The 57,671-nt window shown below is 53.9% G+C and carries 50 protein-coding genes and 1 tRNA gene (2 of these 51 cut by a window edge); 36 read left to right on the top strand and 15 right to left on the bottom strand.

What is annotated here, in order from left to right; genetic code table 11:
* The 4 genes in view from tsaB to IEW12_RS01800 are tightly spaced (at most 25 nt apart) and all read left to right on the top strand, a layout consistent with a single transcriptional unit that may run on beyond the window.
* Window positions 1-92: the 3' end of a tRNA (adenosine(37)-N6)-threonylcarbamoyltransferase complex dimerization subunit type 1 TsaB gene (gene tsaB / locus IEW12_RS01815; protein ID WP_188564283.1), read on the top strand. Its footprint begins 628 nt before the window's first position; only the last 92 of its 720 coding nucleotides appear in the window; its start codon lies off the left edge, out of view; its stop codon occupies window positions 90-92.
* On the top strand, window positions 89-553 hold the full coding sequence (gene rimI / locus IEW12_RS01810; RefSeq protein ID WP_188564282.1) for a ribosomal protein S18-alanine N-acetyltransferase: 465 nt from the start codon (window positions 89-91) through the stop codon (window positions 551-553). Before tsaB ends, rimI begins: the two co-directional genes overlap by 4 nt.
* Window positions 550-1,503, top strand: a complete 954-nt coding sequence (locus IEW12_RS01805) for a uracil-DNA glycosylase (protein ID WP_229750855.1) — start codon at window positions 550-552, stop codon at window positions 1,501-1,503. Before rimI ends, IEW12_RS01805 begins: the two co-directional genes overlap by 4 nt.
* A gap of 25 nt (window positions 1,504-1,528) precedes the next feature.
* Window positions 1,529-2,506 carry a DUF1853 family protein gene (locus IEW12_RS01800; RefSeq protein ID WP_188564281.1) on the top strand — a complete coding sequence of 326 codons (978 nt, stop codon included), beginning with the start codon at window positions 1,529-1,531 and terminating at the stop codon, window positions 2,504-2,506.
* 48 nt (window positions 2,507-2,554) lie between these two features.
* Here the strand turns inward: IEW12_RS01800 and lplT are convergent, their stop codons facing one another.
* Window positions 2,555-3,826, bottom strand: a complete 1,272-nt coding sequence (gene lplT / locus IEW12_RS01795) for a lysophospholipid transporter LplT (protein WP_188564280.1) — start codon at window positions 3,824-3,826, stop codon at window positions 2,555-2,557.
* Window positions 3,827-4,075: 249 nt separating this feature from the next.
* Between lplT and radA the strand changes: the two genes are divergently transcribed.
* Window positions 4,076-5,464 carry a DNA repair protein RadA gene (gene radA / locus IEW12_RS01790; RefSeq protein WP_188564279.1) on the top strand — a complete coding sequence of 463 codons (1,389 nt, stop codon included), beginning with the start codon at window positions 4,076-4,078 and terminating at the stop codon, window positions 5,462-5,464.
* A 15-nt stretch (window positions 5,465-5,479) separates the two neighbouring features.
* Here the strand turns inward: radA and hpnE are convergent, their stop codons facing one another.
* Together hpnE and hpnD are read right to left on the bottom strand one after the other, a co-directional pair.
* On the bottom strand, window positions 5,480-6,835 hold the full coding sequence (gene hpnE / locus IEW12_RS01785) for a hydroxysqualene dehydroxylase HpnE (RefSeq protein WP_188565591.1): 1,356 nt from the start codon (window positions 6,833-6,835) through the stop codon (window positions 5,480-5,482).
* On the bottom strand, window positions 6,822-7,655 hold the full coding sequence (hpnD, locus tag IEW12_RS01780; RefSeq protein ID WP_188564278.1) for a presqualene diphosphate synthase HpnD: 834 nt from the start codon (window positions 7,653-7,655) through the stop codon (window positions 6,822-6,824). Before hpnD ends, hpnE begins: the two co-directional genes overlap by 14 nt.
* 369 nt (window positions 7,656-8,024) lie before the next feature.
* On the opposite strand from hpnD, the gene IEW12_RS01775 reads away from it, so the two are divergent.
* Window positions 8,025-8,924, top strand: coding sequence for a hypothetical protein (locus tag IEW12_RS01775; protein ID WP_188564277.1), 900 nt, complete (start codon window positions 8,025-8,027; stop codon window positions 8,922-8,924).
* An 89-nt stretch (window positions 8,925-9,013) separates the two neighbouring features.
* On the opposite strand, the gene IEW12_RS01770 is transcribed toward IEW12_RS01775, so the two are convergent.
* Window positions 9,014-9,718: a M24 family metallopeptidase gene (locus IEW12_RS01770; protein WP_229750854.1), complete on the bottom strand. Its 705-nt coding sequence runs from the start codon at window positions 9,716-9,718 to the stop codon at window positions 9,014-9,016.
* Window positions 9,719-10,063: 345 nt separating this feature from the next.
* Complete coding sequence (gene hpnC / locus IEW12_RS01765; RefSeq protein ID WP_188564276.1) at window positions 10,064-10,873, bottom strand: squalene synthase HpnC; 810 nt, start codon at window positions 10,871-10,873, stop codon at window positions 10,064-10,066.
* A gap of 253 nt (window positions 10,874-11,126) precedes the next feature.
* Here hpnC and IEW12_RS01760 point away from each other — a divergent pair, with 253 nt between their 5' ends.
* From IEW12_RS01760 to lon, 7 genes are all read left to right on the top strand, one after another.
* Window positions 11,127-12,329 carry an efflux RND transporter periplasmic adaptor subunit gene (locus tag IEW12_RS01760; protein ID WP_229750853.1) on the top strand — a complete coding sequence of 401 codons (1,203 nt, stop codon included), beginning with the start codon at window positions 11,127-11,129 and terminating at the stop codon, window positions 12,327-12,329.
* Complete coding sequence (locus IEW12_RS01755) at window positions 12,326-15,421, top strand: efflux RND transporter permease subunit (protein ID WP_188564274.1); 3,096 nt, start codon at window positions 12,326-12,328, stop codon at window positions 15,419-15,421. The genes IEW12_RS01760 and IEW12_RS01755 overlap by 4 nt, the downstream gene beginning before the upstream one ends.
* A 356-nt stretch (window positions 15,422-15,777) precedes the next feature.
* Window positions 15,778-15,864, top strand: a tRNA-Leu gene (locus IEW12_RS01750).
* A 29-nt stretch (window positions 15,865-15,893) separates the two neighbouring features.
* Window positions 15,894-17,240 (top strand): trigger factor, encoded by a 1,347-nt coding sequence (tig, locus tag IEW12_RS01745; protein WP_188564273.1) that lies wholly within the window; start codon window positions 15,894-15,896, stop codon window positions 17,238-17,240.
* A gap of 18 nt (window positions 17,241-17,258) precedes the next feature.
* The gene (clpP, locus tag IEW12_RS01740; protein ID WP_308789107.1) at window positions 17,259-17,885 is read left to right on the top strand and encodes an ATP-dependent Clp endopeptidase proteolytic subunit ClpP; all 627 of its coding nucleotides are present in this window, start codon (window positions 17,259-17,261) and stop codon (window positions 17,883-17,885) included.
* Window positions 17,886-18,178: 293 nt separating this feature from the next.
* Window positions 18,179-19,450, top strand: coding sequence for an ATP-dependent Clp protease ATP-binding subunit ClpX (gene clpX / locus IEW12_RS01735; RefSeq protein WP_188564272.1), 1,272 nt, complete (start codon window positions 18,179-18,181; stop codon window positions 19,448-19,450).
* 210 nt (window positions 19,451-19,660) lie between these two features.
* Entirely contained in the window at window positions 19,661-22,072 is a 2,412-nt protein-coding gene (gene lon, locus IEW12_RS01730; protein ID WP_188564271.1) for an endopeptidase La, read from the top strand.
* Window positions 22,073-22,218: 146 nt separating this feature from the next.
* Here lon and lexA read toward each other — a convergent pair whose 3' ends face one another.
* Window positions 22,219-22,878 (bottom strand): transcriptional repressor LexA, encoded by a 660-nt coding sequence (gene lexA / locus IEW12_RS01725; RefSeq protein ID WP_188564270.1) that lies wholly within the window; start codon window positions 22,876-22,878, stop codon window positions 22,219-22,221.
* A gap of 315 nt (window positions 22,879-23,193) precedes the next feature.
* Here lexA and rpsF point away from each other — a divergent pair, with 315 nt between their 5' ends.
* From rpsF to IEW12_RS01690, 7 genes are all read left to right on the top strand, one after another.
* Entirely contained in the window at window positions 23,194-23,562 is a 369-nt protein-coding gene (gene rpsF, locus IEW12_RS01720) for a 30S ribosomal protein S6 (RefSeq protein WP_188564269.1), read from the top strand.
* 41 nt (window positions 23,563-23,603) lie between these two features.
* The gene (gene priB / locus IEW12_RS01715; RefSeq protein ID WP_188564268.1) at window positions 23,604-23,897 is read left to right on the top strand and encodes a primosomal replication protein N; all 294 of its coding nucleotides are present in this window, start codon (window positions 23,604-23,606) and stop codon (window positions 23,895-23,897) included.
* A 13-nt stretch (window positions 23,898-23,910) separates the two neighbouring features.
* Window positions 23,911-24,195: a 30S ribosomal protein S18 gene (gene rpsR, locus IEW12_RS01710; protein WP_188564267.1), complete on the top strand. Its 285-nt coding sequence runs from the start codon at window positions 23,911-23,913 to the stop codon at window positions 24,193-24,195.
* 28 nt (window positions 24,196-24,223) lie between these two features.
* Window positions 24,224-24,676 carry a 50S ribosomal protein L9 gene (gene rplI, locus IEW12_RS01705; protein ID WP_188564266.1) on the top strand — a complete coding sequence of 151 codons (453 nt, stop codon included), beginning with the start codon at window positions 24,224-24,226 and terminating at the stop codon, window positions 24,674-24,676.
* A 224-nt stretch (window positions 24,677-24,900) separates the two neighbouring features.
* Entirely contained in the window at window positions 24,901-26,289 is a 1,389-nt protein-coding gene (locus IEW12_RS01700; RefSeq protein ID WP_188564265.1) for a replicative DNA helicase, read from the top strand.
* Between the two features lie 94 nt (window positions 26,290-26,383).
* Window positions 26,384-27,010 (top strand): DUF47 domain-containing protein, encoded by a 627-nt coding sequence (locus IEW12_RS01695; RefSeq protein ID WP_188564264.1) that lies wholly within the window; start codon window positions 26,384-26,386, stop codon window positions 27,008-27,010.
* 121 nt (window positions 27,011-27,131) lie between these two features.
* Window positions 27,132-28,139 (top strand): inorganic phosphate transporter, encoded by a 1,008-nt coding sequence (locus IEW12_RS01690; protein WP_188564263.1) that lies wholly within the window; start codon window positions 27,132-27,134, stop codon window positions 28,137-28,139.
* A 292-nt stretch (window positions 28,140-28,431) separates the two neighbouring features.
* On the opposite strand, the gene IEW12_RS01685 is transcribed toward IEW12_RS01690, so the two are convergent.
* Window positions 28,432-28,860, bottom strand: coding sequence for a hypothetical protein (locus IEW12_RS01685; protein WP_188564262.1), 429 nt, complete (start codon window positions 28,858-28,860; stop codon window positions 28,432-28,434).
* Between the two features lie 452 nt (window positions 28,861-29,312).
* On the opposite strand from IEW12_RS01685, the gene IEW12_RS01680 reads away from it, so the two are divergent.
* Entirely contained in the window at window positions 29,313-32,369 is a 3,057-nt protein-coding gene (locus tag IEW12_RS01680) for an AfsR/SARP family transcriptional regulator (RefSeq protein WP_188564261.1), read from the top strand.
* 72 nt (window positions 32,370-32,441) lie between these two features.
* Here the strand turns inward: IEW12_RS01680 and IEW12_RS01675 are convergent, their stop codons facing one another.
* From IEW12_RS01675 to IEW12_RS01660, 4 genes are all read right to left on the bottom strand, one after another.
* Window positions 32,442-34,520, bottom strand: a complete 2,079-nt coding sequence (locus IEW12_RS01675; protein WP_188564260.1) for a M13 family metallopeptidase — start codon at window positions 34,518-34,520, stop codon at window positions 32,442-32,444.
* A gap of 319 nt (window positions 34,521-34,839) precedes the next feature.
* Entirely contained in the window at window positions 34,840-35,598 is a 759-nt protein-coding gene (locus IEW12_RS01670; protein ID WP_188564259.1) for a LytR/AlgR family response regulator transcription factor, read from the bottom strand.
* An 18-nt stretch (window positions 35,599-35,616) separates the two neighbouring features.
* Entirely contained in the window at window positions 35,617-36,963 is a 1,347-nt protein-coding gene (locus tag IEW12_RS01665) for a sensor histidine kinase (protein ID WP_188564258.1), read from the bottom strand.
* A 95-nt stretch (window positions 36,964-37,058) separates the two neighbouring features.
* A complete protein-coding gene (locus tag IEW12_RS01660; protein WP_188564257.1) occupies window positions 37,059-37,343 on the bottom strand; it encodes a hypothetical protein in 285 nt (94 codons plus the stop codon).
* A 354-nt stretch (window positions 37,344-37,697) separates the two neighbouring features.
* Between IEW12_RS01660 and dusA the strand changes: the two genes are divergently transcribed.
* From dusA to IEW12_RS01645, 3 genes are all read left to right on the top strand, one after another.
* Complete coding sequence (dusA, locus tag IEW12_RS01655) at window positions 37,698-38,726, top strand: tRNA dihydrouridine(20/20a) synthase DusA (RefSeq protein ID WP_268237231.1); 1,029 nt, start codon at window positions 37,698-37,700, stop codon at window positions 38,724-38,726.
* Window positions 38,727-38,758: 32 nt separating this feature from the next.
* A complete protein-coding gene (locus IEW12_RS01650; RefSeq protein ID WP_188564255.1) occupies window positions 38,759-39,211 on the top strand; it encodes a copper chaperone PCu(A)C in 453 nt (150 codons plus the stop codon).
* Window positions 39,212-39,555: 344 nt separating this feature from the next.
* Window positions 39,556-40,110, top strand: a complete 555-nt coding sequence (locus IEW12_RS01645) for a hypothetical protein (RefSeq protein ID WP_188564254.1) — start codon at window positions 39,556-39,558, stop codon at window positions 40,108-40,110.
* 98 nt (window positions 40,111-40,208) lie between these two features.
* Here the strand turns inward: IEW12_RS01645 and IEW12_RS01640 are convergent, their stop codons facing one another.
* The 3 genes from IEW12_RS01640 to IEW12_RS01630 all read right to left on the bottom strand — a co-directional run bounded on the left by IEW12_RS01640 (window position 40,209) and on the right by IEW12_RS01630 (window position 43,125).
* Complete coding sequence (locus IEW12_RS01640; protein WP_188564253.1) at window positions 40,209-40,622, bottom strand: VOC family protein; 414 nt, start codon at window positions 40,620-40,622, stop codon at window positions 40,209-40,211.
* A 72-nt stretch (window positions 40,623-40,694) separates the two neighbouring features.
* Window positions 40,695-41,870 (bottom strand): ABC transporter substrate-binding protein, encoded by a 1,176-nt coding sequence (locus IEW12_RS01635; RefSeq protein WP_188564252.1) that lies wholly within the window; start codon window positions 41,868-41,870, stop codon window positions 40,695-40,697.
* Window positions 41,871-41,913: 43 nt separating this feature from the next.
* Window positions 41,914-43,125: a cytochrome P450 gene (locus IEW12_RS01630; protein ID WP_188564251.1), complete on the bottom strand. Its 1,212-nt coding sequence runs from the start codon at window positions 43,123-43,125 to the stop codon at window positions 41,914-41,916.
* A 186-nt stretch (window positions 43,126-43,311) separates the two neighbouring features.
* Here IEW12_RS01630 and IEW12_RS01625 point away from each other — a divergent pair, with 186 nt between their 5' ends.
* The 10 genes from IEW12_RS01625 to IEW12_RS01580 all read left to right on the top strand — a co-directional run bounded on the left by IEW12_RS01625 (window position 43,312) and on the right by IEW12_RS01580 (window position 55,307).
* The gene (locus IEW12_RS01625) at window positions 43,312-44,820 is read left to right on the top strand and encodes a tetratricopeptide repeat protein (RefSeq protein WP_188564250.1); all 1,509 of its coding nucleotides are present in this window, start codon (window positions 43,312-43,314) and stop codon (window positions 44,818-44,820) included.
* A gap of 165 nt (window positions 44,821-44,985) precedes the next feature.
* A complete protein-coding gene (locus tag IEW12_RS01620) occupies window positions 44,986-46,587 on the top strand; it encodes a DUF1800 domain-containing protein (RefSeq protein ID WP_188564249.1) in 1,602 nt (533 codons plus the stop codon).
* Between the two features lie 18 nt (window positions 46,588-46,605).
* Window positions 46,606-47,844: a DUF1501 domain-containing protein gene (locus IEW12_RS01615; RefSeq protein WP_188564248.1), complete on the top strand. Its 1,239-nt coding sequence runs from the start codon at window positions 46,606-46,608 to the stop codon at window positions 47,842-47,844.
* Window positions 47,845-48,177: 333 nt separating this feature from the next.
* On the top strand, window positions 48,178-48,681 hold the full coding sequence (locus IEW12_RS01610) for a hypothetical protein (RefSeq protein WP_188564247.1): 504 nt from the start codon (window positions 48,178-48,180) through the stop codon (window positions 48,679-48,681).
* Window positions 48,682-48,794: 113 nt separating this feature from the next.
* On the top strand, window positions 48,795-49,979 hold the full coding sequence (locus IEW12_RS01605; RefSeq protein WP_188564246.1) for a cytochrome c oxidase subunit II: 1,185 nt from the start codon (window positions 48,795-48,797) through the stop codon (window positions 49,977-49,979).
* Between the two features lie 83 nt (window positions 49,980-50,062).
* Window positions 50,063-51,829 (top strand): cytochrome c oxidase subunit I, encoded by a 1,767-nt coding sequence (locus IEW12_RS01600; protein ID WP_229750852.1) that lies wholly within the window; start codon window positions 50,063-50,065, stop codon window positions 51,827-51,829.
* Window positions 51,826-52,476, top strand: coding sequence for a cytochrome c oxidase subunit 3 family protein (locus IEW12_RS01595; protein WP_188564245.1), 651 nt, complete (start codon window positions 51,826-51,828; stop codon window positions 52,474-52,476). Before IEW12_RS01600 ends, IEW12_RS01595 begins: the two co-directional genes overlap by 4 nt.
* A gap of 21 nt (window positions 52,477-52,497) precedes the next feature.
* Entirely contained in the window at window positions 52,498-53,184 is a 687-nt protein-coding gene (locus tag IEW12_RS01590; protein WP_188564244.1) for a heme-copper oxidase subunit III family protein, read from the top strand.
* An 8-nt stretch (window positions 53,185-53,192) separates the two neighbouring features.
* On the top strand, window positions 53,193-53,516 hold the full coding sequence (locus IEW12_RS01585; RefSeq protein ID WP_188564243.1) for a cytochrome C oxidase subunit IV family protein: 324 nt from the start codon (window positions 53,193-53,195) through the stop codon (window positions 53,514-53,516).
* Window positions 53,517-53,675: 159 nt separating this feature from the next.
* On the top strand, window positions 53,676-55,307 hold the full coding sequence (locus tag IEW12_RS01580) for a methyl-accepting chemotaxis protein (RefSeq protein WP_188564242.1): 1,632 nt from the start codon (window positions 53,676-53,678) through the stop codon (window positions 55,305-55,307).
* Between the two features lie 109 nt (window positions 55,308-55,416).
* Here the strand turns inward: IEW12_RS01580 and IEW12_RS01575 are convergent, their stop codons facing one another.
* The gene (locus IEW12_RS01575) at window positions 55,417-56,082 is read right to left on the bottom strand and encodes a GntR family transcriptional regulator (RefSeq protein ID WP_371874483.1); all 666 of its coding nucleotides are present in this window, start codon (window positions 56,080-56,082) and stop codon (window positions 55,417-55,419) included.
* Between the two features lie 275 nt (window positions 56,083-56,357).
* Here IEW12_RS01575 and IEW12_RS01570 point away from each other — a divergent pair, with 275 nt between their 5' ends.
* Entirely contained in the window at window positions 56,358-57,377 is a 1,020-nt protein-coding gene (locus tag IEW12_RS01570; protein ID WP_188564240.1) for a TRAP transporter substrate-binding protein, read from the top strand.
* On the top strand, window positions 57,374-57,671 hold the 5' portion of the coding sequence (locus tag IEW12_RS01565; RefSeq protein WP_188564239.1) for a TRAP transporter small permease. 275 nt of this gene lie beyond the right edge of the window; 298 of the gene's 573 nt are visible here — the first part of the coding sequence; the start codon lies at window positions 57,374-57,376; the stop codon falls past the right edge of the window. Before IEW12_RS01570 ends, IEW12_RS01565 begins: the two co-directional genes overlap by 4 nt.

Here is a 57,671-nt window from a genome sequence, read left to right as displayed (position 1 = left end):
AGCCGCTCTATTTGCGTAACAAGATTGCACTCACGACCGAGGAGCGGCTGCTTGCCAAGCAGGCCGCGAATGTCGGTAAAGGTGCAGCATGAGTGTGGCAATGCCGGAATATCATTTTTGCGAATTGAGGCAGGACGATATTGATCGGGTGTTAAAGATAGAGCAGCAGGTGTATGCTCATCCCTGGACTCGTGGAAATTTTGCGGACTCCCTGAATGCCGGGCATGAAATCTGTGGTTTGTGCGATGCTCAGCAAGATCTGCTCGGTTATTTCCTGGCGATGACTATCCTGGATGAAGTCCATCTGCTGAATCTCGCCGTGGCGGCAGAGCGGCAGGGACAAGGCTTGGCCAGAATGTTGATGGATCAATTATGTGCCTATGCCAGGGAGCAAAAGGCGACGTCCATTTTATTGGAGGTGCGGGTCCGCAACACCCGCGCTATCCAGGTCTATCAGCACTATGGATTTGCAGAAATTGGCAGAAGAAAAGCGTATTATCCGGCGGAGGAGAATACCCGTGAAGATGCAATCGTAATGCGGATGACACTGTGATCAATCATCAAGGTAATGTAAAAAATAATTTCGACGACAGGCGTTCCCGGATGCTGGCGGAGATGCGACTGGGGCCGGTCTGGCAATTGCGGGACGCAGGTGCGCCGTTAGCCTTAGCCGCGTCAGACGCTGCGGAGGCCCAGATAGAAAGTGCTGAGGCACAGGCATCGGATGCTTTTGCGCCAGTCGTGCCATTGGTGTCGGCCGTGCCAGTAGCGCAGCCGCCGCAGGTTTCCGCGCCTGTAGCGACGATAGAAGACGCGTTTGCAGCGGCTGATGTTGTAGTGCCAAACACTATCGAATCAAGTGCAGGGACCGATGACCGGGCCTTGCAGCGTGCCGATGCGATTGCAGAAATGGGATGGGACGAACTCGAAGCCAGTGTCGCCGGATGCCGTGCCTGCGGCTTGTGCAAGGGCCGGGCCAATACCGTTTTCGGGGTCGGCGATCGCAAAGCCAAATGGCTATTTGTCGGCGAAGGGCCGGGCTATAACGAGAATTTGCAAGGCGAGCCATTCGTGGGCGCCGCCGGCCACCTGCTGGATAATATGATGCGCGGCCTCGACATGCAGCGCGGCGAAAACACCTTTATCGCGAACGTCGTCAAATGCCGGCCTACGGATGCGCAAGGCAAGGACCGGCCGCCTACCCCTGAAGAAGCCGCTGCCTGCCTGCCTTACCTGAAGCGGCAGATAGAGTTGATCAAGCCAGGCGTCATTGTTGCGCTGGGCAAGACCGCAGCGATATCGCTGCTGGGGCTGGATCCAGAAACGCCGGTAGGCCAGTTGCGCGGCAAACCGCATCGCTACGCGAAGCTGCCTTTGGTCGTTACTTACCATCCCGCTTATTTGCTGCGCAAACCTATAGAAAAAAGCAAAGCGTGGGCAGATCTGTGCCTGGCCGCAAACGCTGCAGATAGCGCCGGAAGCGTGGCGGCAGAGCATGCCTGAGTCTGCTAACCGAGTCTGCTGAATCATGGAATTTCAAACACTGTTTCACCGCTATTGGCAGCATTTGCATGATCCGCATGTGCGCGCGCTGGCATGGATGTTGACGTCGCCCGACATGCTGGCGGCAAAATCGCCGGTATGGGCTGGCCAGATCGCTACCGTACCCATCAGCGACCCGCAGGCATTGATAGACTGGCTGAGCGCCCTCGACAGGCAGCCGGCACCCCTGCATCAGGCGCTGGAATTGCACAAGCATAGCCGCCTTGGGCATTATGCAGAGAATCTGCTGGCCTTTTACCTGAAGCACCAGGGCATACTGTTTGCACATGGCTTGCAGGTCAGGCAGGGCAATAACCAGACGATAGGCGAATTCGATTTTCTGGTGCGTCAGCGCAGCGGCCTCGCTCACTGGGAGCTGGCGACCAAATTTTATCTGTTTGATCCCGGCTCCGATGATGGGGAGCTGCAACCGGGCTATGTGCCGGATTTGTATAGTTATGTCGGTCCCAATCTGGCAGATACGCTGGGCGCCAAGATGAAAAAAACGATAGAGCAGCAACTGCCGCTGGCGCAACATCCGCTGGCGCAGTTCACCGTGCAGGAGCCTATCGCCAGGTCGCAGGCACTGATCAAGGGCTGGCTGTTCTATCGCGACCTGACACATGCCGAGCACGGTGCGGACGGGATTTCATCCAATCATTGCCGCGGTTTCTGGTGGTTTATGGACGATCTGGAAAAGCTGGCAATCCCCTATGCAATGGTCTTGCCCCGCCTGCAATGGCTGGCGCCGGCGCAGGCCAGGGCGGAAGAGGTGATGGATAAGCCTTTGCTGCTTGATTCGCTGCTACGGCATTTTGCGCGGGACAGTGCGCCGGCGATGGTGGCCATCATGCGCAAAAGTGGTGACCTGATGCAGGAAATTTGCCGAGGTGTCGTCGTGCCTGACAAATGGATGCTGCAGGCGGCGGAGAGGCGGGGATTGTTGCGCAGTCCGCTGATATAGAGACTCGCCAGGTGCTTGGATGCCACCTAGCTGTTGCCTGTCTGGCGGTTAGTGGTGGTCGTCCTTATGCTCGCCGATCAAGGCCAGTGAATCATGCTCGCGCTGATTCGCCTTATGTTTCAGCATGACCATATACATGGTGCCAGAGACGAACAGGCCGAACAGGATGATGACGACATTGATATTCAGATTCAGCGATACCATCAATGCGTACAAGGCCAACATCGATAATACGGACAGATTTTCATTGAAGTTCTGTACGGCGATGGAATGGCCGGCACTCATCAGTACGTGGCCGCGATGCTGCAGCAGCGCGTTCATCGGCACGACGAAGAAGCCTCCCAGTACACCTATCAGTATCAGTAGCGGATAAGCGACCCAGACGCTGCTGACTACGGTCATGATCATCACCACCAGGCCCATGGCTATGCCCAGCGGCATCACGGACAGTGATTTCTTGAGCGGGATGAATTGGGCAGCGCCTACGGCTCCCAGTGCGATGCCGACCGCCACCACCCCCTGCAGGATCGCTGCACGGTCCAGCGGCATATTCAGCGACTTTTCAGCCCATTTCAATACGATGAACTGCAAAGTGGCGCCAGTACCCCAGAATAGCGTAGTCACGCCGAGCGAGATCTGGCCCAGTTTGTCTTTCCATAACACTGAGCAGCAGCCTGCAAAGTCCGCGACCAGCTTGACTGGATTATGCTCCTGGTGGGCGTAGCGCGCGCCGGTATCCGGTATCCTCAGATTGAATAATGCTGCAAACGCATATAAAGAGGTGATGACGCACAAGGCTGCTTCGGTCGGTGTTTCTATGCCCAGTTCTATCATCGGAAGATCAAACTTCAGCAAGAGCGCAGCCACAGTAGGATTGATCAGCATTCCTCCCAAAACCGTGCCGAGGATGATGGATGACACAGTCAGTCCTTCTATCCAGCCATTGGCTGCCACCAGCTTTTCGGGGGGGAGTAATTCTGTCAGGATGCCGTACTTGGCAGGTGAATATGCTGCAGCGCCAAAACCAACCACGGCATACGCTATCAACGGATGAACATTGAAGAACATCAGCGCGCAACCGAAGACTTTGATCAGGTTGGTGATGAACATGACTTTCCCTTTGGGTAGGGAATCCGCGAAAGCACCCACGAAGGCTGCCAGCAGAACATAGGAAAGTCCGAAAAACAATTTGAGCAATGGAGTCATCCACTGCGGCGACTTCATCGTGGCCAGTAACGCCATCGCTGCAATCAGGAGCGCATTATCGGCAAGCGATGAGAAAAACTGCGCCGCCATGATGGTATAAAAACCGCGTTTCATTCGTGTTATTTGCCTGTTACAAAATGTCACCGGCTTGCTTTATACCATGAAAATGAGAGCTGTCATGTGAATTAAAGTTCGGCCGTGCTAAATGCTCGGTAAAATGTAAGCATACGAGAAACTTTGCTGAATGCATGCCCAGTACTATGCAAGTCGGGGCGGCCTCTTATTCTTCAACGGATGAGAAACAGTTTGGTGAACAAGTTTTTTATAATGATATGCAAGATATAAAAATATCAACAAGGGATCATGGCAAAAGCAAAAACCAATTACACCTGTACCGAGTGCGGTGGCATCGTCAATAAGTGGGCCGGCCAGTGCCCGTCTTGTGGACAATGGAACACGCTGGTTGAAACGATAGTCGAAACAGCGGGAAACCGCTTTTCAGGGAAACACCAAAGTCTGGCCCAGACTGCACCGGTCCTGAACCTGGCAGAAATTGAGGCGCTGGACGTGCCGCGTTTTGGTACAGGCATAGAGGAGTTTGACCGTGTACTGGGCGGCGGCCTGGTGGCGGGTGGCGTAGTGCTGATCGGCGGCGACCCCGGCATTGGCAAATCGACCCTGCTGCTGCAGGCGCTGTCCAATTTATCCCGGCTGAAGAAGGTCCTGTATGTCAGCGGCGAGGAATCCGGCGCGCAAATCGCGCTGCGCGCCAAGCGTCTGGCCGTGGATGCGCAAGACTTGCAGTTCCAGGCGGAGATACAGCTGGAAAAAATCCTGAGCACCCTGGGTGACGTCAAGCCACAGGTCGTTGTCATCGACTCCATACAAACCATGTACTCGGATGCGCTGACTTCGGCTCCGGGTTCAGTGGCACAGGTGCGTGAGTGCGCTGCACAATTGACGCGCGTCGCCAAGACTATGGACATCACCATGATCATGGTCGGCCATGTGACCAAGGAGGGCGCGCTGGCCGGCCCCCGCGTGCTGGAGCATATTGTCGATACAGTGTTGTACTTTGAAGGGGATACCCATTCCAGCTTCCGTCTGGTGAGGGCCATCAAGAACCGTTTTGGGGCTGTCAACGAATTGGGCGTTTTTGCGATGGGTGAGCGCGGATTGAAGGGGGTATCCAATCCGTCCGCCCTGTTCCTGTCCCAGCATGATGCGCAGGTTCCAGGCTCTTGTGTGATGGTGACGCAGGAGGGGACGCGGCCCTTGCTGGTGGAAATACAGGCACTGGTGGATAGTTCTCATGCGCCGAATGCGCGCCGGCTGTCGGTCGGGCTGGAGCAAAATAGGCTGGCGATGCTGCTTGCGGTGCTGCACCGGCATGCCGGCGTCGCCGCCTTTGATCAGGATGTGTTCATCAACGCAGTGGGCGGTGTCAAGATTACCGAACCCGCGGCCGATCTGGCGGTGCTGCTGGCGATTAACTCTTCCATGCGCAACAAGCCGCTGCCGCGTGGCCTGGTGGTGTTCGGCGAGGTCGGCCTGGCGGGGGAGATACGGCCCGCGCCGCGCGGCCAGGAACGTTTGCGCGAAGCCGCCAAGCTGGGATTTTCGATCGCAATGATACCCAAGTCCAATGCCCCCAAACAAAAAATAGAGGGGCTGACCATCATAGGCGTGGACAGGATAGAAGAAGCCCTGAACAAAATCAGGGATGTAGACAGCTATGTGACGGACGAGTAAATAAGAGCTGTCGTGTCAAGCCTGGGCGGACTGGCTTAGCGCTTGAGCCGCCTTGGTCCCGCTTCGGACCGCTGCTTCCAGCGTCGCAGGATATTCCCCTGCCGTATAGTCGCCGGCCAATAGCAGGCCGGGGGCGGAGGTCAGGTTTTCCGGTCTTGCCAGTGCCGGTGTGCAGGAAAAGGTGGCGCGTTTTTCGGAAATGACTTGTTGCCACAGCGGCGTCGCTAAGGTTGGCATATTCAGCATGCTGGCCAGTTGCCTTGCCAGCGCCGTGGCCAGTGCTTCATTGCCCAGCTGGATTGCCTGGCTGGATGCGCTGACGACCACCGCCAGCAAGCCCGCCTGGCCGGCATGCAATTGGCCTCGGTCAAATACAAACTGCCCCCATAAGCCTTGTTCAGGCCAATCAGCCAGGGCGAAGAAGGCGCGCGGCAGGCGTACATCAGCCGCATACTGAAGGTAGCAGGTGGTGATAGGCTCGAATGAAAACGGGGGAACAGCACTGGAAACCTCAGTTCCAGGGATATCGCTCAACAGCCTGCTTGCATTTTCCGGTCCCGTAGCGATGATTATCGCGTCAAACAGCGCATCTGCCCCGTCCAGCGCGGCACAGTCCAGCGCCCAGCCTGCAGTTTCGCGGCGTATGCTTTTTACCGTAGCGCCGGTCAGTACCTGGCCGCTGCGCTGTTTGACATATTCCGCCGCATGCTGTGGGAACAGTGCGGACAAGTCGACCCGCGGTACCAGCATATCGGAGGCTGCGCGTTTAGCGCCGAGGCTGTCGCGCAGCACGTTAAGGAATACTTGCGCCGACGCACGCTCCGGCGGTGTATTCAGCGCGGCGATGCACAAGGGCGTCCACATCAGGCGACTTAGCCGCTCGGTCTGGTCAAAGCGCTGCAACAATTCACTGACACTACAATCGGTATAAAGCTGCCATCCCATCCAGCGTGCCGTTGTCGAAAAACGTGCCAGGGACAGCTTGTCTTCGCGGCTTAATCCAGTCGCGCGTATCAGTGCCCATAGTAGATGCAGCGGGGCAGGGAGCCTGGGGGCGACAAAATGCATGCCGTCGGGGCCGGGGGGATAGCACATTTGCAGCGGCAAGCGTAGCAGGGCGCTCCCGGTATCGACACCGACCTTGTGCATCAGGCGCAGGCTTTCCGTATAGGCGCCCAGCAGGATATGCTGGCCGTTGTCCAGCGACAGCCCGTTGACTTCCACCATGCGGCCGCGGCCGCCCAAGGTGCGGGCTGCTTCCAGCAGGCTTACCTGATACCCCTGATCCGCCAGTTCGACTGCGGCAGCACAGCCGGCCCAGCCGGCGCCGATCACTGCGACGCGCTTTGTATGCTTATCAGCCACGGATATAGGTTTTCCAGGCCAGCCAAAGCTTGCGTATAGGCGTCAGCGAGATACGCTGGTTCAGCACATGGAAACCGTCCTCTTTCACTTCTACCAGCAAGGCTCGGTAGATGGCGGCCATGATCAGGCCAGTACGCTGCGTGCGGCGGTCTTCTGCCGGCAGCAATGCAAAGGCTTCGTCATAGAGTTTCTGCGCGCGCTCGTACTGGAACTGCATCAGCGCCTCAAATTGCGGGCTGTGGCGTGCGTTCAGTATGTCCGCCGCCGTGACCTGGAATTGTTGCAATTCGTTGACAGGGAGGTAGATGCGGCCTTTGCGGGCGTCTTCACCTACGTCACGGATGATATTGGTCATCTGGAAGGCCAGCCCCAGCTTTTCCGCGTACTGCAGAGTTTGTGGATTCTTCAGGCCGAAAATACTGGCTGACAAAATGCCGACGACACCTGCAACGTGCCAGCAATACTTTTGCAGCGCGATGAAGTCCAGGTAGCGCGTCTGGTTCAGGTCCATTTCCATGCCGTCGATAATGGCCAGCAGATGCGCACCGTCCAGGGCATACGCCGCCATATGCGGCAGCAAGGCTTTGGTCACCGGGTGGGTGGGGGCTCCGGCCAGCATGGCCTGGACTTCCTGGCGCCACCAGCCTAGCTTGGCGCGGGCGACGGAATCGTCGGTGCTTTCGTCAACGACATCGTCGACTTCCCGGCAAAATGCATACAGGGCAGTGATGGCGAGCCGCCTTGGCAGGGGTAGGAATAAAAAGCTGTAGTAAAAACTGGAGCCGCTTTGTGCTGCTTTCTGTTGGCAGTATTCGTCTGGAGACATGCTTGGGATCGTCTAGGGCTTACGTTAAGAGGCTAATTGTTTAGGGCTGATATTTATAAAGCTGATTTAAGAACTGATTTTCTGAATGCAGCGCTGTCTGAGAGCCTTCACCCAGCCTGATTCGCTGCGCATCTGCATTCGCGTCACAGGTTTGATGATATTATCGCATCAATTTTTCGATATACTTGTGGCATATCCATTCCCGGCGTCGGAATATTGCCCTGCGATGCGCGTGTAAAGACAGGTAACAGAATGTAATCCTGGATGCAGGCCGTTCACCCCAGGTATATCTAGCTCGTATAATGGTGCGCGCATTATAATATCGCCCGCAGGGCTTTCGCATTAAAAACATTAAAACTGGAAAATATCTTGAATAAACTTAAATTTGCAGCAGTTGCGGGTGTAGTTGGCCTCATCGCCGCGTTGGCGGGATGTGGTGGTTTCGTCTATACGACGGTTGGCGGTTCGGTGACAGGTCTTACCTCTACCGATAGCACGATAACAAATACATTGGTATTGAGGAACGATGCCAATTACACCCAGACATTGTCTGCAGATGGCACTTTTGCTTTTAACGTGGCCAGCGATGCTTCCTATACTATTTCTGTACTGACGCAGCCGACGACTGTATTTTGCACGGTAGCCAATGGTACTGGGCACATGACTGGTTCTGGCTCCGTGACGAATGTCAAAGTAACTTGCGTGCCTAGCGTACAGGTTGGCGGTACATTGAACGGTATGAACACCGGTGCCAGCATGACCCTGGAAAACAATATCAACAATACAGACACGACGCTGCAAGACAGCAAAACATTGTCCGTCAATGGTGTATTTACCTTCCCTAAATACATGCCAACCGGCAAACCTTACGACTTTAGCGTCTACATTCAGCCAGTGGCGCAAAATTGCACCATTACCAATGGAACAGGCGTTGCGGACAATACCAAACCAGTGGGAAGTTTTGCCAATATTGCTTCAGTAAATTGCGTTCAGGCGGTGCCTGTCTCTGTCGCTTTGAGCGGACTGGCTGCTGGTGGGACTATCGTATTCCAAAACAATGGCGATACGAACTCCATCAACATGATCACCCAGACTATCAACGGGAACTTTACATTCAACCAGAGCATGGTCGAAGGACAGGCGTATAACGTGACTGTGGGCACCCAGCCTGCGGGACAGATTTGCACCGTGACCAATGGTTCCGGTATTGCCCACCTGGCTAATCCAGCCGGCGCAAGCAATATTCCGGTCACTTGCGTTAATAAGTAAATAGCTAAATAGACTGGGGCAGCAATCTGCTGCCCCAGTCGCAATCATGCCGGCCCTTGAGTAGTTCTCTCAGCGGCCGGGCTTGAGTTTCACAGCTCTTCCAGCGCTCCTGCCTGGTTGAAGTAAAAAATCCCCTCGTGCTTGAATCCCCACTTACCACCTTTTAGCCTGACAAAAGGTTCGTAGCTGAAGAAGGGTACATCTCCCAGTTTGACGGAATTGTTCGCCTGTATGTACTGGCGTTCCTCGCGCGTGGTGGCGATGCTGTGTCCGACATTATTCCTGTAGTCCAGGTTGACGAAGCCGCCCTGGCGTATGCGCATATTGGTCCAGTCGAACAATTGTCCGAAAGTCGTAGTGGGCTTGACCACGGCGAGCATCTGCGCATGCATCTGGCGCAGGAAAGACAATCCATTCTTAAACTCCAGCGACTGCGGTGCGTCGGTCACTTTGCCGTTTTCTACGACAAAAGAGCGGGCGCAGTCTCCCCAATATTCTTTATGGGTGGGGCTGAGGTCTATGGTGATCAGATTGAATGAGCCGACCGACTCATCGGCAGGGCTGTAGTCCTTGCCCGAGACGGAGACGCAGCTACGTGACCCAAGCAGCACGAGCGCCATGCAATCGTAGTACCAAGTCTCGGGATAGCCGGCCTCACGTATCATCTCTTGCGCTTTGGCGGCGATGCTTTGCTCGGTATCATCGGGGGTAATTAGGGGGGCCAGTCTGTTTAGTACGGACTTGGCGGCAAGTTGAACCTTGCGGTGTTCGGCAATTTGTAATTCGGTAGGCATGGCTGATGGAGCGGGTTGCTCCTGAATGTTTCAGGATAAATCTATTTACTGGAGCTGCCTTTGAGGGCATTAAGTCCAGCTTGGGTAATATCGATAGCTATTCCGGCCTCGGCTATCTTAAAGACACTGCATCCGCTCACTGCAAAGCTGCATAGTAGGAAAACCGGGTGATATATACAAGTTTGCATGTTTGCGTGACGGTGTACGGGCGAAATTAAGGTATAAGGTGGTGGCAATGGTTCCTGCGCATGGTAAAACCGCCTCCCGAGCGCGCGCCATAATAAATTTGCAACAAATTGTAAGACATAATAAACGCTCGTTCGTAAAAGTCTGCTCAAGACAGGCTTACATGCGGGCGGCGCGCCACAATAGTAGCAGCCAGTCTGATTTGACGAGTTTGGGGCGTTGTGTAAACACATTGCCGTTGACTTTATCTATCTTTTCCAGGATGCGCAGGCCGCCTTGTACAACAAGCCGCAGTTCCCATCCTATGCGCCCCGGCAGCTTTTTCGCTAATGGACTGCCTTGCATCAGCATGGCCCTGGCGCGGGCGGTCTGAAAGCGCATCATCTGCTGCCATGCCTCGTCTGTCCTTGCAGCGGCGATATGCTGCTCACCGAGCTGAAATCTTTGCAAATCCTCCTGCGGGATATAGATGCGTTGTTTCTTCCAGTCTATGGCGACGTCCTGCCAGAAATTGATGAGCTGCAAAGCTGAGCAAATGGCGTCGGATTGAAGTAAATCCTCTGGGGTTGCACAACGATACAGGTGTAACATAAGTGCACCTACCGGATTTGCCGATCGCCGACAATAATCCAGCAAGTCGTCAAAATCAGCGTACCTGGTGGTGACGACATCCTGCTTGAACGCAGACAAAAGATCCCTGAAAGGCTGTACCGGCAAGCGATGCTCTTCAATCGTCGCGGCCAGAGAGCGAAACAAGCCGGATTCGCTCTGAATACCTTGTTCAAGCTGATCCAGTTCGTGCTCGAAGCGGCTGAGCTCAGCCAGCCGCTGCGCGGCCAAAGCATCGCCTTCGTCTGCGATATCGTCTGCGGTACGGGCAAATGCATAGATGGACTCAACCGCCGGCCTTAGCCGGGCAGGCAGCAAAACAGAGGCAACGGGAAAGTTTTCGTAGTGTTCTACCGGCATAAATCTCTTAATGACTGAAAAGTCATTGGCAAATATAAGATGCATCACTATAATTACTAACCGCCAAGTCAGTTACTTCTTAAGTTGTTCTTTAACTTACTCGCTAACCAGGCAAAATAATAAAAATAACAATAGATTAAAAATGGCGCGCAGTCACGCACGCCCGCTATCAGCAGCACCAAAAACGGTACTAAGTAAAATTAATTGGGACAGCCTTGTTTTCAAGAGCCTGAATAGTAAAGGAAAAACTCTCGTGTTAACACCACAAACTATAGACAACCCCAAAGCAGCAGGGATTTTGCGGACAGATGGCAACCTAGGCCGCAAGGCGGCATGGAGAATCTATCCCTTTGCGCTGAGCCTGGCTGCGGGACTTATATTGTCTGCCTGCGGCAAGCCGGCAGAGAAAACGGAAGATATCAGGCCGGTGAGAACGATCAAGCTGGCCGCCGCCGGCGTGGAGTTGACTAACGAGTACTCGGGCGAGGTCAGGGCGAGGGTAGAGTCGCGCCTGGGGTTTCGCGTCAACGGCAAGATTGTTGCCCGCAAGGTGGATGTCGGGACAGTGGTCAAGAAGGGGCAGGTGTTGATGCAACTGGATCCGCAAGACCTGGCTCTGGCGCAGGCCCAAGCCAAAGCCGGTTTGTATGCGGCAGAAAGCAACCGCGACCTGGCCAAGGCAGAGTTGCAGCGCTATCAGGATTTGCGCGAAAAGAATTTTGTTGCGGCAACGGTACTGGACAGTAAGCAAACAGCGTTCAAGGCGGCCCAGGCCAGCTATGAACAGGCCGTTGCTTCGTACAAGAATCAATCCAACCAAGCTGGCTACGCCACGCTGGTTTCTGATGTGGATGGCGTAGTCACGGGTATCGATGCAGAAGCAGGGCAGGTGGTTGCTGCCGGCACGCCGGTGGTAAGAGTGGCGCAGGCGGGTGATATGGACGTGGTCGTCGGCATACCGGAAGACCAGGTGAATGCGATACGCCAGATTACGGATATCCGCGTGCGTTTGTGGGCCAATCCTAATCAGATTATTCCGGCAAAGCTGCGCGAGTTATCGCCTATCGCTGACTCCGTGACTCGCACCTATACCGCCAAAGTGGCAATTCCATCTGCGACGCCTGATGTCAAACTGGGCATGACGGCCTATGTTACTTTCGGCGCGAAAGATCCTAATCCGATGATCAAGCTGCCGCTGACAGCCTTGTTCCAGGAAAAAAATACCACATCAGTGTGGATTGTAGAAAATGGCGCCGTCAAGCTGGTGCCAGTGCAGGTGGCCGGCTCTTCCGGCGATGACATCACGATTGCACGCGGCGTCACCGCTGGTCAGGTGGTCGTGACGGCCGGTGCGAATGTGCTGAAACCAGGGCAAAAAGTCACCATCCTGGGCGAGCCTGCACCACAGCCGGCAAGCCAGGCAGCCGCATCTGCGTCCGCAGGAGCGGCTAAATGAGCGACACGTCCAAGGGTTTCAACTTATCCAAATGGGCACTGGAACATATCCCGCTGACGCGCTACCTGATCGTGGCGCTGCTGTTGGGGGGTATTTTCAGTTACAGCCGCCTGGGGCAGGACGAAGATCCTCCCTTCACCTTCCGCGCGATGGTTGTCAGTGCAAACTGGCCGGGTGCTACGGCCTTGCAAATGGCCGACCAGGTTACCGACAAGCTGGAAAAAAAACTGCAGGAAACACCGTATATCGACCGCATACGCAGCTATTCCAAGCCCGGCCAGACCTTGATCATCTTGCAGTTGCGTGAATCCACGCCACCAAAAGAAACCGCACAGACCTGGTATCAGGTGCGCAAGAAGATAGGCGATATCCGCGGCACTTTGCCGCCCGGCGTGCAGGGGCCATTCTTCAACGATGAGTTCGGCGATACCTATGGCTCCATCTTCGCTTTGTCCGGCGACGGCTTTACCTATCAGCAGGTAAAGGATTATGCGGATTTTGTGCGCCAGCAATTCCTGCGCATACCTTCGGTATCCAAAGTGGAAATGTTCGGCGTACAGGACCAGAAGATCAATATCGTCTTCTCGCAAAAGAAATTTTCACAGCTAGGTATTCCATTCGATGCGGTAGTGTCGCAGATCGCGTCGCAAAACTCGGTGGAGTCTACCGGAGTGATGGTCACGCCCACCGACAATTTGCAGGTGAGGATATCCGGCGCGTTGATGACGACCAAGGATCTTGAGGATCTGCAGTTGCGCGCCAATGGCACGACGTTCCGGCTAGGTGATTTTGCCGATATTACCCGCGGCTACACCGATCCTCCTTCGGACAAGATGCGCTTCAATGGCAAGGAAGTCATAGGCTTGGGCATTTCCATGGAGCGCGGCGGCAATATTATTGAGCTGGGCAAGAATCTCGACAAGGTAATGACCGAGATCCGGGCCAAGGTGCCGGTTGGCATACAGATAGAGCGAGTCACAGACCAGCCCAAGGCGGTAGCCTCGTCGGTGGGTGAATTTGTGCATACGCTGATAGAAGCGGTGGTGATTGTGCTGGCGGTCAGCTTCCTGTCATTAGGTTTGCATACCAGGCCTTTCCGGCTGGATATCTGGCCTGGCCTCGTTGTCGGCCTGACGATACCGCTGGTGCTGGCAGTGACCTTCCTGTTCATGCGCATCTTCGATATCGATTTGCACAAGATTTCGCTAGGTGCCTTGATTATCGCCTTGGGTTTGCTGGTGGATGATGCGATTATCGCTGTGGAAATGATGGTGCGAAAAATGGAGGAGGGTTTTTCGCGTTTCGATGCCGCCACGTTTGCCTATACCTCGACGGCGATGCCGATGTTGACCGGTACCTTGATTACTGCGGCCGGTTTTCTGCCTATCGGCCTGGCAAAATCTGCTGCCGGTGAATATACCTTCTCGATGTTCTCTGTGAATGCGCTTGCCTTGATCATTTCTTGGCTGGCGGCAGTATTGTTCACTCCTTACCTCGGCTACTTGTTACTGAAGGTGAAGCCTGCCGCATCCGCGGATGGCCAGCACGAGCTGTTCGATACGCCGTTCTATACCCGCTTCCGCGCACTGGTGAACTGGTGTGTCGAATGGCGCAAGACGACGATTGTGATCACGCTGGCGGTGTTTGGCTTGGGCGTATATGGCTTCAAGTTTATTGAGCAGCAGTTTTTCCCGGATTCTGCGCGTCCGGAGCTGATGGTGGAAATGTGGCTGCCGGAAGGTTCTGCATTCAAGGCCAATGAGGCTCAGGTGAAGAAATTCGAGGCTATGATCAGCAAGGAGCCTGGTGTTGAAAGTGTGACTTCCTATGTGGGTACCGGTAGCCCGCGTTTCTATTTGCCGCTGGATCAGATTTTTCCGCAGACTAACGTGTCCCAGCTGGTTGTGCTGGCCAAGGATTTGAAAGAGCGAGAAACTCTGCGCCTGAAAATCACGCAAATATTCAAGACCGATTTCCCGGAAGTGCGTGGCCGCGTCAAGCTGCTGCCGAATGGCCCGCCGGTTCCTTATCCGGTGCAGTTCCGTGTAACTGGCCTGGAAGTGGCGAAGGTGCGTGAAGTGGCGGATCGGGTCAAGGAAGTGATGCGCGCCAATCCGAATGCGATAGGTGTCAACGATAACTGGAATGAGTCGGTGAAGGTGGTGCGTATCGACCTGGACCAGGAAAAACTGCGCGCGCTGGGCGTGACTTCGCAAAGCGTGATGCGGGCGGCAAACACTATCTTGTCAGGTACCACGGTAGGGCAGTTCCGCGAGGGCATCAACCTGATTGACATCCAGGTGCGCCAGCCTGTAGATGAGCGCTCGACAATCACTGCATTGAGCCAGGCGAATATTCCTACAGCCAGCGGCAAGGCCGTGCCGCTGTCGCAGCTTGCCCGCATCCAGCTGGTATGGGAGCCGGGCGTGGTGTGGCGTGAGGCGCGTGAATGGGCTGTTACCGTGCAGTGCGACGTGGTGGACGGCATACAGGGGCCGACGGTCTCCAGTCAGATATCACCGAAGCTGGATCAGATCCGCGCGAGCTTGCTGCCTGGTTATAAGATAGAGCTGGCAGGTGCGGCTGCGGATAGTGGCAAGGCGCAGGATTCCATTGCGGCCAACGTTCCGCTGGTGATCTTTATTATCTTCACCTTGCTGATGCTGCAATTGCATAGTTTCTCGCGTGCGTTGCTGGTCTTCCTGACAGGCCCGCTCGGCGTGGCAGGTGCGGCAATGGCCTTGCTGATATTGCAAAGACCGTTTGGCTTCGTGGCGCAGCTCGGCGTAATCGCCTTGTTCGGTATGATCATCCGCAATTCTGTGATCCTGATCGACCAGATCGAACATGATATCCAGAACGGCGCCAGTCCATGGGATGCGATTGTTGAATCGGCAGTAAGGCGTTTCCGTCCTATTATCTTGACTGCGGCGGCGGCGGTGCTGGCGATGATACCTTTGTCGCGCTCGGTATTCTGGGGGCCGATGGCGGTGGCGATCATGGGCGGCTTGATTATTGCGACAGCGTTGACTTTGCTGTTCCTGCCGGCCTTGTATGCTGCCTGGTTCCGGGTGAAGAAGCCGGTAGCATGAGTTGATAGCTGGGTAGATGCGCGTTATGAGATAGCAACAGCGCAACAGCGCAACAGCGCAATAGCGCAATAGCCGCATGAGTAGTCATGTAATGAGCGCGCGACCACGAAAATGGCCGCGCGGAGCAGGGCCTGAAACATCAAGCTTTCATCGATGTTGCAGGCCCTGCCTGCTTTATAAGCATAAAATTTTATAAATGGTTCTTCTCGTCAATTAAATTGCAATTTACTACGAAAAAAACGAGACACACGTAGGTAAAATCCAGTAGAATACGCGGCTGGAGTTGAAATGCCACATGCGATAGTTTTGGGCGACACTTAGTTTTCGGGTCGCCCTTTGCTTTTGTGCTAATTCCCGCGAGGATGGCGAAATTGGTAGACGCACCAGGTTTAGGTCCTGACGCCAGCAATGGTGTGGGGGTTCGAGTCCCCCTCCTCGCACCACAGAATTTTTTTATATTTGGACGATTTTCATGGCAACTGCAGTCGAAACTTTAGATAAATTAGAGCGCCGTCTTACTATTTCTTTCCCGATCGCAGAAGTGCAGTCCGAGGTTGAGAAACGTTTGAAGGTGCGTGCACGCACGGCGAAAGCCCCTGGCTTCCGTCCAGGCAAAGTGCCAATGAAAATGGTTGCCGCTCAATACGGCTACCAGGTTGAGACTGAAGTGCTGAACGACAAAGTCGGTCAGGCATTCAATCAGGCTGCCAACGAAAACAATCTGCGCGTAGCAGGCTATCCAAAGATTGAGCCAAAAACCGGCGACGCTGTTGCAGAAGGCAGCCTGGCTTTTGACGCAACTTTCGAAGTGTACCCAGAGTTCGCAGTTGGCGATTTGTCTGCTGCAGAAGTGGAACAAGTCAAAGCTGAAGTCAGCGATGTAGAGATCGATAAAACGATCGACATCCTGCGCAAGCAACGTGTGCACTACCACGTTAAAGGCGAGCAGGGCGCGCATGGCGACGGCGGCGAACAGTCCGCTCAAAATGGCGACCGCGCTACGGTAGACTTCGTCGGCAAGATTGACGGTGTTGAATTTGCCGGCGGTAAAGCTGACGATTTCGCATTCGTATTGGGCGAAGGCCGCATGTTGCCAGAATTTGAAACGGCAACTCTGGGCTTGAAAGTTGGCGAAAGCAAAACTTTCCCATTGTCTTTCCCTGAGGATTACCACGGCAAGGATGTCGCAGGTAAAACAGCAGAATTCACCATCACGCTGAAAAAGCTGGAATGGGCACATCTGCCTGAGGTAGATGCCGATTTCGCGAAGATGTTGGGTATCACCGACGGCGATCTGGCTAAAATGCGTACCGACATCAAGGAAAACCTGGAGCGTGAAGTCAAGGGTCGCGTTAAAGCGAAGACCAAAGACAGCGTGATGGATGCACTGGTCAAAGCGGTAGAATTCGACGTTCCTAAGACTTTGGTTGAGCAGGATGGCCAGCGTCTGGCAGAAATGACACGTCAGGATATGGCACAGCGCGGCATGAGCGTCAACGACGTACCATTCCCGCCTGAATTGTTTGCTACACAAGCTGAGCGCCGCGTGCGTCTGGGCTTGATCCTGGCTGAACTGGTCAAAGCTAACAACCTGCAGGCAACTGCAGAGCAAATCAAGGCTCAGGTTGAAGATTTCGCACAAAGCTACGAAGATCCGCAACAAGTAGTTAAATACTACTACAGCGATCGTAGCCGTTTAGCTGAAGTTGAAGCCCTTGTATTAGAAGAAAACGTCGTTACTTATGTGCTGGGTAAAGCGAAGGTGACAGACAAGGTTCTGCCTTTCGACGAATTGATGGGTAACAACGCGCAAGCTTAACAATTAAGGAAATCACACATGTCAGGCATCATCCATAATTCTGCATTAGAAACCAACATGCTAGGCATGGTGCCAATGGTTATCGAGCAAAGCGGCCGGGGAGAGCGTGCATACGACATCTACTCCCGCCTGCTCAAAGAGCGTGTGATTTTTCTGGTTGGTCCGGTCAATGACCAGGCTGCCAACCTGATCGTGGCGCAATTGCTGTTCCTGGAAAGTGAAAATCCGGACAAGGATATTTCACTTTACATTAACTCCCCAGGCGGGTCGGTTTCTGCAGGGATGGCGATTTACGACACTATGCAATTCATCAAGCCGGATGTGTCAACACTGTGTACCGGCCTGGCAGCGTCAATGGGAGCTTTCCTGTTGGCAGCCGGCGCCAAAGGCAAGCGTTTTTCCTTGCCTAATTCACGGATCATGATTCATCAACCGCTGGGTGGAGCGCAGGGCCAGGCTTCGGATATCGAAATCCAGGCACGTGAAATACTGTATCTGCGTGAGCGCTTGAATGCAATGCTGGCTGAAAAGACCGGCAGAAGCATAGAGCAAATCGCCAAGGATACCGACCGGGACAACTTCATGTCTGCTGATGCAGCCGCTGAATATGGCCTGATCGACAAGGTATTGACGCATCGTTCCTGATCCGGTGTTCGCGGCTTCCGCGATCATTGAAATAATAAAAAACGCCCGCACTATAAAGGTCCGGGCGTTTTTTTTATTGTGCTCTATAATCTGGCTTGTAAATGCACTAAATTGATTTGGAGATTGCTGAAAAATTATCCTGGCTTTGCGGGCGCCTTTGCAAGCAATGCTGTCCGGGTTAATTTTGCAGCAGCTTTCCAATAAATGTATCGTTGGTGGATAGAAATAAGTTCAATGACGAATCGTGAATTTGCAGGTAATATCAAACCCATTTCTGTTTAATTATTCGTACCATGCCCGATAAAAAATCCTCCACTGGCGAAAAGCTGCTCTATTGCTCATTCTGTGGCAAGAGTCAACACGAGGTAAAAAAACTGATTGCCGGACCGTCGGTTTTTATCTGTGACGAATGCATTGATTTGTGCAATGACATTATTCGTGACGAAGTGGCAAGCCTGGATTCCATTTCCAGCCCACGCACAGAATTACCGACCCCACTGGAAATCACAGAATTGCTGGATCAATATGTGATCGGGCAATCCACTGCAAAACGCATTCTGGCAGTAGCGGTGTATAACCACTACAAACGCCTGAAGCATTTAGGCAAAAAAGATGATGTAGAACTGGCCAAAAGCAATATTTTGCTGGTAGGTCCTACAGGTTCCGGTAAAACCCTGCTGGCGCAGACATTGGCCCGCATGTTGAACGTGCCTTTCGTTATTGCAGATGCAACAACACTGACCGAAGCCGGCTATGTTGGCGAGGATGTTGAGAACATCATTCAGAAATTGCTGCAGAATTGCAACTATGAAGTAGAGCGCGCACAAAAAGGTATCGTCTACATCGATGAGATCGACAAGATTTCCCGCAAATCGGATAATCCGTCCATCACACGCGACGTTTCCGGCGAGGGTGTGCAGCAGGCTTTGCTGAAGCTGATCGAAGGTACGATGGCTTCTGTGCCACCTCAGGGCGGCCGCAAGCATCCTAACCAGGATTTCATCCAGATCGACACGACCAACATCATGTTCATCTGTGGCGGTGCGTTTGACGGCCTGGCCAAGATCATTTCCGACCGTTCCGAGCGCAGCAGCATCGGTTTTGCTGCCAGCGTAAAGAGCTCGACCGAAAAGAGCGCCAGCGAGATCATGCAGGATGCGGAACCACAGGACCTGATCAAATTCGGTCTGATCCCTGAGCTGGTAGGCCGTTTGCCGGTTATAGCGACGCTGAATGAGCTGGATGAGGCGGCGTTGATCCAGATCCTGATCGAGCCTAAGAATGCGCTGATCAAGCAGTATTCGAAGCTGCTTGAGATGGAAGGCTCAGAACTGGAGATACGTCCGGCTGCATTGCATGCGATTGCGAAGAAAGCGATTGCACGTAAAACGGGTGCCCGTGGCTTGCGTTCCATCCTGGAGCACGCGCTGCTGGACATCATGTTTGAACTGCCTAGCCAGCAAAATGTGGCTAAGGTCGTTATTGATGAAAACATGATTAGCAACGGCGCCAAACCTCTGCTGATTTATCACGAACAACCCAAGGTTTCGGGCGGAAAATCTTAATTCCTTATAAATTGTGGGGGATAGCGTGCTCATCCCCCCTGTTTGCTGGAATCGCAGTACAATTTAAGCACATAAAAAATTTCTAGCTTCAATCGAAAAGCTACCGGAGAAGCCTCTGTGTGGCTTTTTTTTATTGTTTTTTAGCATGATGGGCTTGAGTTTCAGCCTAGTGCGCCAATCTAAGCAGTGAAATTTTGAATAAGGTGCGCCATGACAACTACTACAATCACTGAACAAACCGAATTGCCTTTGTTGCCCCTGCGCGATGTTGTCGTATTCCCGCACATGGTCATCCCACTGTTTGTTGGACGTCCAAAGTCGATCAAGGCCTTGGAAGCTGCAATGGACCAGGGCAAGAGCATCATGCTTGCTGCGCAGAAAGCTGCAGCCAAGGATGAGCCTTCCGCCGATGATATTTATGAGATCGGCTGTATTGCCAATATTCTGCAAATGTTGAAGTTGCCTGACGGTACCGTGAAGGTACTGGTAGAGGGCGCTCAGCGTGCGCGCATCCACAAGATCACCGAAACAGAATCCCATTTCACAGCCGACCTGACCCCGGTAGAGCTGGAAGAGGGCGATGATTCCGAAGTGGAAGCTATGCGCCGTGCCATCGTTCAGCAATTTGATCAATACGTCAAACTGAACAAAAAAATCCCGCCTGAAATCCTGGCTTCGCTGGCAGGCATTGATGACGCCGGCCGCCTGGCAGATACGATTGCCGCTCATCTTCCCCTGAAGCTGGAGCAAAAGCAGGTGATACTGGAAATCTTCAGTGTCGCCAAACGGCTTGAGCACTTGCTGGGCCAGCTGGAGGGCGAGCTGGACATCCTGCAGGTGGAAAAACGCATCCGTGGCCGTGTCAAACGCCAGATGGAAAAATCTCAGCGCGAGTACTACCTGAACGAACAGGTCAAGGCTATCCAGAAAGAACTCGGTGAAGGCGAAGAAGGTGCCGACATCGATGAGCTGGAAAAGAAAATTATCGCTGCCAAGATGCCTAAAGAGGCGCGCGATAAGGCTCAGAACGAACTGAAAAAATTGAAGATGATGTCGCCAATGTCGGCAGAGGCCACTGTTGTGCGCAACTACATCGACACCATCGTCAATTTGCCATGGAAGAAAAAATCCAAGGTCAATAATGATCTGACCAACGCCGAGAAAGTGCTGGAAGACGACCACTATGGCCTGGATAAGGTCAAGGAACGCATTCTGGAATATCTTGCCGTGCAACAGCGCGTGGACAAGCTGAAGGCGCCTATCCTGTGCCTGGTTGGTCCTCCAGGTGTTGGTAAGACCTCGCTGGGTCAGTCCATCGCCCGTGCAACGAACCGCAAGTTCGTGCGTATGGCGCTGGGTGGCGTACGCGATGAGGCTGAGATCCGCGGTCACCGCCGTACGTATATCGGCTCCATGCCGGGCAAGATTTTGCAAAGCCTGTCCAAGGTCGGCGTGCGCAATCCTCTGTTCCTGCTGGACGAAGTGGACAAGATGGGTGCGGACTTCCGCGGTGATCCTTCATCCGCTTTGCTGGAGGTGCTGGATCCTGAGCAGAATCATACTTTCTCCGATCACTACATCGAAGTGGATTTCGATCTGTCCGATGTGATGTTCGTGGCGACGTCCAACTCCTACAATATCCCGCCGGCATTGCTGGACAGGATGGAAGTGATACGCCTGTCGGGTTATACCGAAGATGAGAAAACCAGCATTGCACAGCGTTACCTGCTGCCTAAACAGATCAAGAACAATGGTCTGAAGGAAGAAGAGATCAGCGTATCTGAAAGCGCCTTGCGCGATATCATCCGCTACTACACGCGTGAAGCCGGTGTGCGTTCGCTGGAACGTGAAGTATCCAAGATCTGCCGCAAAGTCGTGAAGATGCTGCTGCTGAAGAAGAGCGACAAGAAGGCTATTGTCAACTCGAAGAACCTGGATAAATTCCTGGGAGTGCGCCGCTATGACTTCGGCGTGGCAGTCAAGGACAATCAGGTTGGCCAGGTGGTTGGTTTGGCCTGGACCGAGGTTGGCGGCGATTTGCTGACTATCGAGGCAGTGTCGATGCCAGGTAAAGGTGGCGTCATACGCACCGGCACTCTGGGTGATGTGATGAAAGAGTCGATTGAGGCAGCGCGTACCGTGGTTCGTAGCCGCGCCAAGCGTCTGGGCATCAAGGCTGATGTCTTTGAAAAGAGCGACATCCATATTCACGTACCTGAAGGCGCTACGCCTAAAGATGGTCCTTCGGCAGGTATTGCGATGACGACTGCGCTGGTATCCGTGTTCACAGGTATTCCTGTGCGTGCAGATGTGGCGATGACGGGTGAAATCACCTTGCGTGGTGAAGTCCTGCCTATCGGTGGCTTGAAAGAGAAACTGCTGGCGGCACATCGCGGCGGCATCAAGACTGTGTTGATTCCGGAAGAAAACGCGAAGGACCTGGCTGAGATTCCAGACAATGTGAAAAACAAGCTGGAAATCATCCCGGTACGCTGGATAGACAAGGTGCTGGAAATTGCATTGGAGCGTCAACCGGTTGAGCTGGTTGAAGAGGATGTGCCGGTTGCAGCAGCCGCTGCAAAAGCAGACGGCACTGCCGATACCGGTGTAGTAAAACACTAAGCTTTAGCTGATAAAAAAACGCCCTGGTGAATTTACCAGGGCGTTTTTGCTTTAAGCAGAGATTTATTCAGTGTGCCGGCTTATCCACTCGCGGTAGAAAGCACCGCTTCTTTTTGTGCGCCGGGCTCTTGCCGGGCGCTGCTCATTTAGGTCCAGGCCCTGACCAGGCCTACTGCCAGGCCTTCCAGCGAGAAGTCTTCATCCTGCTCACCGATCTTGATGTTCGGGTAGTCTGGATTTTCTGCCAGCAATTCAATCAATGAGCCGGTGCGCTTATAGCGTTTGACGGTCACATCTTCGCCCAGGCGAGCCACGACGATCTGGCCATTCTTGGCCTGGTCGGATTTTTTTACGGCCAGCAAATCGCCATCCAGGATGCCTGCGTCACGCATCGACATGCCGCGCACTTTCAGCAGGTAGTCTGGCGTGGCGGAGAACATGGCCGGGTCGACCGCATAAGTTTTGTCAACATGCTCTTCCGCCAGAATGGGGGAGCCGGCGGCAACGCGCCCTATCAACGGCAGGTTGAGCTGCATCAATGCCGGGTGGGGCAGGGCCAGTTGCATGCCCATGGTTCTGCTACTTTCATGCGCCGATTCGCGCAGGCGTATGCCGCGCGACGTGCCCGGCGCTATTTCTATCGCACCTTTGCGCGCCAGTGCTTGCAGATGCTCTTCTGCCGCATTGGTGGAGCGAAAGCCAAGTTCGGTTGCTATCTCGGCGCGGGTGGGCGGAAAGCCGGTGTTCTGGATCGCGTCCTTGATCAGCGTCAATATCTGTTCCTGGCGTGCAGTAAGTTTTAGCATATTTTTTCTCAGGTGGTGGGCCGGTGTACATAAGTACAGGCTGCTTATATCTCCAGCCTGTATTTTTGTACAGTATAGCGCAAAATATGGCTATAAACGCAAGCTCTTGAGTGGAAAGCAAAGAAAAGTCTGCAAGAAATGTGGCTTATTTGAATGAAAGTACCGGTGGTGTAGAGGGTGCCGATTTATAGCAGAGGAGGAAATGCACGCAGCTATTGAACAAATTACCAAAACCGAGTATAGTCGTGGGCTTTCCTCTTCCCGCACTCGTCTTGACGCCGAGGCGGGCTATTTTATTGTCCACAAGGAGAATATATGCGTCATTATGAAATCGTATTTATCGTACATCCAGATCAAAGCGAGCAAGTGCCTGCAATGATTGAACGCTACAAAGCTAGCGTTACAGCTCGCAACGGTCAAGTGCACCGTGTCGAAGACTGGGGCCGTCGTCAACTCGCCTACATGATCCAGAAGCTGGCGAAAGCTCACTATGTTTGCATGAACATCGAGTGCGACGCTGAAACTTTGCTTGAGTTGGAAACAGCATTCAAATTCAATGATGCCGTTCTGCGCCACCTCACAGTAAAAATGAAAAAAGCTGAAACAGCTCCTTCGCCAATGATGAAAGCAGTACAGAAGGAAGACGCTGCCAAGACTTCACGCGTTGAAGCGCCTGCAGCTTAATTCATTAGCATTTAACCTGTTAGAGGACGCAACAGAGATCAGTGAACCAGCTTAGAGTCGTTGCCAGTATTGCGGAAAAAGGGACGTTGCGTTATACGCCGGCCGGAATTCCAGTAGCTTCAGCAGTATTGATGCATAGCTCTCAGCAGATGGAAGCCAACATAAACCGCCTGGTCGAATTTGAAATATCCGCAATAGCTGCGGGTGAAATTTCAAAGCGATTCATGGACATAGAGTTGGGTGTCGTCATGGTGTTCACAGGTTTTTTGTCGCGCAAGAACCGCAATAGCAAAAGCCTCGTTTTCCACATCGTTGGGTTTGAGGCCACAACTTGATTAGGAGCCAAAAATGGCATTCGGTAAGAAATTTGATAAAAGCAAGCTGAAACAAAAGCGTCAGCAACAAAACCCACTGTTCAAACGTAAAAAATTCTGCCGCTTCACAGCAGCACACGTAGAACAAGTTGACTACAAAGACATCGATACTCTGAAAGACTTCGTGCAAGAAAACGGCAAAATCATGCCAGCACGTCTGACAGGTACTAAAGCCCTGTATCAACGTCAAGTTGACACAGCAATCAAGCGCGCACGCTACCTCGCGTTGCTGCCATACACTGATCTGCACACAGCGTAATTGACGGCTGAACGTTTAGGAGAAAAATATGCAAGTTATTCTGATTGATAAAGTCGTTAATCTGGGCAACCTGGGTGACGTAGTTAAAGTTAAAGACGGTTACGCTCGTAACTTCCTGATCCCACAACGCATGGCACGTCGTGCGACTGCAGCGGCGATTGCTGAATTCGAAGCAAAACGTGCTGACCTGGAAAAAGCTGCTGCTGAGAAATTGGCTGCTGCTCAAAAGCAAGGCGAAAAACTGAATGGTCTGACTGTTCAAATTTCCCAGAAGTCTGGTGTTGACGGCCGTTTGTTCGGTTCCGTAACTAACTTCGACATCGCTGAAGCGTTGAGCAAGCAAGGTTTCCCAGTTGAAAAAGCACAGATCCGCATGCCGGTCGGTCCTTTGAAAACTGTTGGCGACCACCCTGTGTCCGTTGCTCTGCACACTGACGTAGTGGTTGAAGTGACTGTTGCAGTATTGGGCGAGCACGCTTAATACCCCAGCATCACCGAAGTCTTAAAAAAGCCGGGTTCGCCCGGCTTTTTTTGTGGGTGCCTGGGTTTTTCAACGCCAAGGCAATCCAATAAAATTAGTTGAATGTCAATTAATTGTGAAAATAATTTGGCTGATTTTTTGCTTGTGCTGTATTCGATACAAACCGGCTCCTTGCTCTAACGTCGGCCACTTTCCAAACTGAATTAGCAGGTATAATGCGCGCCATGAAAGCACCTTCTGATCCGCAACTCGATTCCATCCGTGTCCCCCCGCATTCCATAGAGGCAGAGCAATCTGTACTTGGTGGCCTGCTGCTGGATAACGCCGCGTGGGACCGGATTGCCGATTTCATACGCGAAGACGATTTTTACCGCTACGACCATCGCATCATTTTTTCCTGCATGGTCAAGCTGATCAATAGCTCCAAGCCGGCAGACGTGATCACCGTATTTGAGGCACTCACGGGCCTGGGCAAGGCGGAAGACGCCGGCGGTCTGAGCTACCTCAATGCGCTGGCGCAAAACACGCCGTCCGCTGCCAACATCCGCCGCTACGCAGAAATCGTGCGCGACCGCGGTGTATTGCGCAAACTGATTACCGTCGCCGACGAAATCGCCGGCAATGCCTTCAATCCGCAAGGTAAAGAAGTCAAGCAAATGCTGGACGACGCCGAATCCAAGATCTTTGCGATCGCGGAAGAGGGCGCACGTGGCGCGCAAGGCTTTACCGCGATCCAGCCGCTGCTGACGCAGGTTGTTGAACGTATCGACGAGTTGTATAACCGCGACCACACCAGCGACATCACCGGCGTTCCTACCGGCTTTGCCGACCTGGACAGAATGACTTCCGGTTTGCAGCCAGGCGACTTGATTATCGTTGCCGGCCGTCCTTCCATGGGTAAGACTGCGTTCTCGATCAACATCGGTGAAAACGTCGCAATCGACAGCGGCTTGCCCGTTGCCGTATTCTCGATGGAGATGGGCGGTGCCCAGTTGGCGATGCGTATGTTGGGTTCTGTCGGCCGCCTTGATCAGCACAGGTTGCGTACAGGCCGCCTGATTGACGAAGACTGGCCACGCCTGACGCATGCCATCCAGAAGATGAATGACGCACAGTTGTATATCGATGAGACGCCCGCGCTGAGCTCAATCGAACTGCGTGCGCGTTCGCGCCGCCTGTCCCGACAGTGCGGCAAGCTTGGCTTGATCATCATCGATTACTTGCAACTGATGTCGGGTAACTCCGCCGGTGAAAACCGCGCGACCGAGATTTCCGAGATTTCCCGAAATCTGAAGGGCCTGGCCAAAGAGTTGCAATGTCCGGTCATCGCCTTGTCCCAGTTGAACCGCTCGCTGGAGCAGCGCCCGAACAAACGCCCCGTGATGTCCGATTTGCGCGAATCCGGCGCGATTGAGCAGGATGCCGACGTGATCCTGTTTATTTACCGTGACCAGGTCTACAACCCCGATTCTCCGGACAAGGGTACTGCTGAGATCATTATCGGTAAGCAGCGTAATGGCCCTATCGGCAGCGTGCGCCTGAGCTTCCTGGGTGAATATACCAAGTTTGATAATTACACCGGTGCCTTGTCGATTTACGGAGATAGCGAGTAAACCGGCTTCGGCAGCTTGTTATTGCCGTTTTAGGGAAGGCGTTTTATGTCTTCCACGAAGTTTCTAGAAATTTTCTATTTTCAGTGAGAAAAAAATGTTTGGACGATTGATGCCCACAGAGGGCAAATTTTTTGAGCTCTTTAATCAGCACGCAGAGTTGTGTGTAAAAGGCGCAAAAGAAATGGTTGCGCTGATGACTAATTTCGATGACCTGGAAAATCGCGTGCACGCGATTGAAGTCATAGAAAAACAAGCTGATACGGTTACTCATAACACGATAGAGCTGCTGCACAAGACCTTCATCACGCCGCTGGACAGGGATGACATTCATAAGCTGATCACGCGCATGGACGATATCCTGGATCTGCTGGAAGATGCCGGCCAGACTATCTCCCTGTACGACATCCGCGAGATCACTCCAGAAGCCAAGCGCTTGGCGGAGCTGTGCCTGGGTTGCGCAGAAAAGGTCAAGGCAGCGGTAGCCTTGCTGAACAATATGGACAATTCCCGTGAAATCCTGCTGATCTGCGAAGAGATCGACAGGCTGGAATCGGATGCGGACCACGTCATGCGTGCCGCCATGTCCAAATTGTTCCGAGATGAGCCGGACGTGCGCAATCTGATCAAGCTGAAAGCCATCTACGAAATCCTGGAAACAGTGACGGACCGTTGTGAAGACGTGGCCAACATCATTGAAGGCATCATCGTCGAAAACGCCTGATAGTCCGGCCTACCGACATCGTTTCAAATGCGGCCGGATCTCTGTTCCCCGATCCGGCCGAAAGTATTGATAAGTAAGCGCTCTGCACTGCCTTGAGCGCACAAAATAAGAAGTGATTCCCATGCATACCCTCCAAATCAGCATTTATGCCCTCGTCTTGTTGATCGCGCTGGCATTGATATTTGATTTCATGAATGGCTTCCACGACGCGGCGAATGCGATTGCCACAGTTGTTTCTACAGGCGTATTGAAGCCGCAGACCGCGGTGGCGATGGCCGCCTTTTTCAACGTGGTTGCTATTTTCTTCTTTCATCTGAAAGTGGCTTCCACCGTCGGCAAGGGCACGATAGATCCGGCCATTGTCGACCAGTACGTGATCTTTGGCGCCTTGACCGGGGCCATCTTCTGGAACTTCGTCACCTGGTATTTCGGTATCCCATCCTCATCCTCCCATGCGCTGATTGGCGGCCTGGTTGGCGCGGCTGTGGCCAAGTCGGGTACCGGCGCGCTGGTGTCCGAGGGCTTGATCAAAACCGTCACTTTCATCGTTGTGTCTCCGCTGCTGGGCTTCATACTCGGTTCATTGATGATGCTGATCGTATCCTGGCTGTTTGTCAGATCGACTCCGCTGAAGGTGGATAAATGGTTCCGCCGCCTGCAATTGGTATCTGCCTCCATGTATAGCCTGGGTCACGGCGGTAACGATGCGCAAAAAACCATGGGCATCATCTGGATGCTGCTGATTGCTTCCGGCTACCTGGGGCAGGGCGAAGCACTCCCATGGTGGGTCATCATTTCTTGCTACGCGGCGATAGGCATGGGCACCTTGTTTGGCGGCTGGCGCATTGTGAAAACCATGGGCCAGAAGATCACCAAACTGAAACCGGTCGGTGGCTTCTGCGCCGAAACGGGTGGCGCCATCACGCTGTTCATCGCCAATGCGATGGGCGTGCCGGTTTCCACTACCCATACGATTACCGGTGCGATTGTCGGCGTAGGTTCCGCTCAGAAAATGTCTGCGGTGCGCTGGGGAGTGGCCGGTAATATCGTCTGGGCATGGGTCTTGACTATCCCTGCCTCTGCTTTCGTTGCTGCGATAGGCTGGTGGATAGGGAAACAGATTCTGTAAATCAGGAATAGATAGTGGGGTGGCTCTGGCTCTGTCAGAGCAATAAGACTTGCAAGGCGCCGAGATTTATTCTCGGCGTTTTTTTATTTATGGGATAGCGAGCGCGGAGGTCTTTTCTCCCGCCATCGCCTTCAGGTGAGTCGCTCATTTCTGCTTGTAGAAAGTCGTTGCAGAGCAGCCTTGCCGGAAAGTGTCTCCTGGGTAAAGATCGCAAGGCGGGCAAGCCTTGCGATCCGTGTTGCTTTATCATAAGGCGGACCCGGGACATCCCGGAACATGATCCTACCGCCGTTCAACGGAACGCCACGGCAACCAGTTGTTCTGCGGATCCGTTGCCGGCGGCAACATCACGTTTGACCAGCATCAGCAATTCTCCGCCTACGCTGCCGTCGTCATGCAGATCTATCCGCATTTTCAGTTTTTCATCCAGGGCAACAAATACGTTGGAGGCTGTCGCGACAATTTCGTGCGCGTCTTGGTCCTGCACTTTGGCATACATCTTTTGTCCCCGGCTGAACAAGGTCAGGGATTTGCCGTCTGAGAGGCTGTAAGCCCCTTTGTATTCATAAAACTCCACAGGCCACATTTTGTAATATTGACTAGGCAGGCTTATTGTACGTTCTGTGCCGGAGATCGTCACCGTATCGGAGGTCGATGCATTCTGCGCCACGGCGACCAGTGAGAGTGTGCTCAGTATCGAGACCAGGGCAAATTTTTTCATGATTTCTATCCTAAGAATTTTTGTTAAAGGACATCTATTGCATTTGATAGCTACTACGGAAGCATTTGCTTTCCCTTGTTGCGGATAAATTTTTGTCGCAGATAAAATGAAGATAAATAATAAACTGCCAATACGACATCAGAGATTGCAGAGATCCCGCCTGTGTACATTAGTGGCAGCGAACTTGCGGATGACTTACTAATTCTCCTTTTTTATGGATTTGAAGCAGAGCCGGACAATCAGCGCTGGCATATCTGATGTGGTGAACTAAACTTCATGGCGGACTGTCTTAAACAATAAACCGGATACGAAGGGCAGCCGTAGCAACAGCGCGCGTGCAATATACGCCAGTCATTGTGCTGAAGACATCGATCGGTCGCTCACCGGTGGCCGATGCATGAATCTGCATTTGCTTGTGCCGCGATCAGTAACAAACCACTTTTTGAAAAATCATGGCATATGCCAAAATCAGTGTGCCGCGTTTTAGCGGCATACTTCAGCGACCCCGGCTATTTCAGTTGCTGGATGAAATGAATGGGGCTGCTGCAATATGGGTTTCCGGCCCACCCGGCGCCGGAAAAACATCCCTGGTCGGCAGCTATCTTGAGGCTGCCGGTGCTCCCGTGCTCTGGTATCACGTCGATCGCAGCGATAGCGATCTTTCCAGTTTTTTCTCTTACTTCAGCGAAGCGTTGAGGCAAATTTGCCCGCCGGCCATGGGCACGCTACCCAGGTTCGCATCCGAGCAGACCTGCAACCTGCCTCTTTTTTATTCCAATTATTTTCGGCGCGCCTTCGAATATCTACCAGCTCCCTGCGTCATCGTGCTGGACGATTATCATCAGGCGGCAAGCAATATTCTGGATCATTTCCTCAAGGCCGCCATTCTGGAGCTGCCTTCATTTGCCCGCATTTTCATTACCAGCAGGACACCAGCTCCCTCTTTGCTTGCCAGGGAACGCGCTAATCGCAGCCTGGGTATCGTCGACTGGAGCCAGCTCAGGTTTGACGTGGAAGAAATTACCCGCTTGTGCGATACGGCAGGGGTGCGCGATGAGAATCTTGTTGCCAGGCTCTCAAAAAAAACACTGGGCTGGGTTGCTGGACTGGTGCTGTTGCTGGAAAGAGGCAGGGCAGGGAACCGGGTGGATTGGCCCTTGTCATCAGGGCATTCGCCTGGTGCGATCTTTAATTATTTTGCGGAAGAAATTTTCGAGCTCGAAGAGCAAAAGTCACAAAAAATATTGCTCAGCCTGGCATTCCTGCCGCAATACACAGGAAAGATGGCAATGGAAATTACCAAAGATCCGGGCGCGGGAGCGATTGTAGAAGAACTCTCAAGGAAAAATTTTTTCACTGACAAACGCAATGGCCCAGGTGAAATATATCGCTTCCATGCATTGTTCCGGGAATTTTTAGTAAAGAAGGCGAGGGCCGGGCTGCCGGCCGAAGAACTCAGGCAATTGCAAAAGGCGTCGGCTCAATTGATGGAGCAGAGTGAAGAATATGGCATTGCCGTAGATCTTTATCGCGAGCTGGAAGAGTTTTCAGAGCTGGAGCGTATCGTATTGCAGCAGGCTGACGGCTTGATAGCCAGAGCTCAGACTGAAACCATTGCCCGATGGATTCATGGCTTGCCTTATGCGTGGATAGAGGCTAGCCCGGAATTATTGTACTGGCTGGCGAAAACTGAGTTTTATACTGATCCGCTACGCGCCAGGCAATTGCTGGAGCGCTCTTATCCAGGTTTTGTTGCAAGCAAGAGCTCATCGTGGCAAATAGCAGTCGTCTCGGAAATTTTACATTGCTATGTCAATCAGCAGCAGAATTTTCAGGGCGCGGATTCGTGGATAGACAGGATAGAAGACCTGCTACAGCAGGGCGGACAAAACTTGCCTGTCGCGTTGCAGGCCAATGCTTATTGCGGCTTGCTGGCGGCGCTCATGTTCAGGCAGCCGCACCGCCAGACCTTGAGCGATTGCGCGCATCGCCTGACGATATTGCTGCACCAGGACCTGGAGCCCAAGCTCAAGATTTCCGTCGCAGCCAGCCTGGTCGAGCACTATGCATGGCGGGGCCAGTTCGCTATCTGCGAGGATGTGCTGGCGCATGTACGGGCAGTGGCTGAGCAGCCGGAACTTGCCCCATTAAGCCGAACCATATTTGGCCTGTCCCGCTTGCAGTATTTCGCATGGTCGGCAGACTATCCTGCTGCGAAGACTGAGTTTGCAGCAATGAAGCAAGGAGCTATTAAAGGTAGGCGGTTTTTCTTGCACGCGGCTATCTTGCTCCATTACATCCACGCTTGCCTTTCAACAGGACATCTGCAAGAGGCGGATGCGCTACTGGCTGAACTGGATAGTCTTGTCGATCCGCGCCGCAGCATGGACCTGGTGCTGATGCACATGATGAGATCCTGGAGTCTTCTATTGCATGGCAATCCTGTAGCGGCAAAAAAAGAAGCACAGCGCGCGCTTGCCTTATATGCGGACTCTGCGTCTGCAAAAACCTATGCACATAGTTTGTTTGCGTTTGCGATGGCGTGCGCTATTGCAGGAGAATATGAGACCGCTGCGGACGCGGTCAACGAGGCGCGTTGCCTGCTGCAGGGCATGCACAGTCCCCTGATCGAGTTCCATGCCTTGCTGATCGAATCTCATGTGCAGCTTCAACAGGGCCGTCGCGCGGCTTGCAGGCAACTGCTGCAAAAAGCCTTTTTGAAAGCCAGGCAAGAAGGCTTGCTGAATACCTTGCAATGGATACCGGAGCTCGTCACTCCTCTATGTGTCGAGGCGCTGGACGCTGGCATAGAGGCGGTCTATGTGACCCGCCTGATCAGGGCCCGGCAACTGGATCCACCGGACGGATGCGACTTGTCAAACTGGCCCTGGCCGGTTGAAATTCGCGCGCTCGGGAATTTTGAAATCAGCATAGAAGGAGAACTGCTTCATTTCACGCACAAGGCGCAAAAAAAACCCTTGGAGTTTCTGAAGCTTCTGATTGCGCATGGTGGCAGAAATATCGCTGCTGAAAAAGTGGCGGATGCCTTGTGGCCGGATGCCGATGGTGATGCCGCACAAAATTCATTTGATTCAACTTTGCACAGGCTACGCAAGCTGTTGCGGCGCGACGATGCCGTCACGCTGAGCGAGGGCAAGCTGGCGCTGAATCCCGGTCTTTGCTGGCTGGATATCTGGGCGCTGGAAAAGCTGGCAGAGCAAACTGCTGTTGCGGAGTCAGCGGAAACTGCCGAACGCTTGGGGGCGCAGCTTTTGCACATTTACCGGGGAACGCTATTGTCGGGAGATACGGAGCTTGCCATGCACACGCAAGCGGCAGCTAGCCATAGAGCTATTTTTGAGCGCAGCCTTATGGAGCTGAGCAATGTGTTGCAATTAACAGGAAAAACCGAGCAGGCAATTGCCTTGTTGGAGCGTGGGATGGAACATGATGCCGGCGTAAAACTTTTGCCCGCGTTGTTGAAGAATTTGCGGGAGCGCGTACAGTAAGCTGAGCGCAAGAAGGGCGGGCCATCCTTCATGAATGTCCCGCCTGCTTATTACCTGCTAATTACTTATTTATTACCAGATGATCGTACGTTTATCTTCAGGCACAAACATCTTGTCACCTTCCTTGACGCCAAAAGCGGAATAGAAACCCGGCACATTGGTCAGCGGACCATTGCCGCGGAACATGGCAGGGGAGTGAGGGTCCGTATTAATCAGGCGTATGGTTTCCGCATCGCGTGCCTTGCCGCGCCACACCTGTGCCCAGCCCATGAACAGGCGCTGGTCGCCGGTGAAGCCGTCTATGACAGGCGCAGGCTTGCCGCCCAATGAGATCTGATAGGCTTTGTAGGCGATCGCCAGACCGGAGTTGTCGGCAATATTTTCGCCCAGAGTCAGTGCGCCGTTGACGTGATAGCCGGGAATAGGGCTATAGGCGTTGTACTGAGCTACCAGCGCATTGGTCAATTTGCTGAAATTGGTCTTATCGTCCTTGGTCCACCAGTCGCGCAGATTACCGGTACCGTCGGACTGGCTGCCGGAATCATCAAAGCCGTGGCTGATTTCATGACCGATCACCGCACCTATGCCGCCGTAATTGACTGCATCATCGGCTTCTGGATTGAAGAAGGGCGGACGCAGGATAGCAGCCGGGAAGACGATTTCGTTCAAGCGGGAGTTGTAATAGGCATTGACCGTTTGCGGGCTCATGCCCCATTCGCTGCGATCCACCGGCTTGCCGAGCTTGTCCAGCTGGCGCTGGTTTTCGAATTCGCGGGAACGTATGACGTTGCCGACCAGGTCATCCTTGGCAATGACAAGCTTGCTGTAGTCACGCCATTTATCCGGATAACCAATCTTAGGCGTAAAGGCTGCCAGCTTAGCGAGCGCTTCTTTCTTTGTTTCCGGGCTCATCCAGCTCAGGGTTTCTATGCTTTGCTTGTACGCGACCAGCAGGTTGCCGACCAGTTGCTGCATGCGGGCCTTGTTTTCAGCCGGGAAGTGTTTTTCCACATACAACTGACCCAGCGCCTGTGACATCGACTCTTCTACGCGGCTTACACCGCGCTTCCAGCGAGGCTGCATCTCCGGTATGCCGCGCAGCGTAACGCTGCTGAATGCGAAGTCTTCATCAACAAAGCGCTTACTCAGGAAGGGTGCATAGGTATTCAACACATGCCATTTGAAATAGGTTTTCCATACGTCCACCGGAGTGTTCTCCAGCACCTTGCTCAAGCCGCTGATAAAACTAGGCTGGCGCACGATCACGTAGTCGGCGTTGCCATTGACGCCGCTTTCATTTAAAAAGCCGGTCCAGTCAAAATCAGCCAGCATCTGAGGAAGTTTGGCGACTTCTGTCTTGTTGTAGGTACTGACCGGGTTGCGGTTTTCCACCTTGGTCCATTGTATCTTCGCCAGTTCGGTCTCTAGCGCCAGGATAGCGGCAGCAGTCTTGTCTGCGTTTGCCTGCCCGCTCATCTCCAGCATTTTTTTCATGTGCTGCACATAAGCGTCGCGGAAGCCTTTCAGCTTGGCATCGTCGTCTTTCAGATAGTAGTCACGGTCCGGCAGGGTCAGGCCGCCCTGGCTAAAATGAACTGCATAACGGCTGGCGTCACGCCCATCCTGGCCTATGCCGCTTTGCACGGGAATGGAAATACCCAGTTTGGCCAGCTTGGCCATCATGGCAGGCAACTGGTTTTTCTTGGTCAATGTATCTATATAGGCAAATTCCGATTGCAGCGGTTTGATGTCCAAAGAATCGGCGCGGCTCTCGTCCATGAAGCTGTTGAACAGGTCGGCGATTTTCTTTTGATTGGAGCCGGCAGCCAGGCTGTCGTTGCGAGCGAGGTCACTGATGATGTCAAAGGATTGTTTTTCCGACAGATCGCGCAACTGATCGAAGGCACCGTAACGCGCGCGGTCAGCGGGGATGGCGGCGCTGTCCAGCCACTTGCCGGACATGTAACGGAAAAAATCGTCCTGCGGGCGAACGCTCTTGTCCAGCCATTGCAAATCGATACCCGAGGTGCGCGCGCTGCTGGATGACACGGAAGCCGGCGCGGCGCTGTCATTCGGCGCAGCAAGTGCCGCGGCGGGCAGGGAGGCATAACATAAGGCCAGTACTGCAGTTGCAATCAATGAACGACGCATGCTTGATTCCTTTGTATTGGAGGTTGATTTTATTTTTTATAAAGACAGATTTACCGGATTGCAGATGCTGAGAGCCGATTCACTCTATATAGTTCAAACTAATACGCGGGTATTGTAGTAACACTGTTTTGCACTGCAGTAATCTGCTTGCAGCGCGACCCCTTCTCTATAAATAATGCCTGATATATTTGTCTCATGTAAATAAATTTTCTTGTGGCAATGCAAAAAGACGGCATTTAGTTCAAATTCCAAGCATTCAGGCATAAAAAAAAGTCCCGTGAACGGGACTTTGGTGAGCTTTTAGCCTGGAGGCAGGGTTTTACATTTGCTTGAACAGATGAACGAAGCTGCGGCTGACTTCCAGCTTTTCTGTCAGGCCTTTAATTTGCACCAGATGGCGGCCGCGCAGATCGCGCACCACACCGGAAATGGCTTTTGCGTTGACCAGCGTCGCCCTGTGGATTTGCCAGAACAAGGCAGGGTCCAGTTCCTCGGCCAAATCGCGCACCGGTTTGCGGATCAGTGCCTCGTAGGTGGCTGTTTGTACGCGGGTATATTTCTCGTCAGACTGGAAGAACAGGATTTCCTCTACCGGTATCAGACGCAGTTCCTGGCCTATCGACGCCTGTATCCACTGCAGATAATTCGGTTTGCCGCCTATGCCCATCTGCTTGGCCAGTTGGGCCAGCATATTGCTCATATCATTAGGCTGGGCCTGGCTGACCAGGCGCGCCTTCAGGCGTTCCACGGTTTTTTGCAGGCGCTCCACGTCGGCGGGCTTCAGCACATAATCAACCGCGCCATGATCAAATGCCTGGATGGCGTACTGGTCGTAAGCGGTGATGAAGACGATATGTGCTTTGGTGCCGATTTCCTTTGCTGCTTCCAGGCCTGTTTTCACCGGCATGCGGATATCCAGGAAAGCAAAATCAGGTTGATGGGTTTCCACCAGTTGCACGGCTTCTTCACCATTCTTGGCTTCTTCCAGTATTTCAAGCTCGGGCCAGACCTGTTCCAGGCGCGACTTCAACTGGTCGCGCATCAATCTTTCGTCATCAGCAAGTATTGCAGTTGGCATAGTAGCGTTAAGGTTTGATTAGTTGGCTAATTCATAAGGAATCTCTATAGTAACGCAAACTCCGCTGGGTTGATTAGGTGTAATGATCATTTGGCCTTTTTCTTTATACAAAAGCTTCAGGCGCTCGCGGATATTCTGTAATCCGAGCCCGGTGCCGTTGCTCGGTACTGCACCGAAGCCCAGCCCATTATCGGTGACAGAAACGCGCAGCTTGTTATGCGCTACTTCGGCATGGAAGCGCAGCGTGCCGCCTTCCGCCTTTACTTCCAGGCCGTGCTTGATCGCATTTTCCACCAGGGATTGCAGCATCATCGGCGGGAAGGAGGCGCTACGCAGGCCTTCCGGCATATTGAAATCCACTTCCAGCCTTTCTTCCATACGCATTTTCAGCAGATCGAGATAGGATTTGACCATATCGGCTTCGCGGCCCAGATTGGTGATAGAGGCGTTTTCCCGCATTTGAGGCAGGACGGCGCGCAGGTATTGGATCAGATTGCGCTGCATGGCTGCGGCGCGTGGAGGGTCTGTTTCTATCAGATGCTCTACCGATGCCAGCGTATTGAACAAGAAGTGTGGCTCCACCTGTGCCTGCATCATCTGCATTTGCGCTTCGCTGACCTGCCTCAGCAAGGATTCCCGTTCCGCTGCCGCATTGGCGACCTTGGCATTTTCTTCCGCCCTGGCTTTGCCGCCCAGCAGGGCTTTCATGCCGAACAAGCCAACCACCAGCAAAATCACAAAGTTGCCGAACCATTTGGAAGATTTTTTCTTGTAGCTTTTAACTTCTTCGTCGGCGGCATCGGCCACAGCATCTTCGATTTCATTGCTGATGACTTGCGCTACCTCCGGCGGAAGCTTGATATGAATGTCGTCGCCTTCCTTGGGGATGGACATCGGCGGAGCAGGTTGTACTGGAGGCACCGGAGGTACGCCGCTTTCGCTGTTGGCCGGCGGGGCTACGGGCGCAGTGCTGGCAACATTGACGTCACTTTCGTCGCCGTTTTTGACTCGCACGCCATTCTCATCAATTTCTATCTGCTTGTTCTTGCCGTCACCCTTGTTCTTGCGGATGTAGATGCCTGTGCCATCGATTTCCACATTGGTGTCGCCATCGGTGATCGACTTGGCCTTGGTCTTACCGGTTTTTTTATCGGTTTTCTTTTTGGTGACGACGATATTCTCTTCTGCCGAAAACAAGGTGTCCTGCAGAATGGCTCCCGCCAGCATTGCCAGTATCGCGAACAGGAAAAATTTCCACCAGGACAACTTGGTAACCCAGGCTAGGGTTTTGTCAAAGGCGATGCGTACCCCATGCTTGAAATTATTAGCAGCGCGCTCTAAGGATTGGGCAGTGTTCGGATTCATGATGATATTTTTATAAATTGCAGTATTTTTGCAGCTTGCCAGTGTATATCAGAGCGGCAAGGCTGAGTTCTTTGTTGTGTCTTCCTGACAATGCCCTAAGTGAGTATCCTGCCGTGTTTTTTCGGCACCAGCGCATTTTGCGTAGAAAGCAGGTTTTCTATTTCGTCCATCTTGGTTTTTTCAGCCGGTGTCAGGCGCTTTGCGCTGACGATGACGGTTTGTATATGTGCATCGACCGGTTGCTCAGCGGGGTAAGTGATACCGGAAGGGCGCGCGGAAGATGTTTCACCAGTTGCCAGCGCATGGGATCCCACGGTATAGGATGCCGCGGCCAGCAGGCTGATCAGCAGCAGGGCTTTGCTAAAGATAGTGATATTCATGACGGGCTCCCATGCAATGCGGTTTGGTATGCTTGCACTGTAAAGAAAGCACCTGCACTTATCTATCGGCTTGCGACAGTCTGCATGAATGGCGGTACAGAATCGTCAAAATTCAAGCTGGTTTGATTTGAAATAGCAGATCTCAGAAGAGAGCTGGCGCTCCTGGACGGCCACTACGGCGGCTACAGGCGCGAGAAAACTAGGTTGCCTGAGCTTGATTAATTATATAAATGTTGTTTTTTCTGATCTACCGGTACCGCCGGGCTGAACCCGGCAGGGGTGGCAGGGGCATATCATAGCCCGACGCGGTACAATAGCGGATTCCAGAATTTTGATTTGCCATCCCCTTTATCCGTGAAATCGACCGCATTACCCTCCCGCCGCTTATCGGTGGCCCCCATGATGGACTGGACTGACCGACACTGTCGCCAGTTCCATCGCCAGATTACCCGCCATAGCTGGCTCTATACCGAGATGGTGACCACCGGTGCCTTGCTGCACGGCGACGTGCCGCGTCATCTGGACTTCAACGACGAAGAGCATCCGGTTGCCCTGCAACTGGGCGGCAGCGAACCGACCGACCTGGCAAAAAGCGCAAAGCTGGGCGAGCAATGGGGCTATGACGAGATCAACCTGAATTGCGGCTGCCCCTCGGAGAGAGTGCAAAAAGGCGCATTCGGTGCCTGCCTGATGGCCGAACCGACGCTGGTTGCCGATTGCGTCAAGGCGATGAAGGATGCCGTGCAGGTGGATGTCACTGTCAAGCACCGTATAGGTATTGATGACGTCGAATCCTATGATTTCGTGCGCGATTTTGTCGGGCAGATCGCTGATGCAGGTTGCAATACCTTCATCGTGCATGCGCGCAATGCGATCCTGAAGGGCCTCAGCCCCAAGGAAAACCGCGAAGTGCCACCGCTGAAGTATGACTACGCTTATCAGTTGAAGAAGGATTTTCCGCAACTGGAGATCATCATCAACGGCGGCATCAAGACGCTGGAAGAGATAGATCTGCATTTGCAGCATCTGGATGGCGTAATGCTCGGGCGTGAGGCCTATCATAATCCTTACATCATGTCGCAGTTCGACAGCCGCTACTATGGTGATGAAACACCATATAAATCAAGGCGCGAAGTGATAGAAGCAATGCTGCCTTACATCAGTTCGCAACTGGAAAAACATGGCAAAAGCAAGGCCGGTGGCGGTCTGAAGCTCAATAGCATCACTCGCCATATGCTGGGCTTGATGACGGGGCTGGTCGGCGCCCGCGCGTTTCGCCAGACCCTTTCGGATAGTAAAAAGCTGGCGTCCGGCGATCCGGCGCTTTTGCTGGAGGCCTTGCAGCGCATGCAGGGCATTTCCGATTACGTCGCACATGTTTGATGCACTGAATTGTCTTGACTGAGAAGATTCCTATGAAAACAGGTTTGAAATTTCTGGTAGCAGGTAGTTTGTTGGCGTCCTCCCTGGGAGCGCATGCGGAAGTGCTGGTAAAGGATGCCTGGGTGAGGGCGACAGTACCTCAGCAAAAAGCAACCGGCGCCTTCATGAAAATACAGGTGCCTCAGGATTCCCGCTTGGTCGAAGTGCAAACTTCGGCAGCGGCAACGGCAGAAGTCCATCAGATGAAGATGGACAATAACGTCATGAAGATGCGGGCGGTTCCCGATCTGGAGCTCCCGGCCGGCAAGGAGATAGAGCTCAAGCCAGGCAGCTACCACGTGATGCTGATGGGCTTGAAGGTGCAGGTCAAGGAAGGGGATATCGTGCCGCTGACTCTGATCATAGAAGGCAAGGATAAAAAGCGCGAAACCGTTGAGGTGAAGGCCAAGGCGCGGCCTTTGAACAGCGCCGAAGGGAAGATGTAAGCCCCCTTCATCTGGTGTTTGCGAGCCGGCTTCAAGCCGGCTTTTTCTTTGGATGTAAAGATTCGTGTAAAGACCGGCGTAAAGCTTCTCTTATACTCTGTATCCGCCAAGTACCAGTTGGTAATAATTTGTAATAAGCCTCAGTGAGACGAAGGGCCGGAGATATATTGTCAACAGCTTCATTGCATGCTCCTTCATCTCACTGCGACAGTGAGTTTGCCTACGTAGATACTACGTAGGCATTTTTTTTGGATGAACGGGTAGGGGTCTGCATTTCACCGTCTGGAGCAGTATCTTCATGATCGGCATGCGGCGTCCTCAACAATCTACAACGAAAGTGGACCATGAAACTCATCGCACGCAAATACATTTCTTCGATTACAGTCGCGCTCGCCTGTGCATTTGCCGGTTCGGCGCATGCCGTCTCAGTCATGGACCTGAAACTGGAAAGCCTTGTGCCTCGCATGGCAGAAATCAAGAAGGCCCTGAACCTCAACCCGAATCAACAGACTTTGTGGCAGCAGACCGAGGCCAAGACCAATAATATCCTGCACACCCGAGAACTCCGTCGTGATCGCTTACAGGCTGAAATAGGGCAGAGGATGGATCAAAGTGGCGGCGAACTGCGCGATATGGCAAGACTAGTCGATGCAGAAGAAGACATGTCCGAGCAGGAAGCGCGGCAGTTGAGAGAGCTATGGCTGACCGTGAATGACGCGCTGGATGATAATCAGCGGCAGATCGCACAGGGCTTCCTGGCTGAGCAATTGCGCCGCCAGACGGATGGCCCCCAAATAAATCATGAAAAATCCGGTGGCGATGCGCCGAAACGCGGCGGCGGAAGGAAGGGCGGCATGGGCGGCAGTATAGGCGGAGGCGGCGGTTCCGCCCAGTTCTGAGGGTTGGCAAGATGGTTGGCCAGATTATCTAAACGGGTAGAACTGAAGGTCCCCAGGCCCGCACTGTCGCACGGCATCTTTTTAGGCCAGGCTGCAGTTTAATTCGCGGGCCAGGGAGCTCCCTTCAGTTCCACCGTATTTCCTTCCGGGTCATTGATGTAGATGGAGGGGCCTTCTCCCTCGGCGCCATAACGCGACCCCACATCGCCGAGTTCAACGCCGAAGCGGGCGAGATGCGAGCGTATTGCGTCCTCATCATAGGCTTCAATGCGGAAGCAGAAATGGTCCATGTTGCGGCCTTCCTTGCCTGGCGCGGCACCGCCGGGTCTACCCAGTTTGCCGTCTATGGTGACCAAATCCAGCAGCGAACTGCCGGCACGCAGCTGGACCAGGCCGATTTCATCCTGGCGGCGCTCTATGCGGCAACCCAGTGCCTCACAATAGAATTGAATCATTTTGTTCTGGTCCTTGACCCGCAAGACCAGGTGGTCGATTTCGCGTATTTGTATCATGCTGAACCGTACAATAAAATTTAAGTGTAGCGCAGATGCCTGAGCCTGGCTTGGCTACCGCCAAGGCCGACCCTATTCAGAAAAATAGCTCCACTTGCCATTCTTGATCTGCACCATCACGCGCGCCCTCTGGTCCAGCCCCAGGTGGTCGTTCTTGCTCATATTGACCACTCCGTTTGTGGTGGGCAGGCCCTTGATATTTTCCAGCGCATCGCGCAAGGCCGCGCGGAACTCCAGCGTGCCCGGTTTGGCCCGCTTCAGCGCAAGCGGTATCGTATTCTGCAGCAGCAAGCCTGCATCCCATGCATAGGATGCGAAAGCGGCCAGGCTGCCGGCGCCATAAGCAGCTTCAAACTTATTGGAAAAATCCAGTGCCGCTTTTTTAACCGGGCTGGAGTCCGGCAACTGTTTCGCGACCATGACTGGGCCGGTCGGCAGGAAGGTCAATTCGCAATCCTTGCCGCAGACGCGTAGGAAATCACTGTTGGCGACCCCATGATTATGATAGATGCGGCCTTTATAGCCACGTTCTACCAGGGTCTTGGGCGGCAGTGCTGCCGGAGTGCCGGAGGCGCCGACGACGATAGCATCCGGATTGGCCGACATCAGTTTCAGCACCTGACCGACCACGCTGCTATCATTGCGGCTATAACGCTCAACGACGGCGACCTTGATCTTCTTCAATTCAGCATACTTGCTGACCTCCGCCAGGAAGGCTTCTCCCAGCGCATCCGAAAAACCGATAAAGCCCATGCTTTTTACGCCAGCCCGGCTCATGTCCTCGGCGATGGCGATTGCCATCATCGTATCTGTTTGTGGCGTCTTGAACATCCACGCACGATTGGCATCCATGGGTTCTATGATGCGGTTGCTCGATGCCAGGCTGATGGCGGCGGTTTTTCCTTCGCCCAAGACCGGTAGCATGGCCAGCGAATTCGGTGTTGTCGTTGAGCCTATGATGGCATCGACTTTTTCTTCCGAGATCAGCTTGCGGGTATTGGTCACCGTCTGCGTAGTATCCGACGCGTCATCCAGCACGATATATTCCACCTTGTTGCCTGCGATTTCCTTGGGCAGCATCGCAATGGCGTTTTTCTCGGGGATGCCCAGCGATGCTGCGGGGCCAGTGGATGAAATGGTCACGCCTATGCGGATCTGCGCTTGCGCGCCGACACAGAAAAATGCCAGCAAAGCGGTAATCGCGATATCGCGGTATTTTATGGAAATTGTTTGAGTGTTCGCTTGCATGGAGTCTCCGGCTTGGTTTTATTGTTGGCTTTGTATTTTGATTTTAATCAGGTTTGAGTCTGCAAGGGATGGACAGGAAACCGCGGAAACGGGCTCGTCCGCCGCGAACGGCTTTGCCCGCTAAGGTGTAGTGCGGAAAGCGTGCCAGGAAGGCAGCTATGGCGACGCGGGCTTCCAGCCTTGCCAGGAACATGCCGGCGCATTGGTGTATGCCGGACGCAAAAGCCAGGTGGCGGTTCGGCGAGCGCGATATATCCAGGGTATCAGGATCAGGGAAGTGCGCAGAGTCACGGTTGGCAGCGCCTATGCAGACGCTAATCCTGCTGCCGGCAGGAATTTCAACGCCGCCAATGACGGTGGCCGCCGTCGTGATGCGATTGCCGAGCTGGTTGGAGCTTTCAAAGCGCAGGAATTCTTCTATCGCAGTATGGATTAAGGCAGGGGTCGCCAGTAATCTTTGTTTTTCCTGCGGCCACTCCAGCAGCGCATACAAGCCATTGCCGATCAGATTGGTTGTCGTTTCGTGGCCGGCATTGAGCAGGAAGACACAGTTTTGCAGCAATTCCTGCTCGGTCAGTTTTTCACCATCGGCTTCGCCCTGTATCAGGCGGGTCAGCATATCCTTGTGCGGATCGCCGGGGTACAGCCGGCGCTCTGCGACGAGGACTTTCAGATAGTCGAGAAAATCGCTCAGGCTGCGATTGGCGTAGTCAAAGAACTCCGGCGTAATGCTCGGCTCCAGCGCGCCCAGGATCGCAAGCGACCAGGCGCGCAGAGGTTCACGTTCGTGATGCGGCACACCAAGCAAGTTACCGATGATCTCAACCGGTATGGCGGACGCAAAATCGGTGATCAGATCAACGTCCTGTTTGTGTTCCATCCGATCCAGCAGATCACCTACCAATGTCACCAGCCCGGGTTCTGTCTCTGCCATTGCCGCAGGCGTCAGGCCGCCCATGATCAGCCTCCGTACGCGCGTATGCAAAGGCGGATCATTGAATACCAGGCTGGTGGTGTGATGCTGGTACAGCAGCGAATCGCCATAACGCGGTTTGAACTCTATTTTTTTGTCGGAGCTGAAGGTTTTAGTGTCTTTATAGACCGCCTGGATATCCGCATACCGGGTCAACAGGAAAGAGCCGTCCGGCATAGGCCTGACCGGCTCATGCTCGCGTAGCGCCGCGTAGTACGGGTAGGGATCTTCGTAAAAATCTGCCGGCAACTCGCGCAGATCAAAGGACTTCAATGCTTGCATATGCCTTTTCCGGGTAATCGTCCATGGCAGGAAATGCGATCTCGGCCGCCGTTCTTCATTGGCCCGACGCTTACGAAGTTATTGATTTGCCATTGAACTGTATGCAACACTTTTACCGATTCCCGCCAGGCTGTCAAGTTCATCCGTCCTCTAGTAAGATGCGGTCTTTACGCGCGGGTGATGCATTTGGATACGGCACGAATTACTTCTTTATTACAGCAGGCGGTCGGCTTGCAGCAGCAGGGCAAATACGGCCATGCTGAGAGCCTGTACTTGCAGGTGCTGCAAATGGATGCATCCAATTTTGATGCGATGCATCTATTAGGTGTGCTGGCCCGGCAAACCGGACGCTCGGAACTGGCTCTGGATCTGATCAGCAGGGCCATACAGATCAACCCCAACCAGGCAGCAGCCTATTGCAATGCCGGTGCGGTTCTGCAGGATCTGCAGCGGCCGGAAGAGGCGCTGGCCAGCTACGACAAGGCGCTACATATCAAGCCTGATTACGTACTGGCGCTGAATAACCGCGGCAATGCACTGCGCAATCTGTCGCGCTATGAAGAAGCTTTGGAAGACTACCGGCAGGCGATAGCGCTGAAACCGGATTATGCCGAAGCCTATAATAACCAGGGCATCGTCCTGCACAAGTTAGGCCGTAACGAAGCAGCAATTGCGGCTTACCAGCATGCCTTGCGGCTGAATCCGGCGTTTGCCGACGCCTGCAATAACCTCGGTATCGCACAGCATGCGCTGCATGACTTTGAAGCAGCCATCGCGACCTATTCCTCGCTGATACAAGCTTACCCTGCATATGCCGATGCCTGGTGCAATCGCGGCATGGCACTGCAAAAATCGCAGCTCTTCCAGCAGGCGCTGGAAAACTACGATGAAGCGCTGCGCCTGCGCCCGGACTTTGCGAATGCTCACCTGTATCGAGCCAATAGCCTGCGCGCACTGGGGCGGACAGAAGAGGCGAAATCTGCCTACCTGCATGCACGTGAGCAGGGCGCGGATGCCGAACAGGTTGACTATGCTTTGGCTGCCCTGGGTGTCATTGCAGCTCCTGCAAGCTCTCCTGCCTCATACGTGAAAGAATTGTTTGACCAGTATGCAGAGCATTTTGACCTGCATTTGCTGGAAGGCTTGCAATACCGTACTCCGGCTTTGCTGGTGGACATGCTGAGGGAAGGGCTGAAGGCTCCGAGTCTCGCGGGAACGCTGGATATAGTCGACCTCGGTTGCGGCACCGGTCTGTGCGGAACCTTGCTGAAGCCGTTTTCCCGGAAGCTGATTGGGGTAGACCTGTCGCCGAACATGCTGCAGCAGGCGGCCGCCAGGAATGTGTATGACACTCTGGCATGTGCCGAAATAAACCAGTTCTTGAGCGACAAACCTGAGAGCTGCGATGTGGTGCTGGCCGCCGACGTATTTGTCTATGTGGGTGACCTAGCTGGCATTTTTGCGGCGGCACGCGCAGCGCTGCGCAGCGACGGGCTATTTGCATTTTCCGTCGAAGAGTCTGAACAGGAAGAGATCGTCCTGCGACCCAGCTTGCGCTTTGCCCATTCTTCGGCTTACCTGCAAAGAATGGCGGAGCGGCACGGCTTTATCATCAAAAAAATGGACAGCCGGGTCATACGCCAGGATGACGGCGCGGATCTGTACGGCTTTCTGGTCGTTTTGCAACGCAACTAAACATCCCTTGTTGCAAATTCGGCTGATTATTTACCATATGTTACTTGTGCGCCGGCTTGCGGCGGCAGAATATGAAAGAAACCGATTCCGATGTTGATATTGATGAATCGATGTTGATGGTTTTTCTCATAGCCGTTTTACTTTAATAATAATCAGAGGCTCATCATGAAGCTCGCCACCAGGCGGATCCTTGCACTTATCGGTGCTGTTGGTACCGTCAGCAGCATTGCTGCCGTCACTGCTTTGCCATCCCAAGCAGCGGAATTAACTCCTGAACAACAAGCTGTACATGTTCTTAATCGCCTTGGCTACGGACCCAAGCCCGGTGATATACAACGTGTGCAGCAAATGGGCGTGGACCGCTACATCCAGCAGCAATTGAATCCGTCCTCCCTTCCTTTGCCCGCTAGCTTGAACAGTCGGCTGAAAGCTTTGGATGTGCAGGATGAAAGCGCCGGGCAGGTACTGTATGAATACCAGGCTGCGCTCAAGCTGACCAAGGATGACAGCGACGAAGCCAAGAAAAAGCGCCGTGAACTGATAGGCCGCATCGTGGAGCAAACCGCAGAGGCGCGCATTGCACGCGCAATAGACAGCCCGCGCCAGCTGGAAGAGGTCATGGTGGACTTCTGGTTCAACCATTTCAATGTTTTTTCCGGCAAGGGCCTGGACAGGGCATTGGTCGCCAGTTATGAAAGAGATGCGATACGTCCTTACGTCTTCGGCAATTTCCGTGACTTGCTGGGCGCTACCGCCAAGCACCCGGCGATGCTGTTCTATCTGGACAACTGGCTGTCTACGTCGGCCGATTATCAGCCCCGTGGATTTCGCAGGAACGCTGCGCAGGGAGTGAAGGCAAAAGCCAATGGCCTGAACGAAAATTTTGCGCGCGAAGTGATGGAACTGCACACCCTGGGTGTGGATGGCGGCTACACCCAGAAAGACGTGACTGAACTGGCCCGCATGCTGACCGGCTGGACTTTCGAACCGCGAGATCTGATACGCAATAATCGCACTTTCCAGTTTGATGCAGACCGGCACGACAATGGCAGCAAAGAGTGGATGGGCAGGCACATAAACGCCCAGGGCCAGCGCGAGGGCGAGTTCGCACTGGATGTGCTGGCCATGCACCCTGCCACTGCGCACCATCTGAGTTATCAATTGGCGCAATACTTTGTGCAGGACAATCCTCCCGCTGCGCTGGTGGACAGGATGTCCAAGCGCTACCTGGAGTCCGGCGGCAATATACGTGCCGTACTGGAGACGCTGTTCAAGAGCCCTGAGTTCATGGATGACAGCGTACTCGCCGCCAAATACAAAACTCCTTATCAATTCGTCATTTCAGCTGCGCGTGCTGCTGAAATGCCGGTGACCAACATCCGGCCTTTGCTGGGCACGTTGTCCCAGCTTGGCATGCCTTTGTATGGATGCCAAACTCCCGACGGCTACAAGAACACCGAGGCCGCGTGGATGAACCCGGATGCGCTGACCCGCCGCATCAATTTCGCTACCGCAATGGCAACCGGCCGCCTGCCTTTGAACAAGGCAGTGGATGAAGGTGACAAGATGGGCAAGCGCCAACTGGAAAAACAGGCAGATGGGCCGGACAAGCCGAATGCACAAGCAATGCCGCCGCTGAATTCGCAAAATTTGATGGCAGCCTTAGGGACGGTGATTTCCACCCGCACGCGCGACGTCATTGCCAATAACCCTGAAGCTTTGCGGGCCGCGATGCTGCTGGGTAGTCCTGACTTCATGCAACACTGATTTTCCTGGAGAAATAAGATGAAACGCAGAAATTTCTTGTTGTCATGCGCGGTCGGAGCGGGGCTGGCGACACCGGTGGGCCGCCAGGCCTGGGCAATCAGTAATACGGAAACTGCCGACAACGGCAAAAAAATGATTGTCATCATGCTGCGCGGCGCCGTAGATGGCTTGAACGTCGTGGCGCCCTATGGCGATGCCGACTACCTGCGCTTGCGTCCGACGATCGCGCTGGGCAGACCCGGGCAGGACAATGGTGCATTGGACCTGGATGGGTATTTCGGCATGCATCCGGCGCTGGTCGATTTGCAGCCCTTGTGGCAGCAAAAGAAACTGGCCTTCGTGCATGCCAGCGGCTCTCCCGATGCAACGCGTTCACATTTTGATGCGCAAGACTATCTGGAGTCGGCCACTCCCGGCCGCAAGAGCACGCAGGATGGCTGGATGAACCGCCTACTGGGTAATTTACCCGGCACCCTGACGCCAACCCGTGCCATCAGCATAGGCCCTGTGATGCCGCGCATTCTGACCGGCAGCGCGCCTGCGACCAATCTTGCCGCAGGCGCAGCGGGTACCCGGGCCAATGTGCTGGACAGGCCGCAGGTGGGTAGCGCCTTTGATCAGCTATATCAGGGCAATGAAAAGTATGCGCGCGCCTTTGAAGACTCAAAGTCAGCCCATAAAGAGATGATGTCGGCGTCGATGGACAATGAAATGCAGATGGCAAACGGCGGCGCTCCACTACCAAATGGATTCCCCGACGATGCGTCGCGGCTGGCAACATTGATGCGCAACGACCCCAAGATACAGATAGCCTTCATGGCACTGGGCGGTTGGGATACGCATGCCAACCAGGGTTCGGCAAAAGGCCAGCTAGCCAACAGACTCAGCCCGCTGGGGCAGGGCTTGGCCATTCTGGCCCGCAAGCTTGGCCCCATGTTTGACGACACCACGATAGTAGTGATGTCGGAATTTGGCCGTACCGTAAAGCAAAACGGCAATGGCGGCACCGACCACGGGCATGGCAACGTGATGTGGGTCCTGGGTGGCAATATCGCCGGCGGCAAAGTCTATGGAGACTGGCGCGGCCTCGCCAATGCACAATTGTACGAGGGGCGGGATGTGCCGGTGACCACCGATTTCCGCTCCGTATTGGCGCAGGTCTGCGAGAGGCATCTGCGCTTGCCGGACAATCACCTGGCGCAAGTCTTTCCTGCAATGCCGCAAACCGGCTCAGGTCTTCATTTGTTTGCTGCCTGAGCGCTAGCTTTTGCGATCAAACCGCGGCCAGCCTATTGATGACTTCTCATCGATAGGCTGGCCGCATCAGTTGGCTGTACCGCCTGCTGGCGCCTGTCGCGCTTTGGCGCACTGCAGCAGAATTGCCCGCTTTGCATGTGGCAAAATTTATCCTAAACTGAATTCACTACGGCTTTCCTGGCGCCCACAGTTGCCCGACAGTACCTGAACGTATCTGACGGCATGCCTCTCAACCGACGCCCGTACGACACAGCTAATCTTTGTTTGGCGCAAGCTTTGTTGCACGTCCATATCAAGCCGAAAAATTATTATTCCGCTTTTTAGGAGACAGCTATGGAACTTCGCATGCATTCCCATCATTATGTCGCCCGCACTCCTGATTGGACTGCGGCGGCGGTGTCCGGCTTTGTCGCCGGTGCTGTGGTCATGGTGATGGAATTGTTCTGGTCGACAGTCATTATCAATGTCAGTCCCTGGGCTGCCTCGCATCTTGTCGCCGCGATACTGATGGGGCCGGACGTATTGCAATCGACCACTTTCAGTATGGGCGTGGTTATCGCTGCCTTGGCTATCCACTATGTACTGGGTGCCATCTTTGGCGCCATTCTGGCTGCGATCATCGCGCCATTCCATCTTGACTCCAGCATACGCATGTCCTTGCTAACCGGTGCCATATTCGGCCTGCTGCTGTATGCATTCAATTTCTACGGCATGGTGAGTTTCTATCCCTGGTTTGCCGAAATGCAAAACGGCGTAGTGATGCTGAGCCACATCCTGTTCGGTATGACTGCCGCAGTCATGTACAGGCAACTGGAAAGATACAGGTCGGACGATTAATCGCCGCTCTGGCTGCACAATTAAAAATTACTCCCTGTAAGCGAAAGACAGTTCGTCTTTCGCTTGCTTATGCATGACATCCCGCTACCTTGTTTGCGGAGAAGAGGATAGATATGGCCATGGTCATAGCACTCATCGTGATTGTCGTCGCCTCGCTATTGTTCCACCTCATCAGTCCCTGGTGGTTGACGCCGCTGGCATCCAATTGGGACCGCATGGACCATACCTTGCTGATCACGCTGGTGATCACAGGATTCTTCTTCGTTGTCATCAATTTTTTCCTCGCTTATGCGGTGGTGAAATTTCGCCACAAGCCAGGAAATGCAGCACCAATGGACGCCCATTCCGGCCACAGGGCTGCTTATCAGCCTGAGAACAAGAAGCTGGAAAGATGGCTGATCATCGCAACGTCGATAGGTATTGTCGGCTTGCTGGCCCCGGGCCTGTTCGTGTATGCCGATTATGTCAAGGCGCCGCCGGATGCGCAGGTGCTGGAAATACTTGGCCAGCAGTGGCAGTGGCGCTTTCGCTTTCCCGGCCCCGGCGGAAAGCTGGGTGTAACCAATGTCAACCTGATCAGCACCAGCAATCCGTTCGGCATTGACCCCAAGGATCCGGCCGGGCACGATAATGTGATCATTAACAGCGGTGAGGTTCATCTGCCGCTTGGCAAGCCGGTCAAGGTGTTGCTGCGCTCCAATGATGTGCTGCATGATTTTTTTGTGCCTCCATTCCGCGCGCGGATGAATATCGTACCCGGCATGGTGACTACCTTCTGGTTTACGCCGACCAAGGCAGGGCGCTATGAAGCAATGTGCGCGCAACTGTGCGGCGTGGGCCATGCCAATATGCGCGGCTATGTGGTAGTGGAGGATGAAGCTACTTTCAAGGCCTGGCTGAAGGCGCAGCCGACCTTTGCTACCAGCATGGCGTCGCCCGTTGCGACCAGTGTCGCAAGCTCACCTCCGGCCGCTGGAACTGCGGCCGTACCGGACCTGGTGGCGCAAGGCAAAGCGCTGAGTCAATCCAAAGGCTGCGTGGCCTGTCATACACTGGATGGTAGCGCGGGGGTAGGGCCAAGCTGGAAGGGGCTGTATGGAAAAACCGAAACCATGGCCGACGGCAGCACGGCTTTGGTGGATGAGGCGTATTTGAAAGACTTTATCCGCAACCCGACCGCAAAAACAGTGAAGGGATTCGCACCCATCATGCCAAAAATAGAGATGAGCGACACCGAGCTGGCGGCACTGGTCGCCTATATCCAGTCTTATGGCAGCCCGCTGAACAAGAAGCAATGACAGCCGCAATAGCTGTAATTGTACGTAACAAATAGATTGAAAGAATTGATACCGGACGTTTAGAGTAACCAAGTGAGGACAGCATGAGCTACGGCGCAGCCAGTATGGACGATGAGCATCACGCTCCACAGAGTTTTTGGACCAAGTATGTCTGGAGCCAGGACCACAAGGTCATCGCGGTCCAGTACACCTGCGTGGCCATCCTGGTCGGGCTGGTAGGCATGATCCTGTCTGATCTGATGCGTTTGCAGTTGGGTTTCCCGGGGCGCTTTGAGGCCATCGATCCCACGCATTACTATCAGTTCATGACCATGCACGGCATGATCATGGTGATCTACCTGTTGACGGCATTGTTTCTCGGCGGTTTCGGCAATTACCTGATCCCGCTGATGGTGGGCGCGCGCGACATGGTTTTTCCCTACCTGAATATGCTGAGCTTCTGGGTCTATCTGCTTTCCGTACTGGTGCTGATGGCAAGCTTTTTCGTCACCGGCGGGCCTACCGGCGCCGGCTGGACCCTGTACCCGCCACAGACCATCCTGCCGGGAACACCGGGCAATGATGGCGGCATCATCCTGATGCTGGTGTCGCTGCTGATCTTTATTGTCGCGGCGACTATGGGCGGCCTGAACTATGTCACAACAGTTCTGCAGGCCCGTACGGAAGGCATGACATTGCTGCGCATGCCGCTGACGGTCTGGGGCATCTTCATGGCAACCATACTGGCCTTGCTCGCATTCCCAGCCTTGTTTGTCAGCGGCGTGATGATGCTGCTGGATAAAACCCTGGGCACCAGTTTCTTCATGCCCGCTATTTTGTCGATGGGACAATTGACAGGCCATCAGGGCGGCAGCCCTTTGCTGTTCCAACATTTGTTCTGGTTTTTCGGGCATCCAGAGGTATATATCGTGGCGCTGCCTTCATTCGGCATTGTTTCCGACCTGCTGAGTGTGCATGCGCGCAAGTGCATCTTCGGCTACAAGATGATGGTATGGGCGATTGTGGCTATCGGTGTGCTGAGTTTCGTGGTTTGGGCGCATCACATGTTTGTCAGCGGCATGAACCCGTACTTCGGCTTTTTCTTCGCCACCAGTACGCTGATTATTGCAGTGCCAACCGCCATCAAGGTCTACAACTGGGTGCTGACTATATGGCGAGGCGACATCCACATGACGGTACCCATGCTGTTTGCGCTAGCCTTTGTCAGTACCTTCCTGATCGGCGGTTTGACCGGCTTGTTCCTTGGTAATGTCAGCGTGGATATCCCCTTGTCGAATACCTATTTCGTTGTTGCCCACTTTCATATGGTGATGGGGGTAGCGCCGATTCTGACCGTGTTCGGCGGCATCTATCACTGGTATCCGAAAGTCAGCGGCCGCATGTTGAACGACACGTTAGGAAAATTCCACTTCTGGGTGACCTTTCTCGGCACCTACGCGATCTTCTTTCCCATGCACTACCTGGGCATTTTGGGAATGCCGCGCCGTTACTATAATTTCGACAATTACCAGTTCATCCCGCAATCGGCGCATACACTGAGCTCGTTCATCAGCGTGGTTGCCATCTTCGTGGGCATGGTCCAGCTGGTGTTTGTCTATAACTTGGTATCGAGCGCTTTCCGCGGCAAGAAGGCTCCCTCCAACCCTTGGCGCGCCGCATCGCTGGAGTGGCAGACGCCAGACACGCCCCCGGTGCATGGCAACTGGGGCGCGCATCTGCCGGTGGTTTATCGCGGCGCTTATGCATACAGTGTGCCCGGTGCTCGCGAAGACTTCATTGCGCAAAATGCGCCGCCGGAAGCTGGTGTCTTTGAGCATGACGAAGGCGAGCCAAGAGGAGTACCGGCATGAATCAATCCGCTGTCTTTACCGCCGATGCATCGCCTATTTCTGCGGAACTGCCACGCATCAGCAAACGAGCAACGCTGAGCGTTGCCCTATGGGTCTTCATGCTGGTTGCCTTCGCCTTGTTCGGGCTGTTCATGGCGGCGTATATCATGCGCATGACCGGGCCGGACTGGTCGCAGCTAGGCATGCCGTGGCAACTATGGTTGAGTTCAGCCTTGCTGCTCGCGGGCAGTCTGTCAATGCAAGCTGCCACAGCGGCAGCCAGGGCTGGGAGCGTGACTTCAAGCCGCCAGCTATTGGCTGCGGGAGGTGCCTTTGCTTTCGCCTTCCTGCTGGCGCAGTTCTGGGTCTGGCAAGTTTTGCTGGGGATGCAGGTACGCACTGCGGGCAACCCCGCAGGGAGTTTTTTCTACCTGCTAACGGCGATGCACGGCTTGCATGTTGCCGGCGGGTTAGTGTGCTGGCTGCTGGCCATGCGTTTTTCCATGCGCTTTACGGTAGGGCGCGAGGGGGTCGGTGAGATAGCGTGGCGGATAGCATTGTGCGCGCGTTATTGGCATTTCCTGTTGTTATTATGGGCAGTGCTATTTGCTGCATTTGGATGGCTGTCGCCGGAGTTTGTCCGCTATATCTGCGGCATACAGGCCTAGCAGGCCTGAGAGGGGAAAACCATGAATACCTCTGTTTCGTCCGTTTCCGGCGCAGCGCAGGACGGGCTGCGCGGCTTTGTCGCAGACTGGTCTTCCGACAAGGAGGCCTTCAAGATATCCTGGGGCAAGGCGATGATGTGGATCTTCCTGCTCAGCGATACCTTCGTCTTCAGTTGCTTCCTGACAGGATATATGACGGTCAGGATTTCAACCACCGCACCGTGGCCCAATCCCAGCCATGTCTTCGCGCTGAACATAGGCGGCACAGAAATGCCGCTGATCCTGATTGCGATCATGACCTTTGTGCTGATCAGCAGCAGCGGGCTGATGGCGATGGCCGTCAATTTTGCCTATCAGCGCCAGCGCGTGCGTACGGCCGTGCTGATGTTTGCAACTGCCGCACTGGGTGCATGCTTTGTCGGCATGCAGGCCTTTGAATGGACCAAGCTGATCGTGGAAGAGGGCGTACGGCCCTGGGGCAATCCCATGGGGGCGCCGCAATTTGGCTCGGTGTTTTTCATGATCACCGGTTTTCACGGCCTGCATGTCTCGATAGGCGTGATCTATCTGCTGGTAGTGGCATGGAAGGTATTGCAGGGGCAGTATGAAAAAAGCGGCAACTACCAGATCGTCGAGATCGCCGGCCTGTACTGGCACTTTGTCGATCTGGTCTGGGTATTTATCTTTGCATTGTTTTATCTCTGGTGAGGCCTGCCATGTCTACCAACGCGAACGCCCACGGACAAACACATCCCATAGGCATGTACCTGAAGATATGGGGGCTGCTGTTTGTGCTCAGCACCTTGTCTTATCTGGTTGATTATTTTCATTTCGAAGGCTATATCCGATGGGGACTGATCCTGATCTTCATGATGCTCAAGGCCGGGCTGATTGTCGCGGTGTTCATGCACATGGCATGGGAGAGGCTGGCACTGATCTATGCGATTCTGCTGCCGCCGGGCGCGCTGCTGGTGCTGATAGGATTGATGGCAGGAGAGGCCGACTACACGCTGGCAACGCGCCTGATGTTCTTTAAATAATAATGGCGGACGGTACATGTTTGAATGAGGCTTGTCGTCCGGACAAGCCTTGCGGAAAGCCTTAATAGAGGACACAATCGCTGCCAGGCAGCAATGCATCTCAGCTTGGCATCTGCCAGACAATAATAAAAGCTTCCATCATTCGCTCTCCAAGACGCCATGACTTTCCTGACCAATGTACGCATTTCCACCCGCCTTGCGATCGGCTTTGCTATCGTGCTGGTGCTTTCTGTCATCTCAACATCATTTGCGCTGATTAATGCCCGCAGCAATGCCGAGGCAACCCGGCAAATGATGGAAAAACCGCTGGCCAAGGAAAGGCTGGTCGCAGACTGGTATGTGCTGATTTATTCGGCGATTGCGCGCACGTCCATGATTGCACGCAGCACGGATGAAACCTTGTCGAACACCTTTAGCGAAGTGATCTCGGCCAGCACCAAAAAAGGCAGCGATACGATGAAGGGTATCGAATCGCTGCTTAATACGGACGAGGAAAAAGCGCTTTACAAGGAAATAGTCGACCTGCGCGTCAAGTACCAGGCAGGCAAAGACCAGGTAATGAATGCACGTAAAGGCGGCGATGCGGCTGCGGCGGAAAAGGCTTATAACGAAGGCTTCCTGCCCGCAAGTAAAAACTACGAAGCGAAAGTCATGGAATTGTTATCCATGCAGCGCAAGAGCATAGACCAGACCGCAGCAGCGATCGATCAGGCCAATGATAGAAGCACCAAGCTGATGATCTTGTTGAGCGTATTGCTGATATCGATAGGCATAGTCGCCGCCGTGATCATCTCGCGCAGCATCACCAATCCCTTGAAGCATGCCACCCATGCGGCGTCCAGGGTGGCTGCCGGCGATCTGACCACGGCTATCGATATTTCAGGCCGCGACGAAATCGGCGAGCTGATGCAGGCATTGCATGCAATGAACGAGGCCCTGCGCAATATCGTCAGCCAGGTCAAGAGCGGTACTTATGCGATTGCCGGCGCGGCAGGTGAAATTTCTACCGGCAATCTGGATCTGTCGGCCCGCACCGAGCAGCAAGCCAGTTCGCTGGAAGAAACTGCGGCATCGATGGAGGAGCTGACTTCTACCGTAAAACAGAATGCGGAGAATGCTGGACAAGCAAACCAGCTCGCGATGACGGCTTCCGATGTGGCAGTCAAGGGCGGCCGGGTAGTGTCGCAAGTGGTGGATACGATGGGATCCATCAACGAGTCGGCCAAGAAAATCGTGGACATCATTGGCGTTATCGACGGCATTGCTTTCCAGACCAATATCCTGGCGCTGAATGCGGCAGTGGAAGCGGCGCGGGCGGGAGAGCAGGGGCGTGGCTTTGCCGTTGTGGCGTCCGAAGTGCGCAGCCTGGCCCATCGTTCGGCCGATGCGGCAAAAGAGATCAAATTGCTGATCGGCGATTCGGTAGAGAAGGTCGGCATTGGCGCCAAGCTGGTTGATGAGGCCGGTGCGACCATGGATGAGATTGTCGCCAGTGTCAGGCGCGTGACCGATATCATGGCTGAGATCACCGCCGCCACCAAAGAACAGAGTGCGGGTATCGAGCAGGTCAACCTGGCGATTACCGATATGGATAACACTACGCAGCAAAATGCGGCGCTAGTGGAAGAGGCTGCTGCGGCTGCGCAAAGCATGCAGGACCAAGCCGCTTCGCTGGCTAATGTGGTTGATACCTTCAAGCTGGATCAGCAGGGTTTCGGCGGTGCTGCAGCCAGGCCGGCATCTGCGATGCGGGCGATGGCAAGGAAGCCGGCGGTTGTAGCGCTTTCCTGATCCAAAGCCAGCTTGCGCCTGGCTAAATAAATGCACATAGGTCCAGTCCCTCATGGGCTGGAGCTATACCTCCAGGTGGATAGACTGCAGGCGGCGTATTGCTGGATTCTTAATTCACTTCCAGTCTGGATAGTGAGGCGATCAGGTCGGCGAAACGCTGGCCTTGTATCATGATGTGGCCGCGCAGCAGGTCTGCGGTCAGTTCGCCGTCGCCATTGATGATCGCCTGTACGACATTGTCGTGTTCATGAAATGAGGTGCTGAGCCTGTCCCGCACGCGCAATTGCAGGCGGCGATAGGGGCGCAGGCGCCGGTGCAGCTTATTGGCTTCCTCGGCCAGGAAGCTATTGTGGCTGCCGGCATAGATCAGCCCATGGAAGACTTCATTCTTGTAAAAATAATCGTCAGGGTCGGATGCATCGCGCGCTTCCTTGCACGCCTGATGGGCGGCCAATAGCTCTGCGTGCTCGTCCGCGGACATCCTGCGTGCCGCCATGCGGCCGCACATGGCCTCAAATTCTGCCATCACTTCAAACATTTCCACCAGTTGCTGAGGGCCTATCTTGGCCACCAATGCACCTCTGCGCGGGCGCATTTCTACGATACCCATGGACGCGAGCTGTATCAGCGCCTCCCTGATAGGCGTGCGCGAGACCTCGAATTTGTTGGCCAGATCCACTTCGTCCAGATGCTGGCCAGGTGCAAGCTGGCCGACCGCTATCATTTCTTCTATGGTTTCGCGCAAGGTTTCGGAGCGATTTTTCATTTTTGACATGTCTCGGTTCGTGTTTTATTTTATTCTACCACTTGTATATAATTTTATTGACATAGGATGCAAGATGTACCATCTTGTATACATAAAAGAAAATTTGGCATATTTAATGAATAAATATAGTCAAAATAATAAAGCTAGGGAAGAGCGGAGAGTCATAGGATTAGTCACAACCCAGAAATTAATTGCTTGTAGGATATGCTTTTTTTTCTATAGTATGAGTATCCGTAAGATATAAACCCGTACCAGCAACCATCCAAACCTGTTAGGAGACACACATGACAAGCTTGAAGAGAAGAACCGTTTTAAGCGCTTTGGCCGCAGCACCGCTCATTTCCCCTTTTTCTGCCTGGGCTCAGGCTACAACATTAAAAATATCCCACCAGTTTCCTGGCGGAACACTGACCGAAGGCGATTTCCGCGATCGCCTGTGCCGCATGTTTGCCGCAGAAGTGGAAAAGCGCAGCAAGGGTTCCTTGAAATTCGAGATTTATCCAGGTTCTTCCTTGATGAAAACCAATTCACAGTTTTCTGCGATGCGCAAAGGCGCACTGGACCTGTCGCTAGTTCCTTTGTCCTATGCCGGCGGCGAAGTGCCTGAAGTAAATATCGGCCTGATGCCGGGCCTGGTGCCTTCCTATGAGGTAGGCGCAGCGTGGAAAACCAATGAGATAGGCAAGGAGCTGAACAAGCTGCTGCTGGACAAAGGCATCGTCCTGATTAGCTGGATCTGGCAGGCGGGCGGCGTGGCGTCGCGCACCAAGGCCATGATCGATCCGGACGACGCAAAAGGCATGAAGATACGCGGCGGCTCGCGTGAAGTGGACATGATGCTGAAAGCGGCGGGTGCAGCGGTTGTGACTCTGCCGTCCAATGAAATTTATGCGGCAATGCAAACCGGCGCCATGGACGCGGCGATGACATCGTCAACGTCCTTGATCTCCTTCCGCCTGGAAGAAGTTTCCAAATTCCTGACCAGCGGCCGCGGCCAGAGCTACTGGTATATGTTTGAGCCTTTGATGATGTCCAAGGCCATCTTCGATAAATTGAGCAAGGACCAGCAGGCGACCATCATGGCAGTAGGCGCGGAACTGGAAGCTTTTGCAATCAAGGAAGCCAAAAAGGATGATGTGCTGGTGGCCAGCGTGTATGAAAAGAAAGGCGCCAAAGTCGTCGATCTGGCCGCGCCATCTGTGAAAAAATGGCAGGCCATTGCCCGCACGACAGCATGGAAAGACTATTCCGACCGCAGCGAGAATTGCGCTAAGTTCCTGAAATTGGCGGAGAAGCTGATATGAGTCACGGCTTTGAGCTGGAGCCCGCCAAGGGGCCGGCCAGGCCCGATAATCCGGCAGTGGCGGGAATACAGACTGTGCTGAACTGGATCAACCTGACCATCGTTCGCGTCTCCATGGCGGCGATGCTGTTCACGGCGCTGATCCTGACTTATTCGGTAGTGGTACGCTATTTCTTCAAGGTGCCGACGGACTGGCAGGATGAAGCTTCCGTCTTCATGCTGATAGGCGTCACTTTCTTTTCTGCCGCCTATGTGCAGTCCTATCGCGGCCATATCGGGATTGAAGTATTGTCTT

Origin of the sequence: Parundibacterium terreum (assembly GCF_014636315.1) — a bacterium.
Lineage (GTDB): Bacteria > Pseudomonadota > Gammaproteobacteria > Burkholderiales > Burkholderiaceae_D > Undibacterium > Undibacterium terreum.
Note: the sequence above shows the minus strand (reverse complement) of the source record. Positions and strands in the feature narration are given on the sequence as shown.

Excerpts from the sequence above, each read along its gene's own strand:
- lexA (WP_188564270.1), bottom strand. The coding sequence starts at position 22,878 with ATGCTAAAACTTACTGCACGCCAGGAACAGATATTGACGCTGATCAAG.
- tig (WP_188564273.1), top strand. The coding sequence starts at position 15,894 with ATGGCAACTGCAGTCGAAACTTTAGATAAATTAGAGCGCCGTCTTACT.
- IEW12_RS01585 (WP_188564243.1), top strand. The coding sequence starts at position 53,193 with ATGTCTACCAACGCGAACGCCCACGGACAAACACATCCCATAGGCATG.
- clpP (WP_308789107.1), top strand. The coding sequence starts at position 17,259 with ATGTCAGGCATCATCCATAATTCTGCATTAGAAACCAACATGCTAGGC.
- IEW12_RS01700 (WP_188564265.1), top strand. The coding sequence starts at position 24,901 with ATGAAAGCACCTTCTGATCCGCAACTCGATTCCATCCGTGTCCCCCCG.
- IEW12_RS01665 (WP_188564258.1), bottom strand. The coding sequence starts at position 36,963 with ATGAATCCGAACACTGCCCAATCCTTAGAGCGCGCTGCTAATAATTTC.
- IEW12_RS01695 (WP_188564264.1), top strand. The coding sequence starts at position 26,384 with ATGTTTGGACGATTGATGCCCACAGAGGGCAAATTTTTTGAGCTCTTT.
- IEW12_RS01615 (WP_188564248.1), top strand. The coding sequence starts at position 46,606 with ATGAAACGCAGAAATTTCTTGTTGTCATGCGCGGTCGGAGCGGGGCTG.
- IEW12_RS01660 (WP_188564257.1), bottom strand. The coding sequence starts at position 37,343 with ATGAATATCACTATCTTTAGCAAAGCCCTGCTGCTGATCAGCCTGCTG.
- rpsF (WP_188564269.1), top strand. The coding sequence starts at position 23,194 with ATGCGTCATTATGAAATCGTATTTATCGTACATCCAGATCAAAGCGAG.
- IEW12_RS01800 (WP_188564281.1), top strand. The coding sequence starts at position 1,529 with ATGGAATTTCAAACACTGTTTCACCGCTATTGGCAGCATTTGCATGAT.
- IEW12_RS01605 (WP_188564246.1), top strand. The coding sequence starts at position 48,795 with ATGGCCATGGTCATAGCACTCATCGTGATTGTCGTCGCCTCGCTATTG.
- IEW12_RS01640 (WP_188564253.1), bottom strand. The coding sequence starts at position 40,622 with ATGATACAAATACGCGAAATCGACCACCTGGTCTTGCGGGTCAAGGAC.
- IEW12_RS01600 (WP_229750852.1), top strand. The coding sequence starts at position 50,063 with ATGAGCTACGGCGCAGCCAGTATGGACGATGAGCATCACGCTCCACAG.
- IEW12_RS01690 (WP_188564263.1), top strand. The coding sequence starts at position 27,132 with ATGCATACCCTCCAAATCAGCATTTATGCCCTCGTCTTGTTGATCGCG.
- IEW12_RS01645 (WP_188564254.1), top strand. The coding sequence starts at position 39,556 with ATGAAACTCATCGCACGCAAATACATTTCTTCGATTACAGTCGCGCTC.
- IEW12_RS01570 (WP_188564240.1), top strand. The coding sequence starts at position 56,358 with ATGACAAGCTTGAAGAGAAGAACCGTTTTAAGCGCTTTGGCCGCAGCA.
- rimI (WP_188564282.1), top strand. The coding sequence starts at position 89 with ATGAGTGTGGCAATGCCGGAATATCATTTTTGCGAATTGAGGCAGGAC.
- IEW12_RS01650 (WP_188564255.1), top strand. The coding sequence starts at position 38,759 with ATGAAAACAGGTTTGAAATTTCTGGTAGCAGGTAGTTTGTTGGCGTCC.
- IEW12_RS01575 (WP_371874483.1), bottom strand. The coding sequence starts at position 56,082 with ATGTCAAAAATGAAAAATCGCTCCGAAACCTTGCGCGAAACCATAGAA.
- IEW12_RS01675 (WP_188564260.1), bottom strand. The coding sequence starts at position 34,520 with ATGCGTCGTTCATTGATTGCAACTGCAGTACTGGCCTTATGTTATGCC.
- radA (WP_188564279.1), top strand. The coding sequence starts at position 4,076 with ATGGCAAAAGCAAAAACCAATTACACCTGTACCGAGTGCGGTGGCATC.
- lon (WP_188564271.1), top strand. The coding sequence starts at position 19,661 with ATGACAACTACTACAATCACTGAACAAACCGAATTGCCTTTGTTGCCC.
- clpX (WP_188564272.1), top strand. The coding sequence starts at position 18,179 with ATGCCCGATAAAAAATCCTCCACTGGCGAAAAGCTGCTCTATTGCTCA.
- IEW12_RS01620 (WP_188564249.1), top strand. The coding sequence starts at position 44,986 with ATGAAGCTCGCCACCAGGCGGATCCTTGCACTTATCGGTGCTGTTGGT.
- rplI (WP_188564266.1), top strand. The coding sequence starts at position 24,224 with ATGCAAGTTATTCTGATTGATAAAGTCGTTAATCTGGGCAACCTGGGT.
- IEW12_RS01770 (WP_229750854.1), bottom strand. The coding sequence starts at position 9,718 with ATGCCTACCGAATTACAAATTGCCGAACACCGCAAGGTTCAACTTGCC.
- IEW12_RS01590 (WP_188564244.1), top strand. The coding sequence starts at position 52,498 with ATGAATACCTCTGTTTCGTCCGTTTCCGGCGCAGCGCAGGACGGGCTG.
- hpnC (WP_188564276.1), bottom strand. The coding sequence starts at position 10,873 with ATGCCGGTAGAACACTACGAAAACTTTCCCGTTGCCTCTGTTTTGCTG.
- IEW12_RS01595 (WP_188564245.1), top strand. The coding sequence starts at position 51,826 with ATGAATCAATCCGCTGTCTTTACCGCCGATGCATCGCCTATTTCTGCG.
- hpnD (WP_188564278.1), bottom strand. The coding sequence starts at position 7,655 with ATGTCTCCAGACGAATACTGCCAACAGAAAGCAGCACAAAGCGGCTCC.
- IEW12_RS01630 (WP_188564251.1), bottom strand. The coding sequence starts at position 43,125 with ATGCAAGCATTGAAGTCCTTTGATCTGCGCGAGTTGCCGGCAGATTTT.
- IEW12_RS01755 (WP_188564274.1), top strand. The coding sequence starts at position 12,326 with ATGAGCGACACGTCCAAGGGTTTCAACTTATCCAAATGGGCACTGGAA.
- rpsR (WP_188564267.1), top strand. The coding sequence starts at position 23,911 with ATGGCATTCGGTAAGAAATTTGATAAAAGCAAGCTGAAACAAAAGCGT.
- IEW12_RS01610 (WP_188564247.1), top strand. The coding sequence starts at position 48,178 with ATGGAACTTCGCATGCATTCCCATCATTATGTCGCCCGCACTCCTGAT.
- IEW12_RS01680 (WP_188564261.1), top strand. The coding sequence starts at position 29,313 with ATGGCATATGCCAAAATCAGTGTGCCGCGTTTTAGCGGCATACTTCAG.
- IEW12_RS01635 (WP_188564252.1), bottom strand. The coding sequence starts at position 41,870 with ATGCAAGCGAACACTCAAACAATTTCCATAAAATACCGCGATATCGCG.
- IEW12_RS01685 (WP_188564262.1), bottom strand. The coding sequence starts at position 28,860 with ATGAAAAAATTTGCCCTGGTCTCGATACTGAGCACACTCTCACTGGTC.
- lplT (WP_188564280.1), bottom strand. The coding sequence starts at position 3,826 with ATGAAACGCGGTTTTTATACCATCATGGCGGCGCAGTTTTTCTCATCG.
- IEW12_RS01580 (WP_188564242.1), top strand. The coding sequence starts at position 53,676 with ATGACTTTCCTGACCAATGTACGCATTTCCACCCGCCTTGCGATCGGC.
- IEW12_RS01670 (WP_188564259.1), bottom strand. The coding sequence starts at position 35,598 with ATGCCAACTGCAATACTTGCTGATGACGAAAGATTGATGCGCGACCAG.